The 57,671-nt window shown below is 42.4% G+C and carries 48 protein-coding genes and 1 tRNA gene (1 of these 49 only partly in view); 17 read left to right on the top strand and 32 right to left on the bottom strand.

Going from position 1 to position 57,671, the window contains the following annotated elements; translation table 11 throughout:
• Both dnaK and grpE read right to left on the bottom strand, forming a co-directional pair.
• Positions 1-720, bottom strand: the beginning of a protein-coding gene (gene dnaK, locus AC5JM2_RS29915) for a molecular chaperone DnaK (protein ID WP_495838829.1). The gene continues 1,239 nt to the left of window position 1, outside the view; only the first 720 of its 1,959 coding nucleotides appear in the window; its start codon is at positions 718-720; its stop codon lies off the left edge, out of view.
• A gap of 199 nt (positions 721-919) precedes the next feature.
• On the bottom strand, positions 920-1,669 hold the full coding sequence (gene grpE, locus AC5JM2_RS29910) for a nucleotide exchange factor GrpE (protein ID WP_495838827.1): 750 nt from the start codon (positions 1,667-1,669) through the stop codon (positions 920-922).
• A gap of 723 nt (positions 1,670-2,392) precedes the next feature.
• On the opposite strand from grpE, the gene surE reads away from it, so the two are divergent.
• The 6 genes from surE to AC5JM2_RS29880 all read left to right on the top strand — a co-directional run bounded on the left by surE (position 2,393) and on the right by AC5JM2_RS29880 (position 9,441).
• A complete protein-coding gene (gene surE / locus AC5JM2_RS29905; protein WP_495838825.1) occupies positions 2,393-3,190 on the top strand; it encodes a 5'/3'-nucleotidase SurE in 798 nt (265 codons plus the stop codon).
• Positions 3,191-3,472: 282 nt separating this feature from the next.
• Complete coding sequence (locus AC5JM2_RS29900; protein ID WP_495838824.1) at positions 3,473-4,393, top strand: MBL fold metallo-hydrolase; 921 nt, start codon at positions 3,473-3,475, stop codon at positions 4,391-4,393.
• A 204-nt stretch (positions 4,394-4,597) separates the two neighbouring features.
• On the top strand, positions 4,598-5,668 hold the full coding sequence (locus tag AC5JM2_RS29895) for a bifunctional riboflavin kinase/FAD synthetase (protein ID WP_495838822.1): 1,071 nt from the start codon (positions 4,598-4,600) through the stop codon (positions 5,666-5,668).
• Positions 5,669-6,320: 652 nt separating this feature from the next.
• On the top strand, positions 6,321-8,066 hold the full coding sequence (locus AC5JM2_RS29890) for a transposase (RefSeq protein ID WP_495838820.1): 1,746 nt from the start codon (positions 6,321-6,323) through the stop codon (positions 8,064-8,066).
• 9 nt (positions 8,067-8,075) lie between these two features.
• Positions 8,076-8,918 carry a TniB family NTP-binding protein gene (locus AC5JM2_RS29885; RefSeq protein WP_495838818.1) on the top strand — a complete coding sequence of 281 codons (843 nt, stop codon included), beginning with the start codon at positions 8,076-8,078 and terminating at the stop codon, positions 8,916-8,918.
• Between the two features lies 1 nt (position 8,919).
• Positions 8,920-9,441, top strand: a complete 522-nt coding sequence (locus tag AC5JM2_RS29880) for a TniQ family protein (protein ID WP_495838816.1) — start codon at positions 8,920-8,922, stop codon at positions 9,439-9,441.
• Between the two features lie 246 nt (positions 9,442-9,687).
• Here the strand turns inward: AC5JM2_RS29880 and AC5JM2_RS29875 are convergent, their stop codons facing one another.
• The 6 genes from AC5JM2_RS29875 to AC5JM2_RS29850 all read right to left on the bottom strand — a co-directional run bounded on the left by AC5JM2_RS29875 (position 9,688) and on the right by AC5JM2_RS29850 (position 18,047).
• Positions 9,688-11,145 (bottom strand): ATP-binding protein, encoded by a 1,458-nt coding sequence (locus tag AC5JM2_RS29875; protein WP_495838814.1) that lies wholly within the window; start codon positions 11,143-11,145, stop codon positions 9,688-9,690.
• 358 nt (positions 11,146-11,503) lie between these two features.
• Complete coding sequence (locus tag AC5JM2_RS29870; protein WP_495838813.1) at positions 11,504-14,467, bottom strand: type I restriction endonuclease subunit R; 2,964 nt, start codon at positions 14,465-14,467, stop codon at positions 11,504-11,506.
• A gap of 9 nt (positions 14,468-14,476) precedes the next feature.
• Positions 14,477-15,505 carry a restriction endonuclease subunit S gene (locus tag AC5JM2_RS29865; RefSeq protein ID WP_495838811.1) on the bottom strand — a complete coding sequence of 343 codons (1,029 nt, stop codon included), beginning with the start codon at positions 15,503-15,505 and terminating at the stop codon, positions 14,477-14,479.
• A gap of 166 nt (positions 15,506-15,671) precedes the next feature.
• The gene (locus tag AC5JM2_RS29860) at positions 15,672-17,183 is read right to left on the bottom strand and encodes a type I restriction-modification system subunit M (RefSeq protein ID WP_495838810.1); all 1,512 of its coding nucleotides are present in this window, start codon (positions 17,181-17,183) and stop codon (positions 15,672-15,674) included.
• Entirely contained in the window at positions 17,180-17,845 is a 666-nt protein-coding gene (locus AC5JM2_RS29855; RefSeq protein ID WP_495838808.1) for an N-6 DNA methylase, read from the bottom strand. Before AC5JM2_RS29855 ends, AC5JM2_RS29860 begins: the two co-directional genes overlap by 4 nt.
• A gap of 4 nt (positions 17,846-17,849) precedes the next feature.
• Positions 17,850-18,047: a hypothetical protein gene (locus tag AC5JM2_RS29850; RefSeq protein ID WP_495838806.1), complete on the bottom strand. Its 198-nt coding sequence runs from the start codon at positions 18,045-18,047 to the stop codon at positions 17,850-17,852.
• Between the two features lie 207 nt (positions 18,048-18,254).
• On the opposite strand from AC5JM2_RS29850, the gene AC5JM2_RS29845 reads away from it, so the two are divergent.
• Complete coding sequence (locus AC5JM2_RS29845; RefSeq protein ID WP_495838804.1) at positions 18,255-19,589, top strand: PQQ-dependent sugar dehydrogenase; 1,335 nt, start codon at positions 18,255-18,257, stop codon at positions 19,587-19,589.
• A 67-nt stretch (positions 19,590-19,656) separates the two neighbouring features.
• Here AC5JM2_RS29845 and AC5JM2_RS29840 read toward each other — a convergent pair whose 3' ends face one another.
• The 7 genes from AC5JM2_RS29840 to dndE all read right to left on the bottom strand — a co-directional run bounded on the left by AC5JM2_RS29840 (position 19,657) and on the right by dndE (position 25,486).
• Entirely contained in the window at positions 19,657-20,415 is a 759-nt protein-coding gene (locus AC5JM2_RS29840; protein WP_495838802.1) for a HEAT repeat domain-containing protein, read from the bottom strand.
• Positions 20,416-20,498: 83 nt separating this feature from the next.
• Positions 20,499-21,008, bottom strand: coding sequence for a GNAT family N-acetyltransferase (locus tag AC5JM2_RS29835; RefSeq protein WP_495838889.1), 510 nt, complete (start codon positions 21,006-21,008; stop codon positions 20,499-20,501).
• Positions 21,009-21,075: 67 nt separating this feature from the next.
• Entirely contained in the window at positions 21,076-21,273 is a 198-nt protein-coding gene (locus AC5JM2_RS29830; RefSeq protein WP_495838801.1) for a DUF8624 family small hydrophobic protein, read from the bottom strand.
• 351 nt (positions 21,274-21,624) lie between these two features.
• Positions 21,625-22,029 carry an ABC transporter permease gene (locus AC5JM2_RS29825; RefSeq protein ID WP_495838799.1) on the bottom strand — a complete coding sequence of 135 codons (405 nt, stop codon included), beginning with the start codon at positions 22,027-22,029 and terminating at the stop codon, positions 21,625-21,627.
• Entirely contained in the window at positions 22,014-23,306 is a 1,293-nt protein-coding gene (locus AC5JM2_RS29820) for an AmpG family muropeptide MFS transporter (protein ID WP_495838797.1), read from the bottom strand. The genes AC5JM2_RS29825 and AC5JM2_RS29820 overlap by 16 nt, the downstream gene beginning before the upstream one ends.
• A 245-nt stretch (positions 23,307-23,551) precedes the next feature.
• A complete protein-coding gene (locus AC5JM2_RS29815; RefSeq protein ID WP_495838888.1) occupies positions 23,552-25,015 on the bottom strand; it encodes a DNA phosphorothioation-associated putative methyltransferase in 1,464 nt (487 codons plus the stop codon).
• 81 nt (positions 25,016-25,096) lie between these two features.
• Complete coding sequence (gene dndE / locus AC5JM2_RS29810; protein WP_495838795.1) at positions 25,097-25,486, bottom strand: DNA sulfur modification protein DndE; 390 nt, start codon at positions 25,484-25,486, stop codon at positions 25,097-25,099.
• Positions 25,487-25,552: 66 nt separating this feature from the next.
• Here dndE and AC5JM2_RS29805 point away from each other — a divergent pair, with 66 nt between their 5' ends.
• Positions 25,553-25,972 carry a XisH family protein gene (locus tag AC5JM2_RS29805; protein ID WP_495838794.1) on the top strand — a complete coding sequence of 140 codons (420 nt, stop codon included), beginning with the start codon at positions 25,553-25,555 and terminating at the stop codon, positions 25,970-25,972.
• On the top strand, positions 25,960-26,298 hold the full coding sequence (locus tag AC5JM2_RS29800) for a XisI protein (RefSeq protein WP_495838792.1): 339 nt from the start codon (positions 25,960-25,962) through the stop codon (positions 26,296-26,298). Before AC5JM2_RS29805 ends, AC5JM2_RS29800 begins: the two co-directional genes overlap by 13 nt.
• A gap of 149 nt (positions 26,299-26,447) precedes the next feature.
• Here the strand turns inward: AC5JM2_RS29800 and dndD are convergent, their stop codons facing one another.
• The 3 genes from dndD to dndC all read right to left on the bottom strand — a co-directional run bounded on the left by dndD (position 26,448) and on the right by dndC (position 30,745).
• Positions 26,448-28,442: a DNA sulfur modification protein DndD gene (gene dndD / locus AC5JM2_RS29795; protein ID WP_495838790.1), complete on the bottom strand. Its 1,995-nt coding sequence runs from the start codon at positions 28,440-28,442 to the stop codon at positions 26,448-26,450.
• Positions 28,443-28,532: 90 nt separating this feature from the next.
• Positions 28,533-28,946: an IS200/IS605 family transposase gene (tnpA, locus tag AC5JM2_RS29790; RefSeq protein WP_495838788.1), complete on the bottom strand. Its 414-nt coding sequence runs from the start codon at positions 28,944-28,946 to the stop codon at positions 28,533-28,535.
• A 203-nt stretch (positions 28,947-29,149) separates the two neighbouring features.
• Positions 29,150-30,745 carry a DNA phosphorothioation system sulfurtransferase DndC gene (dndC, locus tag AC5JM2_RS29785; RefSeq protein ID WP_495838786.1) on the bottom strand — a complete coding sequence of 532 codons (1,596 nt, stop codon included), beginning with the start codon at positions 30,743-30,745 and terminating at the stop codon, positions 29,150-29,152.
• A 160-nt stretch (positions 30,746-30,905) separates the two neighbouring features.
• Here dndC and AC5JM2_RS29780 point away from each other — a divergent pair, with 160 nt between their 5' ends.
• Entirely contained in the window at positions 30,906-32,507 is a 1,602-nt protein-coding gene (locus tag AC5JM2_RS29780) for a DGQHR domain-containing protein (RefSeq protein ID WP_495838784.1), read from the top strand.
• A gap of 85 nt (positions 32,508-32,592) precedes the next feature.
• Here the strand turns inward: AC5JM2_RS29780 and AC5JM2_RS29775 are convergent, their stop codons facing one another.
• The 8 genes from AC5JM2_RS29775 to argF all read right to left on the bottom strand — a co-directional run bounded on the left by AC5JM2_RS29775 (position 32,593) and on the right by argF (position 41,940).
• Complete coding sequence (locus AC5JM2_RS29775; RefSeq protein ID WP_495838782.1) at positions 32,593-34,266, bottom strand: DNA sulfur modification protein DndB; 1,674 nt, start codon at positions 34,264-34,266, stop codon at positions 32,593-32,595.
• Complete coding sequence (locus AC5JM2_RS29770; RefSeq protein ID WP_495838780.1) at positions 34,266-34,820, bottom strand: GIY-YIG nuclease family protein; 555 nt, start codon at positions 34,818-34,820, stop codon at positions 34,266-34,268. Before AC5JM2_RS29770 ends, AC5JM2_RS29775 begins: the two co-directional genes overlap by 1 nt.
• A 36-nt stretch (positions 34,821-34,856) precedes the next feature.
• Positions 34,857-35,330, bottom strand: a complete 474-nt coding sequence (locus AC5JM2_RS29765; protein ID WP_495838778.1) for a DNA phosphorothioation-associated protein 4 — start codon at positions 35,328-35,330, stop codon at positions 34,857-34,859.
• Between the two features lie 642 nt (positions 35,331-35,972).
• The gene (locus AC5JM2_RS29760; protein WP_495838776.1) at positions 35,973-38,045 is read right to left on the bottom strand and encodes an AAA family ATPase; all 2,073 of its coding nucleotides are present in this window, start codon (positions 38,043-38,045) and stop codon (positions 35,973-35,975) included.
• Positions 38,042-38,215 carry a hypothetical protein gene (locus tag AC5JM2_RS29755; protein ID WP_495838774.1) on the bottom strand — a complete coding sequence of 58 codons (174 nt, stop codon included), beginning with the start codon at positions 38,213-38,215 and terminating at the stop codon, positions 38,042-38,044. The genes AC5JM2_RS29760 and AC5JM2_RS29755 overlap by 4 nt, the downstream gene beginning before the upstream one ends.
• A 327-nt stretch (positions 38,216-38,542) precedes the next feature.
• Positions 38,543-40,021: a DNA phosphorothioation system restriction enzyme gene (locus AC5JM2_RS29750; protein WP_495838772.1), complete on the bottom strand. Its 1,479-nt coding sequence runs from the start codon at positions 40,019-40,021 to the stop codon at positions 38,543-38,545.
• 226 nt (positions 40,022-40,247) lie between these two features.
• Entirely contained in the window at positions 40,248-40,853 is a 606-nt protein-coding gene (lexA, locus tag AC5JM2_RS29745; RefSeq protein WP_495838770.1) for a transcriptional repressor LexA, read from the bottom strand.
• A 160-nt stretch (positions 40,854-41,013) separates the two neighbouring features.
• Positions 41,014-41,940, bottom strand: coding sequence for an ornithine carbamoyltransferase (gene argF, locus AC5JM2_RS29740; RefSeq protein ID WP_495838769.1), 927 nt, complete (start codon positions 41,938-41,940; stop codon positions 41,014-41,016).
• Positions 41,941-42,296: 356 nt separating this feature from the next.
• On the opposite strand from argF, the gene AC5JM2_RS29735 reads away from it, so the two are divergent.
• Positions 42,297-42,368 (top strand) — tRNA-Thr (locus AC5JM2_RS29735).
• 1,066 nt (positions 42,369-43,434) lie between these two features.
• Here AC5JM2_RS29735 and cas12k read toward each other — a convergent pair.
• Positions 43,435-45,336 carry a type V CRISPR-associated protein Cas12k gene (gene cas12k, locus AC5JM2_RS29730; protein WP_495838767.1) on the bottom strand — a complete coding sequence of 634 codons (1,902 nt, stop codon included), beginning with the start codon at positions 45,334-45,336 and terminating at the stop codon, positions 43,435-43,437.
• Between the two features lie 125 nt (positions 45,337-45,461).
• A complete protein-coding gene (locus AC5JM2_RS29725) occupies positions 45,462-45,773 on the bottom strand; it encodes a hypothetical protein (protein WP_495838765.1) in 312 nt (103 codons plus the stop codon).
• 3 nt (positions 45,774-45,776) lie between these two features.
• On the opposite strand from AC5JM2_RS29725, the gene AC5JM2_RS29720 reads away from it, so the two are divergent.
• The 5 genes from AC5JM2_RS29720 to AC5JM2_RS29700 all read left to right on the top strand — a co-directional run bounded on the left by AC5JM2_RS29720 (position 45,777) and on the right by AC5JM2_RS29700 (position 49,253).
• Positions 45,777-45,902 carry a hypothetical protein gene (locus AC5JM2_RS29720; RefSeq protein ID WP_495838763.1) on the top strand — a complete coding sequence of 42 codons (126 nt, stop codon included), beginning with the start codon at positions 45,777-45,779 and terminating at the stop codon, positions 45,900-45,902.
• A gap of 128 nt (positions 45,903-46,030) precedes the next feature.
• Positions 46,031-46,285, top strand: coding sequence for a helix-turn-helix domain-containing protein (locus AC5JM2_RS29715; protein WP_210612119.1), 255 nt, complete (start codon positions 46,031-46,033; stop codon positions 46,283-46,285).
• Positions 46,286-46,396: 111 nt separating this feature from the next.
• A complete protein-coding gene (locus AC5JM2_RS29710; RefSeq protein WP_495838761.1) occupies positions 46,397-47,227 on the top strand; it encodes a class I SAM-dependent DNA methyltransferase in 831 nt (276 codons plus the stop codon).
• The gene (locus AC5JM2_RS29705) at positions 47,221-47,661 is read left to right on the top strand and encodes a DUF1003 domain-containing protein (protein ID WP_495838886.1); all 441 of its coding nucleotides are present in this window, start codon (positions 47,221-47,223) and stop codon (positions 47,659-47,661) included. The genes AC5JM2_RS29710 and AC5JM2_RS29705 overlap by 7 nt, the downstream gene beginning before the upstream one ends.
• 113 nt (positions 47,662-47,774) lie before the next feature.
• Entirely contained in the window at positions 47,775-49,253 is a 1,479-nt protein-coding gene (locus tag AC5JM2_RS29700; RefSeq protein WP_495838759.1) for an alpha-amylase, read from the top strand.
• Positions 49,254-49,325: 72 nt separating this feature from the next.
• Here AC5JM2_RS29700 and AC5JM2_RS29695 read toward each other — a convergent pair whose 3' ends face one another.
• Entirely contained in the window at positions 49,326-50,576 is a 1,251-nt protein-coding gene (locus AC5JM2_RS29695; protein ID WP_495838757.1) for an HhoA/HhoB/HtrA family serine endopeptidase, read from the bottom strand.
• A gap of 558 nt (positions 50,577-51,134) precedes the next feature.
• Here AC5JM2_RS29695 and AC5JM2_RS29690 point away from each other — a divergent pair.
• Positions 51,135-52,145, top strand: coding sequence for a zinc-dependent alcohol dehydrogenase family protein (locus AC5JM2_RS29690; protein WP_495838755.1), 1,011 nt, complete (start codon positions 51,135-51,137; stop codon positions 52,143-52,145).
• Between the two features lie 26 nt (positions 52,146-52,171).
• Here AC5JM2_RS29690 and AC5JM2_RS29685 read toward each other — a convergent pair whose 3' ends face one another.
• The 3 genes from AC5JM2_RS29685 to AC5JM2_RS29675 all read right to left on the bottom strand — a co-directional run bounded on the left by AC5JM2_RS29685 (position 52,172) and on the right by AC5JM2_RS29675 (position 57,569).
• On the bottom strand, positions 52,172-53,266 hold the full coding sequence (locus AC5JM2_RS29685; RefSeq protein ID WP_495838753.1) for a hybrid sensor histidine kinase/response regulator: 1,095 nt from the start codon (positions 53,264-53,266) through the stop codon (positions 52,172-52,174).
• A gap of 207 nt (positions 53,267-53,473) precedes the next feature.
• Positions 53,474-54,694, bottom strand: coding sequence for an EAL domain-containing response regulator (locus AC5JM2_RS29680; protein ID WP_495838751.1), 1,221 nt, complete (start codon positions 54,692-54,694; stop codon positions 53,474-53,476).
• Entirely contained in the window at positions 54,672-57,569 is a 2,898-nt protein-coding gene (locus AC5JM2_RS29675; RefSeq protein ID WP_495838750.1) for a PAS domain S-box protein, read from the bottom strand. The genes AC5JM2_RS29680 and AC5JM2_RS29675 overlap by 23 nt, the downstream gene beginning before the upstream one ends.
• Between the last annotated feature and the right edge of the window lie 102 nt (positions 57,570-57,671).

The raw sequence follows: 57,671 nt of genomic DNA, 5'->3' as shown, positions 1-57,671 counted from the left end.
TTCCTGGAAGCGTGTGATCATCCACAGAACAATACAGTTATCAAAATCATCCCCACCGAGGTGGTTGTTGCCACAAGTCGCCTTGACTTCAAAGACTCCATCCCCCAATTGTAGAATGGAAACATCGAAGGTACCGCCTCCTAAGTCAAATACTAGGATGAGCTGCTCTTGGTCTTGCTTATTCAACCCAAAGGCTAAGGCAGCAGCAGTTGGTTCATTAATAATCCGCAAAACTTCTAGTCCGGCAATTGTACCAGCGTCTTTGGTAGCTTGTCTTTGAGCATCTGTAAAATATGCTGGTACTGTGATCACTGCCTTTTGGACAGGTTCACCTAAAAAGTTTTCCGCATCCTGTTTCAGTTTTTGCAGGATCATAGCGGAGATTTCTTGTGGTGTGTAATGATGTCCGTGAAGAAGGACATCAACAGTATCGTCTCGACCTTTGACACAAGTGTAAGAAACGCGCGAGCGTTCACCTGCAGTATCGGCCCAACGACGACCGATAAATCGCTTAATACTGAGAATAGTGTTTTCCGCATTCGTGACCGCTTGACGTTTTGCCAGTTGACCGACCAAGCGTTCACCATCCTTACCGAATCCTACAATACTAGGAGTCGTTCGTTCACCCTCTGAATTCGTAATGACAATTGGTTGACCACCTTCGAGAACCGCGACACAACTGTTGGTAGTGCCTAAATCGATCCCAATAACTTTTGACATAAATATCAGTTTTTGACACCAGTATTTTGACCGGAAGTTTTGAGCAATCTTTACCCGGTGTTCGCGATACACGAACACCGGGTAAAGATTGCTAAACTTTGGGCGTGATGTTTCCGTGACTATCTGTCGGGTGTGGTGAGATTGCTCGCCCCAGTTTCCCAGGGACTTTTGATCAGTAAGGCGAGCGAATACACGTTAGCTATTGGCTAGACTCAACTGAGTTTTCCGCACTCGAAGGTGCATCTTCCTTTGGAGCAGCCACCTTCACCATTGCATGGCGCAGCACGCGATCGCCCAAGTAATATCCGCGTACTAACTCTTCTAACACTGTTCCTTCAGGATATTCATCCGTAGGTTCCCGCAATACTGCTTCGTGCAAGTTGGGATCGAATGGTTGAGTTTCTGGACGCATTGGTGAGACACCCAAGCGCTTTAAGGAATCTACTAATAACTTGTAAACACCTTGGTAACTTTTGTGAATCGTCATCTCCCCATCATTTTGGGGTTTAATTTGCGCTCTTGCTCGTTCAAAATTATCAACGATTGGTAGTAATTCAGTAATCGTGTTCCGTTTTATCTGCTGCTCCAAATCTTCTTTCTCTTTTTGATTCCGTTTGCGGTAATTCTCAAAATCAGCCACAATCCGCATATATTGAGTGCTGCGCTCTTCTAGCTGCGCTTTTAGAGACTCAATTTGTTGATGAAGTGCAGCTTCTTTGGCTGTAAAGTCAGTACTTGCGCCCTCAACTTTTGCAGCAACGCTATTGTCTTGACTCTGTGTTGCTGTATCTTCAGAGACGTTGATTTGCCTTGCCACTGGCTCAGTCTCGCTTTGGGTTACGTTGGGATTGATGTCGGCTGTAGAGTCGCTTGTCATTGCTTGCTTTTCCTCGCTTTCTTCACCTGATTGCTGGTTTGTGTTGTTTTGCTGTTTATCTTCGTCTATCATTGTGCACTCTTCCCAGATGCTCAATTGGGTAGTTATCCCCATATCTTGCAACAATTGAATTCGGCTGCAAAAACCGGTTACCTGGAATATGAACTATGAACTAGGTAACACCTTGCGGACGACTTCTTATAGGATTGTATAAACTATGAATGAAGTACGGAATATTTCATTCTTCATCCTTTAGATTTAGAGTGGCCACCGTCATCTATTTTGACAAATGCTGAGTAAGTTAGCGTATAAGCTCCTTGGACGGGTTACCCTCAAAAAGGCATCCCAGAGAAAATGGGGAGTGAGGTCAATGCCCTATGGCACTTTGTGCCATAGGGCAGAATGTAAGGGTATAAGGGGAGCCACTGCCCTAGTGGGAACGGCCACGCCTTACGGTGGTGAGTCCAGCGCTCTTGGTAGGGTCTCCCTCCGCAGTCGCCTAGGTCGGGAGAGCCGTCATTCGCGCTGTCTCACCGTGCGCGGGTTAAGCGCGTTGAGGCATGTGGCGTGAGCCAGTGCGTTGCGGTGAGACCACAGTGTGAATGACGGCTTTCCGCTCTCACGGCATCTGCTGGCTCCCTATGGCGGCGCTCCGCCAGGCCATTCGGCTATCGCAGCGTGACCGTTCGGTATGGGGCCGTCCTGCCCGCAGGGCTCAGGTCATCCCCGGAGGGCTTCCCGCTTTCAAGGGTAGGTTTTTTGGAATGTGGAAAAAGTTTTTGAAAATTCTTAATTATGAAAATACTGATTAGCAACGATGATGGTATTTCTGCTCTAGGTATTCGTACTCTAGCAAACACTTTAGCGCAAGCAGGTCATGATATCAATGTAGTTTGCCCGGATCGAGAGCGTTCCGCAACTGGGCATGGATTAACAATGCATCAACCAATTCGCGCTGAAATGGTTGAGTCGATTTTTCATCCTGCTGTCAAAGCTTGGGCTTGTGATGGCACTCCCTCAGACTGTGTTAAATTGGCGCTGTGGGCTTTGTTAGATTCTCCACCAGATTTAGTTCTATCTGGCATTAATCAGGGTGCTAATTTAGGAACCGAAATTCTCTACTCTGGTACTGTCTCTGCAGCAATGGAAGGTTTGATTGAAGGCATTTCCAGTGTGGCGCTCAGTCTTACCAGTCACACAAATAAGGACTTTCAACCAGCTGCTGACTTTGCCAAAATCTTTGTAGGACAACTGGCGCAAAACCCTCTACCAGGGTTGATGTTACTTAACATCAATATCCCCGCTGTTAAATGGGAAGAAATTGCAGGAGTTAGTGTCACGCGCCAGGGAGTGCGGCGTTACATCGATGTATTTGATAAACGATTAGATCCGCGTGGGAAAACTTACTATTGGTTGACGGGAGAAGTTGTAGAAGATGTGGAACCTCCAGTAGGTTTAAATCTTCCTGAAAATATACCTATAGATGTGCATATGATCCGTAAAAACTACATCAGTATGACTCCATTACAATACAACCTTACTTATGCAAATGGATTGAATCAATTATCTCAGTGGAATTTTAAGTTTCCGTAAAGTCTTTTCTTTATCAAGGCAAGTATATGGATAAATCCATGAGAGCAAAATATCGGTTATAAAGTCGGAGTGTCATTGAAAGTAAGTTATACGCAAACGTTTGCACTCCAAAACTGCTGCCTTGAAGTTTTTCATAAGTAAAGACAAAAGTAACCTGAAACAAGGTATGCTGTTTTACCAATAAATACCACTACTACTAAAAGTCGTGAAACAGAATAAACTTAACAAAATAAGTAACAATTTTTTGTATTGAGTGCCCGCTGGGTCCAGCAAGCAACACCCATGTCTAGGATAGAGAATCAATTTAGCGTGCATTTTTGGGGGGTTCGTGGCAGTATCCCCTGTCCGGGACCACACACCGTTCGTTATGGCGGTAATACCCCTTGTGTAGAGATGCAAGTGGGTGGCAGACGTTTAATTTTTGATGGAGGCACAGGACTGCACGTTTTAGGGCAATCTTTGTTGCCTAATATGCCGATAGAGGCACACGTTTTTTTCACCCACTCGCACTGGGATCATATGCAAGGTTTCCCTTTCTTTTCCCCAGGATTTGTCAAGGGAAATACTTTTCATATTTACGGTGCGATCGCCCCCGATGGTTCAACCATAGAACAGCGTCTTAATGATCAAATGCTGCACCCAAATTTTCCTGTTCCCTTGCAGATTATGCAGGCAAATTTAGATTTCTACGACGTTATATCCGGGCGACCGATTCACATTCATGACATTATCATAGAAACAGCTCCACTCAACCATCCGGGAGAAGCGGTCGGGTACAGAGTCAACTGGCGTGGTGGCGCTGTAGCTTATATTACTGATACGGAACATTATTCTGACAGACTAGATGAAAACGCCCTGCGCTTAGCTCGTAACGCTGACATTCTGATTTACGATTGCACCTACACTGATGAAGAGTATAATTCCCCAATTCAGCCTAAAATTGGTTGGGGACATTCTACATGGCAAGAAGCTGTGAAGATCGCCAGATCCTCTAATGTCAAAACTCTGGTCATTTTTCATCACGACCCATCCCATGACGATGAGTTTTTGGATCGTGTCGGACAAGAAGCAGCACAAAAATTTCCTAATGCTATCATGGCACGTGAAGGAATGGTAGTTCAAGTTCCCGTACCAGTCCCTTTATCAGAATCTTTTCCCATTAGGAAATTTTCGACTTACAGATTGCAGTCGGAGCAACTTTAAATTTTGGATTAGATTGGTGATAAGGAGCTTTCAGCAATCAGTCGCTAGCACACAACTCGTGCAGAACAATGAGGAGCTTTTCGCCGGAGGAGGTGTCAACGAACAGTTGCACAAGCGTCCCCACCCTACGGGAAGGCATAGGGCTTTGGTTCTAAGAACTGTATTAGCTGACAGCTTAATATAACCTCAAATCCCAAAATCGACGTGCTAAATTTGTCTCAAAATGGGTGTTCTGTGTGGGTAACTTCTTCAACCGAATTGGCTCGAACTCCAACTTTTGTTGCTCTTGGCAAGTTTGACGGCGTACACCTTGGTCATCAGAAGGTTATTCAACCGATATTGCCGCCCTTCAAGAGGGCAGAAAACGTAGGGAACTTTGCCGAAACGCTGTTTGCGTCCTCTCAAACTCCACACGTTTACTCGACGGTTGTCACCTTTAATCCTCATCCACAAGAATTTTTTACTGGGCAACCTCGTACTTGGTTAACACCACTGGATGAAAAAATTCATCAGTTACAATTGCTGGGAGTAGAACAACTCGTCCTGCTGCCTTTCGACAAAGAATTATCTACCTTATCTGCTGAACAGTTTGTAGAAAAGATTCTGGTGAAACAACTGCAAGCTGCCCAAATTAGCGTTGGGCAAGATTTTTGCTTTGGTTCCAACCGCAGTGGTACAGCGCTAGATTTGAAATTGATCGCCGCCCAGTACGGCATTCCTGTTTGTATCGTTCCTCTAGAAACCTCTGCAAGTCATGGATCTACAGACAGGGGTGGTGTCAGTGTTGCTTGGGCCGAGGAAACTCGCATTAGCACTTCACTCATCCGGCAACTTTTACTCATCGGCGATCTTCAAAGCGCAAATCAACTGTTAGGACGTGCATACACTCTTATCGGTACTGTCATTAAAGGTCAACAACTGGGCAGAACTATTGGCTTTCCCACAGCCAACCTACAATTACCGAAAGACAAGTTTTTGCCCTGCCACGGTGTCTATGCTGTTCGTGTTATCGTCTACGATGAAACATCAGACAATCCAGAGAATATTTACTTAGGTGTGATGAATATAGGTCATCGCCCAACGGTAAATGGTACGTATCAATCTGTGGAAATCCATCTGTTAGATTGGTCTGGTGATTTGTATGGCAAAAAGCTGATGGTGCAACTAGAAAGATTTTTGCGACCAGAACAAAAATTTTCTTCTCTAGAAGCCCTAAAAACACAAATTCAACAAGACTGTAATGTCGCTAGAGCTTTTTTTCGTGCAGAGTCTTAGTTTAGCTTATTGGGGGAATACTAAGAGGATGTCTGTCTCAAAAGTGTCATTTTGTCATTCTCAGTAGAGCGAAGTGAGACTAGTACTGTTTTGAGGGAAACGTCGGTGGAAGCAACTGGTGAGTCCAGTCCTGCACCGACGTTTTCCGCATCTTGGGATTTAACTTTCCCGTTGGGCGGAACGAGGAGTTCCTTTTTACCGTCAAACTTTGAGATACTGATACGTGTGTTGCATTCATACTTGTCACCTTACCCTGCCCTCACGGGCACTTTTCTCCAAGGCATGCCAAGGGGGCACTTGGTGAGATGATTTCGCCGCAACTTGGTATGAGCGTCCAAGGTGCACACTACCCGTTCATGTACATTCACAAATTAAATGTCGCTATTTCACAAATTAATGTCGTTTTTTTATTCATAAAACCCTTACCATGCAAGGGTTTTATTTTTAAGGTGATTTTGGCTACTCTTTTATAATTTAACATATTATAAGTCGTTAACACTATTTTTTCACTAATTAAACGTCGCTTATTTGGATAAGCGGAAAATACACTTAATTATTTTTCATAAATTAAATGTCGTAAAGTGAGACGTTTGATAGTACATTAGTTTTATTAAGAGCGAGAAATCCTCCACTTATTGCTGTGAGGTGAAAAATGTCTCAGGATTCACAAAATTCTCTTGTCATGGATACGGACGATGAGCATCCTCAAATCGGGTCTAAGGGTAAGTTGATAAACAGCCACAAGCTTCCATCTAACGAATTGCTCACAGACGAAGTTAATTTGCGGATGGAGGTCATTCAAAGTTTGACCGAGCCATGCGATCGCAAAACCTATGCGATTAGAAAGAAAGAAGCTGCTGAAAAGCTAGGTGTGTCAATTCGGCAGGTAGAGCGCTTACTGAAGAAATGGCGAGAAGAAAGATTGGTTGGGCTAGCGACTACGCGATCAGATAAAGGAAAGTATCGTCTTGACCAGGAATGGATTGATTTTATTATTGATACTTTTAAGCAAGGCAATGAGGGTAGCAAGCGGATGACCCGACATCAAGTGTTTCTTAGGGTCAAAGGCAGAGCCAAGCAACTTAACCTGAACAAAGGAGAATACCCCAGTCATCAGTCAATCTATCGAATTCTCGATGAATATATCGAACAGAAGCAGAGAAAGCTAAAAGCACGAAGCCCAGGTATGTTAGGGGAACGACTAACGCATATGACCCGTGATGGGCGAGAACTGGAGGTAGAGTGCAGTAATGATGTTTGGCAATGTGACCATACTCGTTTGGATGTGAGGCTTGTAGACGAGTATGGAGTTTTAGATCGTCCTTGGCTAACGATTGTTATCGATTCCTACTCCCGCTGCTTAGTGGGGTTTTATTTGGGATTTGATCATCCTAGTTCCCAAATTGATGCCTTAGCTCTACGTCATGCGATTCTTCCGAAATCTTATAGTTCTGAGTATCAATTGCGTAACGAGTGGCGAACTTACGGAAAGCCCAATTACTTCTACACAGATGGTGGAAAAGATTTTACTTCCATCCACACCACACAACAGGTTGCAGTGCAAATAGGTTTTAATTGCGCTCTCAGAAGACGACCATCAGATGGTGGAATTGTTGAACGTTTTTTTAAAACGCTTAACGAGCAAGTATTAAATCTCTTACCTGGATATACGGGTTCAAACGTTCAAAAACGACCAGAAAATGTTGATAAAGATGCTTGCCTGACTCTCAAGGATTTAGAGAAGGTTATAGTACGTTACATTGTTGGCGAATATAATCAGCATACCGATGCCAGGATGAAAGACCAATCTCGGATTGGACGATGGGAAGCGGGATTGATGGCAGACCCATATCTTTATGATGAATTGGATTTAGCGATTTGTTTAATGAAGCGAGAACGCCGCAAAGTCCAAAAGTACGGCTGTATTCAATTTGAAAACTTGACCTATCGAGCAGAGCATTTGAGAGGTCGAGACGGAGAAATTGTGGCATTTCGATACGATCCTGTCGATGTAACTACGCTTTTTGTATATAAAATTAATGCAGACGGAACAGAAGAGTTTCTTGATTATGGTCATGCTCAAGGTTTTGAAACTGAACGCCTATCTTTACGAGAACTAAAGGCTATTAATAAGCGAAAAAAAGAAGCAAGCCAAGAAATCAATAATGACTCGATTTTAGAGGCAATGCTCGACCGTCAAGCTTTTGTAGAGCAAATAGTAAAACAAAATCGCAAGCAGCGCCGAGAAGCAGCAAATGAGCAAGTTAATCCTGTAGAGTCGGTGGCTAAGAAATTTACTGTCCCTGAACCAAAAGAAATCGCGGTAGAGAGTGAACCAGAAGCAGAGCTACCAAAATACGAAGTTCGCTACATGGATGAATTCTATGAAGAAGATTAGGTATAGAACATGACAACAAATGCAATCTCGCTTGCCAAGCAATTTGGCGTTATTGAAGAACCCACACCAGAAGTACAAGCTGAAATTGAACGTTTAAGTCGTGAACCTTACTTAGAACTAGATCAAGTGAAATATTGTCACGCTTGGATGTATGAGTTAGTTATCTCTAGGATGACTGGTCTATTGGTAGGAGATTCACGTTGTGGAAAAACAGTCACTTGTAAAGCTTTTGCACATCGTTACAACAAGTCACGACAGGCGAAGGGACAGCGATTGAAGCCTGTAGTTTACATTCAAATTCCCAAAAATTGTGGTTCCAGAGATTTTTTTATTAAAATCCTCAAAGCGTTAAATAAACCCTCAAACGGAACTATTTCCGACTTACGAGAACGAACGCTAGATAGTCTCGCCATACATCAAGTTGAGATGCTGATTATTGATGAGGCTAATCACCTAAAGTTCGAGACATTCTCAGATGTACGGCATATATATGATGATGATAATTTGAGAATTTCTGTTTTGCTTGTTGGTACTACAAGTCGTCTTCTGGCAATAGTTAAACGAGATGAGCAAGTTATTAATCGCTTTCTAGAACAGTTTGAGTTAGACAGATTAGAGGATGCACAATTTAAACAAATGATTCAGATTTGGGAACGAGATGTTCTCAGATTACCGGAAGAATCGAAATTGGCAAGTGGAGATAACCTCAAGCTTTTAAAGCAAGCGACTAAGAAATTAATTGGTAGGCTTGATATGATTCTTCGCAAAGCAGCAATTCGCTCATTACTGAGGGGGCATAAAAAGGTTGATAAGGATGTATTGAAAGAAGTCATTGCAGCATCTAAATTGTGATATGGAAGAAAATGTAGATGAAAAAAGACAACTTTGGCTAACCAGAGTCGAGCCTTATGAGGGAGAAAGTATCAGCCATTTTTTAGGTAGATTTCGACGCGCAAAAGGGAATAAATTTTCTGCCCCTAGTGGATTAGGTGATGTTGCAGGACTTGGGGCAAAGTTGGCGCGTTGGGAAAAGTTTTATTTCAATCCCTTCCCGGCTCGTCAAGAATTGGAAGCGTTGGCAGCTGTAGTGGAAGTTGATGCTGATAGATTACGAGAAATGCTACCTCCACCTAGTGTAGGAATGAAGCACAGTCCCATTAGGTTATGTGGAGACTGTTATGCAGAGTCGCCTTGTCATAAAATCGAGTGGCAATTTAAAGTCACTGTAGGATGCTATCGCCACAAGTTACGCTTGCTATCAAAATGCCCTGTTTGTGGAAAGCCTTTTCCTATACCAGCTTTATGGGTGGAGGGGCATTGTCCGCGATGTTTTACACCTTTTGCCCAAATGGCGAAGTCTCAAAAGTATTATTAAAGCCTGCTTGAAGAATAGCGATCGCCGTTCCTTTAATAAAGCCGTAGTAACAAAATACGGCTTTTGGCTCTTACTAAAGCCAAGTATAAACATAACAGTCACATAAGAATCACAAGTAAGGTAGCAGCGCAAACTGCCTTCAGGCATGGTTTTCAAGTCTTTTGCATTTTGAAATCTAATGCCGATCAGCCTTCTCAGTCACATGACAGTCACATAAGAATTATACATATTTAGCGGTTAGGGGATTCACGCCCAAAATGGTACATACTTGGCGTGTTTTCTAGATGTATTGTCTGGATCGTAGGGTTTGATCAAGCCTTCATTGATTGTATCGGAAATAATACGGGAAGCCATTGAATAATTTTCGTCTTTTATGGAGAAGCGCTCTCGTAATGATGAGTTTGTCATGTGGTCATTTGAGACATGGCGTAAGCAAGCATGTTGGTAACAAGCTCGAACTCTATCTGCTTTATCCATATCAGTCAATTTTTTGTAAGCAAAAAGAGTTACTTGTGTGTGATTATTCGTCACCCTAAATTCTGGGGCTGGTAACTGAAAAAGTTCTACCGCATTGATAACTTTGTCAATACCGCTTCCCCGCTCTTCGCAAATATTTATACGACGCATGAAAGCAGCTAAGTCTTCGTTACGAGAACGAGGTGGTTCGTCAATAAACCGCATTGTATCGATAAGCGGGACTCCTGGATTGGTAATCTCAATCCTATCAGAGAAAATTTCAATTATTGGTCCAGTTCCAGTTATATTAAAATCTTGGTGAATAATTGCGTTTGCAACTAATTCTCGAATAGCAATTTCTGGGTACATTCGCTGTTCTTGACGAAAAGCTTTACCAATGCGTTCATTTTTAGGTAATTGGTCATTAATAAACTCCACTATTTCTTCATAATCAATAGCATAGCCTTTAAAGCCAGTTAGCTCTTGCTGGGTTTCAATCCGATTTTTCCCTTTGTAAATTACAACCCGGATTGCTTTACGTGACAAACGCTCAAAAACTTGCAAGTCTTTAGCGAAGAGGATAACACCTAAATTTGTTATATCAAATTTATTATCGATTCTTTTGACAATAAGCTTTTCTGAAACTAGCCGATTTATGATGCCATCTCTATTATTAGGTAAAGATTGTTTGGTTAAATCAAAATAGGCTGGATAATTTATATTTTTTATTACTTCATCTGCCGTTACATGTTCTGAAGCAATTCCTTTTTCAAATGGTTCAAGAGAAAATAAAACCCATAGTTTTCGTTCTTTTTCAAGAAAATCTCTAAGTTTTTGTTTGCAACTTCCTACACGAATATATTCAGTTCCTCTAAAACCCACAGGAACGTGAGTCGCTTTGGGTATTTCAAAAATTACTATATCTTTACCTTCATAAGGAAATTCATGTATTTTAAAATTGATTCGAGGGGATAATTGTGTTGCTAACCAATTTTCTAATTCTTGATTTCCAATTTTTTTTAATCGAGGCTTAAAAGTAGTACCGATGATTTCATGGTTATCGTTGTTTACACCCCAAACTAAATAAGCAGTATTTTTGCCGTGCAAAGTAGCTGAATTTGATAACGCTGACAAGTATTCGCCTATATCATCTGGACTACTGTTATTTACTTTGAATTCAACCCATTCTGTTTCGTGGGGTAAGGATGTTAACCCTGAAAGCAATGATTCTAAATAACCTGTGTCCATTTTGTTAATTCAAAAATTCAAAATAACTAGAAACCGTAAAAATACTTATAAATAAGAGGTGTAAAGCATGACTTTAAAGACTTCAATCTCTATAAAACTATTTATTCTGCTTTACTTAAATAGTTTTTGAAATAGTAATCAATAATTGTTAATTAGACAGATAAATATATCTTCCAAAAAGCAGCATTTTTGAAAATTTTAGAAGCTGTGGGTGTACAGATTAAACTACAAAATTAGTTATTAATTATATCGCATGACTACTGGAAAGCGATCGCACTTATTTCTCTTCCTCTACCGATTTAGTAATATCGCATGGCTACTGGAAAGCGATCGCACTTATTTCTCTTCCTCTACCGATTTAGTAATACTGTTTTATATACTCGTAAGCTTTCCCAAACAACTCCTTATCCTGATGCAGCGTATATTTCAACAGGGTTTTACGCAATGCCTGCTTGACTTCCCGTTCCCCAGCGCTAGTTTGTTGCCATCCTGGAAACCTGACCAAACGCACGATTTCATCAATATCATTGACAATCCGCTCAACCATTTTCGGGGTTTGGTCGTTGCGGACTTCCATAAACAATTCGGTCAGCGCTGCCTTACCCCTGTCTTCGTCTTCCTCAACGGGTGTGTCTTTCTCTGCTTGAACTAAATCCCTTGCCAGGTCGAGCAGTTCCTTGAGAAAGGTAACGCTGTAGATTTGCCCTTGCTCGTGCCGTTCTTTCAGGGCTTCCAAGCGCTCTGATAATGCCAGGAAGCGCTGATTACCGATATGCTTGTGAAGGCGACGGGCGATTTTAATTTCAATTTCCTTGGATTTTTTGCGCGGATCGGGGGAATTAAGGACAACTTCTAACAGTTCGGCATCCAGCACAATTTCCTCAAGGTCATCACGCACCGCTTCCACATGGACGTTTTGGTGGATCAGTTCGATGGTTTTTGCCCCTAGGGCGTGCCAAATGAGTTTGCCCATACCCGTTGTTGGTTGTACGGACACATACACTTGAGACAGCCACCTGTAATCTGCTTCGTGCTGTTGCAAGATGGGGTCGGGTGATAGTGCTTCCCACAAATCAGCAAGGTAGCTGTAATCAGCGGCAAAGGTATCGCGGACATCGTTGTTTGGCAGACAATCTTGGGCAGCGATAAGTCCTTCATATCCCGTCAAAGTGCGGTCTACTCCTGGGAAGTAGACGAGGCATTTTTGTATTGCACCAGGAAGTTGGTCTTTCAGTTTGGCAATACCCGATACTACTTGCTGGAAGCCTTGTTCATCAAATTCCAGCGCTTGTGCAACATCATCAAACACACCCAGGTAATCTACTACCAATCCGTGGGTTTTCTTATCGCCGTAGGTGCGGTTGGTGCGGCAAATCGCTTGCAGGAGGGTATGCGCTTTCAGGGGCTTATCCAAATACATCGCTTGCAGGATAGGCGCATCAAACCCGGTCAGTAGCTTGGCTGTGACTACCAATAATTTCATCGGATCGTTGGAGTCGCGGAACCTGTCTAGTAATTTTTCTTCTTGGTCACGGGTGCGATTATAGGGTTTAAAGCGTTCATCTTTGCCCGTGGCGGAAATAACAATTTCGCTGGCTTCGCTGGGCAGGTGTTTGTCCAACTCAGCTTTGTACAGCAGACAGCATTCCTGGTTATAGGTGACAACCATCCCCTTAAAGCCATTGGGGGCGACTTTTTCCTGATAGTGCTGGGCAATGTCAGCACAGATGTTAGCAATGCGGTCGGGTACTTTAACCAGCACTGCCATTCTGGAGGCTGCTTTGGCAAGGTTTTCCCTGTCTAAGTCGGACAAGCCCCCTGTTAACTCGGCATAGGCTTGGTCGATGGCATCTTTATCAATATGCAGTTCCACCAAACGCGGCTCAAAATGCAGTGGCAGTGTTGCCCCGTCGCGGATGGACTCCTCAAAGCCGTACCGACTCATGTAACCGCGTTCGTCTTCTTCTGCCCCAAAGGCGTAAAAGGTGTTGCGATCGCTGCGATTAATAGGTGTTCCGGTAAAGCCAAACAGGAAAGCATTTGGTAAAGCAGCACGCATTTTGATACCCAGATCGCCTTCCTGGGTGCGATGGGCTTCGTCTACCAGCACGATGATGTTATCCCGGTTATTAAGGACACCATCCGCTTCGCCAAACCTGAAAATTGTGGTGATGATGATTTTGCGGGTATCCTGCTTCAGCAACCGTTCCAATTCCGCACGGGTTTCTGCTTTCACTAGGTTGGGAATATCTGAGGCGTGAAACGTAGCGCTGATTTGGGTATCAAGGTCAATACGGTCTACGACAATCAACACCGTAGGATTACGCAGTTGCGATTGTAGCCTCATCTTTTGCGCGGCGAACACCATCAGCAGGGATTTTCCTGACCCTTGGAAGTGCCAGATTAACCCTTTCTTGGGTCTGCCAGCCACTACGCGGTCAACGATGCGGTTGACGGCTTCATACTGTTGATAACGACAAACGATTTTTAAACGGCGCTTTTTCTTGTCCGTAGCGAATAAGGTGAAGTGGTTCAGAATATCCAGAATCACCCAGGGGCGTAGCAGGGAGGTAATTGTGTGCTTGAGGGAGGCAAGGCTTGATGGAGGTGCGTTATCATCCAACCGCCACACGCCCCATAACTCAACGGGCATTCTGATAGAACCATAGCGCAGTTCTTTGCCTTCTGTGGCGACGCTAAACACGTTGCAGGCAAACAGTTCTGGGACGTTTTTCTCGTAATCGTCATGTACCTGCAATGCCCCATCAATCCAGCTTACCGCTTTCCGCACAGGGGTTTTGGCTTCAATCAGCACCAAAGGCAAGCCATTCACCAGCAACACTAAATCGGCACGGCGTTCAGCAGGACCAGCACGGAAGGTGTACTGGGTAGTAACTATGTATTGGTTGTTATCAAGGTTTATGGGATCGATCAGGCGTACCGTGGTGTGTTCGTGGTTTTCGCCAAACGGCATCGAGCGATCGCCACGCAACCAAGCGGTAAATTCCTCGTTTGCCTTGATAATCCCATCGCTACGTACAGACAGCACAATCGCCCGCAGGCGGTACAACACTTCTTCAGCGCGGTTGGGGTTGGCAGCGATTTCTGGGTTAAGGCGGATGAGGGCATCGCGGAGGAAAGATTCAACGAAGACATCTTGCGGCTGGCGGGGGATGTCTTGGGTGGGTAGGAAGTGCCAGCCAACACCTTTAAGTTTGTTACCATTACGGGATAAGCCAGGATCTGGGGGTGCGGTTGCTGTGATCCTCCCACAGAGGAGGTCACGTACCAAGGCTTCGACGGTGTTGGCTTCGTTGAACATTAAACTCTCCTAGTAAACAATTGAGTTTAATAAGTTTTTCTTTAGTGCTAAAGCCCTTGAAATTTGAGCTTCAAGGTTTGTTCTTGCTGATCTGATTGCTCCAACCCTGATAATGATGTTCCTTTGCTCACTCAATGAAGGCAATGGGATTAAAATATTACATAAGTTAGATGCATTGACATTTGCTTGACTGACTCCTTTTGTAGCAAAAGAAACAACCTGACGACGACCAAGTGGGCAGTTCAAGAACTCTGTAAGATATTCAGGAATAATCCTTTCTTGGTTAGCACAAATTCTTATTAGGTAAGAAGCAAAAACATGTTCGCCTTTTAACGTATACATTCCTGTTCTTCCTACAAGCTCGTAAGAGTTTGTTCTGTTAAAAAGGATGTCACCATCTTCCAGGCGATACATATCAAAAGTTGATTTATCTAAATCAACGTATCGAATATCATTCTCGATAACCTCACCTTCGGACAGATTCATCATTCGTATAATGGGATACTTTCCTTTTTCTACTGGTGCATTTGATAAACCGTATTGAGTTTTAGTGATCACCTCACCAATTGGAACAATTGGTCTATTTTTTGTTACTGAGCCGACTTGAGTGTGGTAAGAAACAGAACCTTCTTTAACACCTCGGATTTCTTCATAGGTCAAAGAATTAAAGAGGTTATCTGTTGCGACAAGAGCTTGTTGGAATTTATCAAGTACTATTTCGCTTTCAGAAAGAACCTGCGCTATCCTCCTCTGCTCCTCCAGTGACGGGAGGGAGAACTCTTCCTTTGCAAGGGTTTTCCAGTTGATGGTTGGTGACAAAGACCCTACAGAAATTGCTTTGGCACGTTCCATAAACAAGTCACTCTGCATAAAGAAAGGTAGAAAACCTGGGTCAACAACGGCTGGTTTTGCACGCAGGACTAAAGCGTGTGCCGAACAAATACCGTCAAAATCAGCAACCGCAACTTTACGCTGATAAACGCGACGGCGACCAAAAATAATATCCCCTTTGCGGAAGCACAGCTTTGTTGCTTCCACGTCAGACGGCGTACCCCATCGCCGGATTTTTAGCGAATCTGGATCAAGGTGTTCTAACCCAACGTAATACTCAACATCAGCCTCACTTGGATTGTCGATGCGTTCATTGACATTAGTTGCTATCTGGTCAAACCGCCAAACTTGCCACCCAGGCTTAAGCGATCGCTCACTCATCGCTGCTACCCTCCCTCAAAACAAGACCGTCAAGCATATCCACCACGCTGTCCATCTGTTGCCAGAAATCCCTGCCAGACTGCTCCCAATCATCCCAAACCTGGGCAAGGGTTTTGTTTTCCTGTGTTTGCTTGATGGGTGTTGCCCGCCGGACATACAACGGTATTGACAAGCTATAGTCCTGAGCAGCGACTTCTTTTAAAGTTGCAACTGTGGCAAAACCAGGTTCATCGCTATAGTGCTGGTAAGCATTGAGGATGCGTGTCTGGTGTTCCGACTTGAGGAAACTCTGTGCCTGTACGCGGGCGACTTCGTGAATGGCATCAATAAACAGCACTTTCCTTTGGTGATCGCGGGGTTTGCTGGTACGACAAATAACAATACACGCTTCCATTGGTGAGTTGTAAAACAGGTTTGCCCCCAGCCCCAGCACGCATTCTACCAAATCTGCTTCCACCAGCTTTTGCCGCATTTGGGCTTCTTCCTTGCGAAACAGCACACCATGCGGGAAAAGAATCGCACAGCGTCCGCTTTTGGGGTTGAGGCTTTTTAAAATATGCTGGAAAAAGGCATAATCAGCGCGTCCTTGAGGCGGTGTACCCAAAAAGTTACGCCCCCACTGGTCAGTTTGAAACGCTTCGCGATTCCACTGTTTGATGGAGTAGGGCGGATTTGCCAGGACTACATCAAACGTTCGTAGGCGATCGCTTTCAGTAAAAGCAGGACGTTCGAGTGTATCCCCCCGCATAACTTGGTAATCATCCACACCATGCAGCACCAAGTTCATCCGGGCAATGGAGGCGGTCATGTGGTTGCGTTCCTGCCCATACAGCTTCAGGGTACGATATTCACCCCCCTTGCGCTTAACTTCCGCCAGTGCGGAAATTAACATTCCTCCCGTACCGCAGGTGGGGTCATAAATGCTTTCGCCTGGTTCCGGTGCAAGCATCTGTACCATAAAATGTACCACAGTGCGGTTGGTGTAAAATTCTTGGGCGGTATGCCCGCTGTCATCAGCAAATTGGTTAATCAGATACTCGTAGGCATTGCCTAACTCATCTTCGGGGACGTTCGCCAGCGATAATACCACACTGGAAAAATGCTCTAGCAGGTTTTTCAGCGTGTAATCGGGTAGGCGTTCTTTATTTGTCCACGGCGCATCCCCAAAAATCCCATCTAACCGACCGGGGTTAGCGGCTTCAATTTTCCGCATGGCATCCTGCAAAGCACGCCCTACGTCCTTGGCAACAATACGAATATCCTTCCAGTGAGCGCCATCGGGGATAATAAAACGGTCATTGGCGGTTTCAATGGCATAATTTGCATCACCCGTTTCTTCTAACGCCTGCGTAAAATCCTCATCCCAAACATCGGACAGGCGCTTGTAAAACAACAGCGGAAAAACAAATTGCTTATAGTCTCCGGCATCGACAAGTCCGCGCAGGATGGTGGCTGCACCCCAAAGGTAACTTTCTAGGGCTTGTTGGGTGATATGTTTGCTCATTCCAGCCATCCCCCTTCCAACATCACCTGGCGCAACTGTTCCTCAGCGTCGCGGCATTGTGTCAGGGCATCCTTAAAGGCAGCAACTGCTTCCTCCAATGGTGGAATATCTGCCCCAATTGGCGGTAAAACATAGCGCGATATATTCAGCGTCCAGCCTTCCTTCTCAATTTCTTTGGTTGTCACCACACGCGCACGGTCTTCAACATCAATTAAATCCTGATACCATTTGAGAATATCAGCAGCGTGTTCTGGTTCCAAGAAGTTTTGGGCGCGACTTTTGCGGAACAGAGATGAAGCATCGGCAATTAAGACCTTACCCACCCGTGCTTTAGGTTTACGCCGACGCAACACCAGTATACAAGCAGCCAGCCCCGTGCCATAAAACAAGTTAGGTGCTAACCCAATCACAGCTTCTACAACATCCATTTCCAGCAGAGTACGCCGGATTTGTCCTTCCACCCCACCCCGGAACAATGCCCCTTGCGGCAACACAACACCCATCCGTCCGTGGGGTTCTGCCATTGATTGGATCATATGCTGTACCCAGGCGAAATCACCGCTTTTATCGGTTGGCAGACCAGCAAACGCCCGTCCCCACGGGTCAGTTTCCCAAATCTCTCGTCCCCATTGTTCTAAGGAAAAGGGCGGGTTGGCAATCACTACATCAAATTGCGCCAGTCCTCCGGTAGGTGGGAATGTCTCGAACTTCCTGAGTATGAAGTAAACTAATCGCTTCAATATTTTTTGTAATCGGGTCTGGTAATGGAGCCGTAAAAACTTGATTTCGAGAAGTTTTCTCCTTGAGTTTGTTCGCACCTGAACTAGAGTGTTTATTGGCTGTGTCGTCTGCGTTGTGCCTCATACCGCAACTCCTAAATTTGGATGTTACTCGATTATCTTCTGATACTGTCGGCAAATGGATATCAAGAGGCTAAAACTCTTATTATACCCTGATTACAGCAGTGTTCATTTAACTGATGAGTGGTAAAATCGCACTTTGGAATGGTGAGAGTTTTAGAACATTTGATCTAAGTTTAAGGAGCCGTGCATCATTGTTGAAATGTTTACCATGAAACCTCTGCGTTGGTTGCTGTTTTTTCTGCTACTGACTACAGCAGCAGCCTGTAACCAGACTCGTGCTTCCCAAGAAGAACCAACATCCGAATCTTCACCTTCTGCTCAACTGGCACAGAGTTCTACACAAGTGAAAAATGGTATTCGTACAGAACCATTTTCACCAGCACCTATCCGCATTAACGTTGCTGATTTACCAAAGCCCTACGCTACTGATAGCGCCTCAAAGTCACCTGAGGTCGTACCAATTCCAGAGAACCCGACTCTGCGTGTCCCTCCAGGCTTTGTGGTCAACGTTTTTGCTGATGGTTTGGATGCTCCCCGGTGGTTAGCTTTAACTCCCAACGGTGATGTTTTGGTGACTGAAACTAAGCAAAATCGTATTCGTTTACTGCGTGATACCAACGCTGATGGCGTGGCTGATGTCAAACAAACTTTTGCCACTCAAGCCAACGGACTAAATAGACCCTTTGGTATGGCTTTTGCTGGTAATTCCTTCTTTTTGGGCAATACTGATGCAGTGTTGCGGTTTCCCTACGCTAAAAATCAGCAGCAAATCACTGGTTCTGGCACAAAAATCGCCAGCCTACCGGCTAGCGGCTACAATAACCACTGGACACGTAACATTGTTGTCTCACCCAATGGTAACAAGCTATATGTTTCGGTTGGTTCTGGAACTAATGTAGACGAAGAACCTTTGCCACGGGCTTCAGTGCAGGTGATGAATTTAGATGGTTCCCAGCAGCAGACTTTTGCCTCTGGCTTACGTAATCCTGTTGGTTTAGATTTTAACCCTGTGACTAAGGAACTTTACGCGACTATTAATGAGCGTGATGGTATTGGCGATGAGTTGGTACCAGATTACTTCACACGCATTCAGCAGGGAGAATTCTATGGTTGGCCCTATGCGTACTTAACAGCTAAAAATCTCGATCCACGTCAGAAGACGGGTGATGCTAGCAAACGACCAGATTTAGTCGGTCGCACTCGTACTCCAGATGTGCTATTTCAAGCGCACTCAGCTGCATTGGGGTTGCAGTTTTATGACGGTCAGACATTCCCGGAAAAATATCGTAATGGTGCTTTTGTTGCCTTTCGTGGTTCTTGGAATCGCGATCGCGGCACTGGATATAAAATTGCTTTTGTCCCATTTGACACCAATGGACGACCGCAAGGTTACTATGAAGACTTTCTGACTGGATTTCTCCTAAACCCTACTGTACCAACCACTTGGGGACGTCCTGTGGGTTTACTCGTTTTACCGGATGGTAGTCTTTTAGTCACGGAAGAAGCAAATAACCGTATTTATCGGATTCAGTATAAAGGTTAGTCATTTGGTCATCAGTCAAAAAATCGTCTTGTACTTATGACTAATGACTAATGACTAATAACTAAAATCAAAACCACCCTTCCTGTTCCAAAGTCTCTATCAACTGAAGTCCACGGGGATCACCAACTCCCAAAAGGGAGGCTTTAGCGTCTTCGCGCACTCCCAAGTCTTGGTCTTCAGCAAAGGCTTGAATCAATGCATCAATGGCAGTAGCATAAACGACGTTAGAAGGCAGTTCGCGGCAAAGTTGTCCAATTGTCCAAGCGCAATTGCTGCGTACTGGTGCTACAGGATCTTGTACCAAAGCTGAAATCAAGGGGGGCATTGCTTTCACAACAGCCTCATATCCCACATCTGCCATTTGTGCCAAAGCGGTAGCCGCCCACAGGCGTACTGCGGAAATATCGGTTCTTAAAGCGTCTACCAGAGGTGCTAGGCTGCGGCGATCGCGACAGTTCCCCAATGCCCAAACAACTCCTTTACGCACGTAGCCATTCCAATCTCGGTTTAACTGGGCAATCAGCGGTTCCACAGCATCTAAACTGGGGTTACGTCCGATACCATAGGCTGCACTGACGCGCACCAAAGGACAGGTATCACTTAATAAGTTAATCAGATGGGGAATAGCCCTAGGATCTTCTATGTCGGAAAAAGCACGTGCAGCCAGCATCCTTTGCTGCGGCAGAGGATGTTCTAATAATGCTAGCATCTCCTCTGGATTGGGCATTGGCGTCTCTGTTTCAGCAGTGACGGGTTCCATGTGATCCAGAGGGCTTTCTAGTTCTGCTTCGACATCTAGTAGGCTAAGGTCGTCTTCGTCATACATATTTAGACACAATGCGAGAGAATTTCTCTAAATTTCCACTGCGGTTTTGCTATACCAGTATTAGAAGTTACAATCTGTTTCTTTCAGGCATATTTGTCAGGATGAAGAGATTTTACCATCCACAGTGATTGGCTTTGATATCCTAGCTGATTGTAAAGATTCAATGCGGCTGTGTTGGTTTGAAACACTTGCAATCCGATTTGGTGATCGCCTCTTGCTTTTGCCCAATTTTCTACATATTGCATCAAAGCTGTGCCGATACCTTGTCGTCGGTGTTCTGGCACAACGTACAGTAAAAAGATATGAGCATGGCGATCGCCCTGGACTTGATCTATGGCATTTCCTACCCATAAACCAGCGATAGGGGATGAGGAAGGGAGAGAGGGAGGGAGTGAGGGAGAGACTCCTAATTTGGAATTTGGAATTTGGAATTTGGAATTGCTTTCTCCCCCGGCTTCTCCTGTTTCCTCTTGTTCTACTTCTACAAAATCAACCCACCAAAGGGGAGTTTCTCTGGAGAAGTATTGCTCGACTGTTCGCGCCAGATGGGAGAAATCTTGCTGTGGAAAGGCTTCTTGGTAAGTCCGCTGCATGAATTTTACCAGCAGCGCCCTGTCCAAGGTAGAACCACGGCGAATTCTGTAACCTGGTAACAGTTCCTCAGACACTTAAAGAAGGAGACAAGGTAGACAACGTAGATAAGGGGGAATTTACTCCTTCTACTTTGCCAGTCTCTTCAACAGGTGCGGGTGCAGCCATATCAGAGGGTAAAAAGATGCGGGAGCTGACTGCGACAAGAGCAATAATGAAAATTAACACTACGAAAAACGGCGCGATGTACTGACGAAATATAGCCATAGTTTCATTTTGCAACGAACTGTTGATATTTGTGAGCCTTTAACTAGCGCGCTTACACGCTTGCAACGAATGAAAGAAACACCACCTCCCTTGTTAAAACAGTTATCAGTTATCAGTTACCAGTTATCAGTATGAAGAAGAATTCAGCAATTGGTGCAATTCTTGATTCAGAAGGAAGAAATAAAGAATTGCGACTTCTGACTCCTGACTCCTGAACGGCAGTTGACGCCAGGTGCTACCCTACGGGAAGCCGCCTCCGGCGTCTACAAGTCGGGAAACTCTAGCCGAGCACTGCCTCCTCCTGACTCCTTCCCTGTTCACTGTTCACTGTTTACTGTTCACTGTTCATTGTTAGGGGTTAGCGCTTTCAAAATCAGCAATTGCTTTTTCCCAATACCAATTTTCTGGCATACCAGGAAAGTCTTGCTTGGCACGATTTACCAGCTGTTCGGCAGCAGTCGCATTACCAGCTAAAGAAATGAGTCTATTTTTGAGATTTGCATCAGGTTCAAGCTGTTCTCTTCGGGAGGGTCGCGTTCTTGCTGCTGGGGAACTCTGCGCCTGTTGTCTTCTAAACTCCCAAAATAAAACGTAATAAAGTGTACCAAAAATTATAATAAGACTGAAAGTCCCTAAAAGAGTTACTAAGTTAGGCGTCAAGTATCCCAGAACTAACTGGGAAAGAACGTAGCCAAGTAAGACGCCAGTAATTAAAAGAATAGCCGTTGCGATAATAATGATTACTTTTTGCCCCATAAATCCTCTTCATCATCGTTGAGTCCGGGTCGCTTAATTGCCACTGGCTTTTGGTTCCAAGGGGCAAACAATGGTAATAGTAATAGTCCTGGTACAGCCACGGCAATGCTAATTAAGAAAAACATCTGCCAACCCGTAATTTCCGCTATTGCGCCAGCTGGAGCAGCTATAATATCACGACTGACAGCCATCAAACTAGATAGTAAAGCATATTGAGTCGCGCTAAACCGCTGGTTGCACAAACTCATCAAAAAACCAATAAAGGCAGCTGTTCCTAAACCACCACAGAAGTTTTCTACATTGATGGCGATGACCATGAACTGGTAGTTTTGACCGAGTGTAGCTAGGAAAAAATATACTATATTACTTAATGCTTGTAAAATCCCAAATACCCAAAGCGACCGATTTATACCAATTCTGCTGAGAATCGAACCACCTGCTAGAGCACCAACAATAGTAGCAATTGAACCCATCCCGATCTGAATAGCACCAATATCAGTTTTGGTGAAGCCAGTTTTGAGTAAAAATGGCGTGGACATATTGCTCAAGAAAGCATCGCCCAGTTTATAAAGTACAATGAACGCCAAACTCAACAGGGCTTGGTATGTACCCAGGCGCTGAAAAAATTCTCTAAATGGAAGTAAAATCGCTTGTGCTAAAGACTCTGGAGGACTCACTTTCTTTGGTTCTGGCGCGAGGATTGTACCAAAAATGCCAATCACCATGAAAAGCGCCATGAACAAGTAAACCGATTTCCAAGGCAAATGGTCAGCAAGTATTAATGCCAACGCACCTGCTACTATAATGGCAAGTCGATAGCCTGAGACGAAAAGACCAGCACCCGCACCTACTTCTAGTGGTTCTAAAACGTCAGTACGGTAAGCATCAGCAGCAATGTCTTGCGTGGCGCTCAAAAAAACGATCGCCACTGCGTTGATCGCCAACAGTTGTAGTGCTGTGCCGGGTTGTTGCGAAGCCATAAGGGCGATCGCAACAATTAAAGCAATCTGCGTTGCAATTAACCAGCCCCGCCGCCGTCCCAATATTGGGAGTTTATATCTATCGAGGAGTGGTGACCAAAGAAATTTCAAGGAATAAGGCAAACTGACGAGACTAAACCAGCCAATTGTCCCCAAGTTTACATTTTCTCCGGTCATCCAAGCTTTCAAAGTGTTACCAGTTAACAAAAAGGGTAAACCTGATGAAAATCCTATTAACACCAACGCTGCCATCTTCCGGCTTTTAAAAACTTGTAGTAATGATGAAATTGTTTGCACTGTTTTATTTATTTCTCCTAAAGTGGAAGAATTTTTAGATATAGCAGGGAACGCTTAACGCTTAACGCTTAACAGGCTTGAAACTCTCTCAGTGTCTGAGTTTTCTGTTCAGTTTGTGTCCTAAAACACCTGGCGACAGCTATATCTTGTCATACTGACGGCTTAATATCAGGCAAAGATGTCTATATATAACGCAAAGTTCCACTATCTTAAGCAGTTTGCATTTTCTCTTTTTTGACTGTTTCTTAACTTTCGTTAAGGAAATGAATTTGATGACTTATGATTTCTACACCGCGTTCTGCAAGACATTTTGCCCAACCTTCACGAGTACCAATCTCGCTTTTATGCTTGAGTAGTCCTAATTCTTGTTCTTGTTGGGTAAGTTGAGCAAATTCTTGGTAATATGAATAGTTAGAGGTCACAAATGTTTCTTTACGGTGAAGGATTGGCGGATTTTTCCTTTGCTCGTAGTCTCGGTGAGTGATGCGCAAAGTTTTTAAATCAATCGTGATACTCGCCTTTAATGCTGGGTGGGCATCAGTATCAAATTCCGGGTAAAACAGGTAGGATATTCGCGGTTCATCTGTACAAAACTTTATCAGTGTTGCGTCATCGACACGTCCAACAGTACGACTCGCGCAGCCTTCGTAAACTCGCAGCAAGGGATCGAGTTCACCAAGGGCAGAAACATGAACGTAAAGGGCGTTACGAGTGTGTTTGCCAATTTTACTTTTTTCGCAAGCAGTTTGCACGACTCCGGTTTTCCCCAAACTGAAAAGCTTAGCATCAGCAACTTCGCAAGCTTCTTCATAATTGCCAAAAAATGCTTTGATGTCATGGCGCATTTCTGGTGAGAGTTTATGCCAAGAGGGACGTTTCTCGAAGTGGGTCAGAGCAAGATAAACTTGAATATCAAGAGAACGACCGTAGGCGATCGCATCCCATTCTGCCTCATCAGTCGCTTGTAAAACCACAGCAAAAGCACGGCGAAAGTTCTTAAATTCACTCAATAATTCCTGTTCGTTATCCAATTCCCCTTTTACCGGGAGTCTGCCACGTTGAGTAAAAAAAGCCATCAGTGGTTCCAGCTTCTCTTGGTAATCCTCAAACCGTTTCGTAGGAATGCGTATTTTCGGAGTTGAGGTTCTAGAGAAAAAGCGTATCGCCTTGAATCCTTCTTTTTGCGCTTCATCTCGAAAAACAAAATACACACCCAGCGCCACTGGTACCGCATCTACATTCAGGGCTTCATCAATGTATCTTTTGAGTTCTTCTTGTTCGTAATATTTCTGAAACGTGTTGCGACTCGTGACGATACCATCGCTGTAAGCAACTTGAGCCTTGCTGGGAGCATTTATCAAAACTTGAGCCGCAACAATTAAGACTTCGTGGGCAAGTTCCCAGGCATGACAAAGAGCTTGGCGGCGTTCCTCTGGGTTTTCAATTACGTTCAGGACGTAGCCCAAGTTCACCACATTAGCGCAAATGCGCGGGGTATCGGGGTAATAGTATGGGTCCCAGCCTGAGCTGGTGTAGCCTAGGTTGGCTACTCGGTCCACATCGCCACCGTGTCCGCAACCGTAGTCAAAAAACGTGGTATCGTTATTTATAATTGCCCATTCTATTGCCAATCGCACAGGTCTCGATAAGTCAGTGCGAAAAATTGCGGCTTTATGGCGTTCTATTTCTACGTAACTCTCTGGCGACATAAGGATATTGAGAGAACCACAAATAATCACAGATGCATACAGATAAATAAGCATCTGTGTTTATCTGTGATTTATTAATCCTTATATCTTTTTCGTCGCTAATTCAACTAAATCTTCAATCTTCTTGATATTTGGATCGCCTGCGAGGTAACCGATACCGCGATGTAGGTGGAGGCGAAATTGTGTCGCCAGGGTTTCTTTGTCTGTTGGGAAGCCGTCGTTGTAGCAGCGTTGCTTGAGGGCGAGTAACAATATATCGGAGGTTTCGCCGCCAAAGACGCGCCATGTCATCTCGACGTTGCTATCTTGAGGAATTGGGACGGGTGAGGGTGGAGTTGGTTCGGCGAGAGAACGACAAAACGCCCAACGACACAGGATGTTCCATTGATCGATTTTGGTGTTGCGTCTGAGTTTGAGGAGTTGGTCTTTGGCTGTTTGGGAGAGTTTGATACGATCTATTGGGGATTCCATAACAAGTGTAGAGTAACGCATTCTACAAATACTGTTGAATAGAAGGCGCGATACAATCAAGATACTATGCCTGCTAGAGATATCTATCACAACACGGTTAAAAATGCTCTCATTAAAGACGGCTGGACAATCACCCATGATCCATTGCGCATTCGTCTAGCGCGTGGCAGAAATCTGTTTGTCGATTTGGGTGCAGAACGTTTACTTGCAGCTGAACGAGGAACGCAAAAGATAGCCGTTGAGGTCAAAAGTTTTACCCGTCCCTCTGATATGAAGGATCTGGAGGAAGCTGTTGGTCAGTTTGTTTTATACGCCCAATTGTTGAAGCGTTACTATCCTGAATATGTACTTTATCTTGCTGTAAGTGAAGATATTGGTAAGAGTGTCTTTGAAGAAGAAGCTGGTCAAACCTTGATTGACGATGGCATCATTCGTTTAATGACCTTCGATCCCAGCCAGGAGGTAGTGATCCGATGGATTTATTGAACACTCAATATGGTGAGATCATTGAAAAAGTTTTGCAAACTTATACTGACTTTCTTGGTAGTGATGACCAGGTGCAAGTTGAATTAGTATTCGACCGAGAGCGTGCTCGCTACCTTCTAGTAGAAACTGGCTGGCAAAACGGTTATCGTATCTATGGCACATTATTACATATTGATGTTATCGACAATAAACTCTGGATTCAACATGATGGTACAGAAGAAGGTATCGCGTTGGAGCTAGTAGCTGCTGGAATTCCTAAGGAGTGTATTGTCCTAGGCTTTAGAACGCCTGAACAGCGAAAACACACAGAATTTGCTATTTCCTAGAAGTGCGATGCATCCTTTCTAGTTTTGTCAGTCCACTTTAATGGACTTCGGCTATTAGCCTGGGACTTACAGTCCTAGGCGGACGAAAACGGAGTCAAATAATATGTAATTCCTTTGACATTTGTTTGAGCAAGTGCAAAATGTATAACTTACCAAAAATATCCTGGTTCAACAGTTGTTTGACGGGTGGATGAGTCGTATTTGAGGAGGTATTCGCGGGCGATCGCCTCGTTTTCTCGCAATATTTTGACTTGTTTTTCTCCTATCTCTGTATCGGTGGAAAGCAGAATGACTTGATGGCTGGCTGATGGAAAGTAACGTTCAACTAGGTTACTGCGGTGGGAGGAGTCTAAGCGTCCTAAGGGTGTGTCAATTGCAACTGGTAAGCGACGTCCGGAAACGCGGGCTAATCCCCAGAGGAAGGCGATCGCTAAGAGTTGTTTTTCACCTGCAGAAAGACGATGTTTTGGAACGGGTTTACCTTGTACATCGTATAGCGACAGGCTGAAGGTGTGAGTGTCAATCGCGATCCGATGCACTAAGTCTGATTTGTGGAGGAGGTAGCGGAAGCATTCGGTGACTTCGACTTCTAGTTTATTGAGTTTTCTGAGGGTTAATTTTTCGCGGAAAAGCTTGAGTGTTTGTTGGACTTTTGCTGCAGAGGTAATAATATGTTCGTAGTTTTTGCGGTCAATATTTTGCTTACTATATTCTTGTAAGTCCTTTTTGATTTTTTTTATTTCAGCCTCTAATTCATCACAGCTGCGTTTTGTGACTTCGCTTGCTGCTTTGATTTGGGAAACTTGATTTTGTGCTGCTTCGAGTGCATCAACTAACTGTTTATAAGCTTCTGGTTCGGCTGCAGTCTGTATTTGTCTTTCCAGAGTGATAATGTCTTCTTCCTTATTTTTGAGAATACCGATTTGCTGCTTGGCTATCTTTTTGTCATTTTGCAGGTAGTAGAAAACATTACCCAATTGACTCAAAGTTTCAGCGTCAGCTAATAACCAGGATTCTTCTGGTTGTATCAAGCTTGATCGCAATGTCTCTTCATCTTGTTCTAAAAATGCTTTTATTTGTTCAACTTGTTCTTCAGAAATTCCTGCTTGAGTCATCCAATTGAGTAAACGTTTATCTCGTTCAAATAATATATCTCTTGCTATTTGCGCTTGTTGAATACGAAATTCTTTTTCTCCTTGGCGTTGCGCTTGAGTCAGTAAAGGTTCAATCAACGCCAGTGGTAGAATACTATCCGCTAATTGACACATTCCCTGACGTGCTTGTTCTACTTCAGCAGTTTTTTGCTTCTTTTGTAATTCTAACTGATTTCGTTCGGCTGCGATTTTACCGCCTTCGGAAACAAATTTATCAAACGCTTCTTGCTTTTCTTTTTCTGATGCTTGTAATTCCGTTTTTAATTTTTCTAGCTTATTTTTGTTTTCTTCGTATTCTGCTTGTTGCTGTTTTAGTCTTTTTTCAATTTCTCCTATATTTACCAAATCTTTAGTATCGGCTATTTCCTTACGTTTGCGATTGACGACAATTTCTAAATCAACTCCCAAACGTTCTGCCAACTCTAGCCCCAAAAGTCCGCGAATTGCATCAACCACAATCGGTGGCGGTACTTCCTGTTCTGCAAGTTCTTTCACCTGTTCTCCATCAAAGAGAAAGAGGTTGGAAATTCCTAACGGAAGTAGATTTTCAATGTAATCGTCCCAAGTATTAACTAATTCTTCTCTGGGCCAATCCTCAAGTCTTGCGTCTAATTCATAAATTCCTAAATTGTCTTTACCATCTTTCGGATTTTTTTCCCAAGTTCGCACTATTCGGTATTTGACTGGCTGATCATTTTCAATATGTTCAAAAAGTAATTCAATCTGTGTTTTTTCAATTACCGGAGTTTGACTGTTAACGCATTGGCTAAGAAAATCACTATAGCTTAAATTACCACGGTTAGAACATTGAGCACGAGATCCATAAAGCGCAAGGCGAATCGCATCCATCAAAGTTGTTTTGCCGCCACCGTTCATTCCACCTAATAAGAGGATGGGGCGAGAATTATCATTTTCTTGTGGATTAAGGTTGATAACTTGGCGTCCATTGTAGGGACCAAAGTTTTGTAGGACAAGTTCAAGGAATATCATGTGATAATACTAATATACTAGGCGAATGGAATTCGCGTCTACACAGGCAAAGTCCGCCTGCGCGGACTAATTAAGTACAAGATTTTTAGGTTATCCAGGAGTAAATTCCCAGATAGGAATGATTGATTTTTGAAGATGGTGAGTAGCTTGGTTTTTGATGTAATTGGCTACGCTATCTATGGCATCATGACTAACTGTAAAAGCGCCATAGCTACCTTGCCATTTGAAAAACTCACCTGGTTTGACTTCATGAGTCATAAAATGGGAAGAACTTCCCTTTATTTGTTTTATCAGAGCAGATAAGCCTAGAGTTGGCGGAAAGCCTGTTAACAGATGAACATGATCCTCAACACCACCTACCGCAATCACTGTGCATTTCAACTGTTCACACTCCTTAATAATTGCTGCATAAACTAGCTTCTGAATATCAGGTGTAATCAGGGGCAATCTATCCCAGGTCGCCCAAACATAATGTATATATAATTGTGTGTAATTTGACCTCATTTTTATTTAACCCGCGTAGGCGGGTTTCGTTTGTGTAGCTATCCCAGGTTGCCCAAACATAATGTATATATAGTTGTGTGTAATTTGACCTCATTTTTATTTAACCCGCGTAGGCGGGTTTCGTCTGTGTAGCCGCGAATTCTATTCGCCTGGTTTCTGGTTTCTTGCAATTTTATTCACCGAAATTCCCATCAACAGAATCCCTATTTTTTAAATTTGATGTTTGCCCAACTTTGCGGTTTGTCTGTTTCATCATTTTCAGAAACAGCAACATCACCTAAAGTCAACTGCTTTACCTTTGTAACGTCACCTTGAGTAACTGCTTCTTTCAAATCACGTGTTAAACGGGCATTATCAATCGCTTCTTTTTGCGAACGCGAACTTGTCTTAAAACATTTTTCTAGTGCATCGTAAATTCCCACACGACGCGACATTTTGCGATACTGGCGTTCTGTGTCGAGAAGCTTCGCCATGAGTTCTAAGTGCATGACATCTTCTTGACAGATTTCTTCCAGCACCGCCCATTCATCGCTACCAAGAAGACTGTTACCAGCACCAGGACGCGGATCTATAAAAGGTTCATCTGTCACTTCTTTATAAATACGGGGTAAACTATCATCAAATTCGTGTTTGTCTTCTAGCCAAATCCGGCGAATTTCACTCAATTCTTCTGTGGTAATGAGAGTGATATCACGCATATTTTCTGGTGCTGTGCGACGGATTTGTGTTTGCGCTTCTAGAACTTTTCTTAGCCAATGTTCCCGCCAGTATTTAGTATAAGGACCAGGAATTGGTTCTACGGAGATTTCTCCGTTGAGATTGCGTTCAAATAGTTGAACCTCACCCCAAATTCTTCTAAAGTCTCTTTTATCCCGATCATCTTCAGCATCTAATTCATTTCGGATATCTAGTAGAGGTTGCATCCATTCTTTTTCTTCCTCATTTTGAATCATCGCCTCCATCGATTTATCCTTACTAACCATTGTGCAGACCCAGCATCCAAAACGAGAACTGCCACAACTAGGAGTAGAAGTATCAACAACTAGCGGACATTCATTATCTGCTGTTGCGCCTCGATACATAGCGAATAAATCTTTATTGCTGTATCCCCAAGGGTTTTGCCATTGCATCAGATAAAGCCAAACTTCGTCAGTTCGCCAATCTTCTATAGGTGTGTAAAGGAGAGAGTTCACCAGGTCGGGATGAGGACTGAGGCGGTCACGCACCCTACCTACTTCGCGCTTCTTCATAATAAGAGCGCGATTGGTGCTTTCCGTTTTGCGAGTTCCCAAGATAACAATTGTTTCGCCACTGGCTCGCACAACATCACGAATGAAACGGCTAGATGGCTCAATCTTCAAGCGTCCAGTACACCAGCGAAATTTATGGCGGGGTGCTGGGTAGCCTTTGCCAATTAAGCCCACCCAGTAAGTCTGTTTAATTTCTGGTTGCAGTAAATGAGGTTCAATTGCCATTCGTTGCTCTTGAGCAGCTACTTTCATCTGCTCTAAGGAGTTGCGTACCCAAGCGGAAACATAGGGATTCTCCACACCTGTATCTGTTGTGATAACATGGATTGTTCTAGTCCGTTTTTCAGGTGGAAGTTGTGCGATCGCATTCCAAATCAACTGCAAAGTAGCTGTTGAATCTTTACCACCGGAGTATCCAACTACCCAAGGAATGGCATCCAGACAGTATAATTCTTGTATTTCAGTGGTGAGTTCTTGGATATAATCAACTAACTCTGCCACAGTACGGGCTTGCTGACTTTGATTCTCTGACTGTTGTGCTGTAGCCATTTCTCCTTCCCTGTCTGAACACGGACGTTACTCACCCGAATTATATGTAGTCTTATCAAACCTTAGTATTGTAAACGTAAAGTTTTTAAAAACTTGGTCTTTTAACCGAATTTTATACAGAATTAATTTGTACCAAACCTTGCAGTTTTCAAAAACCATTATGAAGGACAGCGCATCTGACCAAACCACTGACATCGCTAGCGAGTACTTGCAACGGGAAATCAAAGATCAACAGCTACTCGCTTTAGTTCTGGAAAAGTTCCTTGGGAAGAAGGATCGCATTCTCGTTCAGAAAACCGAGATGGGTGGTACTGAGGCTTATGTTGGTTCTGTCACCCTAGAATGGTTTGCAGGACGGGTTCACTTCGCGTCTGGCTTACCACTGCTGCAAAAAAAGTACAATCCAGAGACTGATAACATTGAAATTGACGCGGATAGCATTGATGAAATTCAACAGCGTCCCCTTGATTGGTCACGTCAAGCACCCCTAGTGCAGTATTTGGCAGCGCGAAAAAATCACAAGTTTCCGCCAGTTCTGGTGGTGATTAACCAACCGTGGGTGGATAATCCCAAAGCTGCTGAGTGGGATAGTCAGGGACGCGCCACAAAATCTACCACCGAATTCACTGCATTGGATAAAGATGATAAAGTCGGTCTGCTGAACCTTTGTGAAGAAAATGTAACCATTTATGCCTTGGATGGTCAACACCGATTGATGGGTGTGCAGGGTTTGATGGAGTTACTCAAAACTGGCAAACTCCAGCGATACAAGAAGGATAAAACTGCTTACGAAACTTTCATTACGTTGGCTGACTTGGTAGAACAATATCGTGTGGAACCAGCTTACCTGCAAAGCTTGCCCAAGGAAAAAATTGGTATTGAGTTCATTTGTGCAGTTGCGGCTGGTGAAACCCGCGAACAAGCAAGGCGACGGGTGAGATCCATCTTTGTTCATGTTAACCTGATGGCTGCACCCTTGAGTAAAGGTCAGTTAGCACAGCTGAATGAGGATGATGGTTTTTCGATTGTTGCCAGAAAAATCGCTGTCAACCATCCGCTTTTGGAACAACAGGAAACGCGAAAGCCTCGTGTCAATTGGAATAGTGCGACAGTTGCAGCGAACTCAACAGTTTTGACAACGCTGCAAGCTTTAAAAGAAATGTCTGAACGATACTTGGGGCAAAAATACTCTCACTGGAAACCCTTGGATAAAGGTTTAATTCCCATGCGTCCAGAGGATGAGGAACTTTATGAGGGCATACAGGAGTTTCACAAATTCTTCGATTCTTTGGCAACGCTTCCAAGTTATAAGCTTCTTGAAGATGAGGGTACGCCTGCATTGCGACGGTTCAGCTTTGAGAAAGATGGCGGCGAAGGAAATATGCTTTTCCGTCCTGTTGGTCAAGTGGCTTTAGCGCAAGCTTTGGGTATTTTGGTTTTTAAGAAAGGGCGATGGCTAACAGACATTTTTAAGAAGTTGCAAAAGTTCGACCGTTCCGGTGGCTTTAGCGGTATGGAGTACCCGCAATCTCTCTGGTACGGTATTTTGTACGACCCAAACAAAAAGCGAGTGCAAGTTGCTGGGCGGGATTTGGCGGCGAAGTTACTGATATATATTCTGGGTGGAATTCAGGATCAGATGGAACGCGCGGAGCTTCGCAAGGATTTGGCTAAAGCAAGAACTGTTGAAAATAAAACAATGGGTTTTGACGGGAATTTTGTTGAACCGAAAGCGGTAGGGCTTCCGCCTATTTTGAACTAGCAAAACCATACTTATGATTACTACAATTAGGAAATGACTGAATGGCACTAGTCTCAAATTAACTTCTAAGTTCACAAATCAATCTTTACTCATCAATTTCACTTTCATCTTCCATTTCATCTTCTATCTCATCAAATATTTCTTCATCATCTTCATCATCTCCACCTCGAAAGTTGGTAGTATCTACACTGGAAATATTTTCGTCATTAACCTCTGTTGCTTTTGCAAAATGGTCTTCCTCATATCTAGTGTCATCTTCTATAGATTTAACTTCAGGTAGCTCGACAAAAAATTCTTTTCTCCAGGTAGCTATTGTATCTATAGTCCAATTAGCTTCACTATCTACATCTTCACGAGTACTCTTTATCAGTTCACGTACTCCATCAGAGGTATTAAGAAATATCATTCTAAGAAGCTCTATACATTTATCGCTACCAGAACCAGTTGTAATCATAGTCAGTTTTTCATTAGGCTGTACAATAACGTTTTTCCAATGAGGTGCATTTCTATTGAAAAAGCCTTTTTCATGCATCTTCGCTATACTTTTTGCAATCGCATCCAAAATCTCTGGAATACGATATTCAACCTTGATTCTCAACAGAAATCGTGAAATAGCAAAAAAAACAACACGCTGCCCTAGGACAGTATACAGAATATTTGATTCTCTTAATTTCTTCAGTTGTTCTTTTTGACTACGTTCTTTTTGACTACCTTGTAGTTTAATTTCTTCTGGTTGAGCAGGAACGCTTATACCCAAATGTTCAAGTTGATTTAGCCAGTCCTGAAATGGTTGGAGTTCATAAAAAAACCATTTAAAAATAGATCGAGTTCCTATATGAGGAATTTTAGGATGAGATTCGTAATAAATCTTCATCGCATTTTCTCTCTCAAGTGGAGAGTTTAAAATTTTTTTCAGGGCTGTTTTTTTATAATCTATTACAATTTCTACAGCACATTTACTAATTAAATCTATAGTTGTCAAATAAGGATCAAGCTGTGTCAGATTTGTAGATTTGGAAGACCATTTTACAATTTTGTCTTCTAATACATCTTCTTCTAATAGTTTCCTGGGAATTAGCGCAGAGAGTTTTGTGTCATCCAGTAGAAGTTGAGTTTGACGATCAATACGTTTGGCAGTGTTATTTATTACTGTAAATATATTACGAGTAGCTTTAATCGCTTCATCACGTATAGAGACAGTCTCTTCAGAGTATCCAACTCGACCTAAATTTCCAAAAACTAAATAGACAACTGGGATATCAAAAGGTTCATTACAAGCACAATTTTCTGCTTCTTCTTGGGGAGATAGATGCTGTTTACCTATATGTATATTCCAGTACTTTTTGAGGGATAACAAACGATGTTGACCATCTATAACAATGCGAGAAACACCCTTGTATAATTTTAAGTTAACCCATTTTTCAAGAGGTTTTCCTTTACTCATAACTTGAGAAAAATCCCAAAACTCTGTTTGCTCATCTGAGTTAGGGAGAAGAACAATAACCAAAGAGTTAAAAAACCTAATACCATTTTTTGCTAAATATGCGAATAGTTCTGTTTCCGCTCTTTTCTCATCTAATTTTCGTTGCACTCTCTCAGAAAAGCCCCATTTCCCCTGAAGCTCACCAGCAAATCTAATATTCTCTGCTGCATCACTATGATCAAGGGTAGTGAGAAAGTAACGTACTTCACCAAAAGTACCTGTAATGGCTTTATATTCAATAGTTTCTGGTGATTGGTCATCTAGTTCTTCCATCATCAACTCCTTTGTGTATTGAATCTAGGCTGACAAAGTTGGATTAACAAGCTTTCAAGTTCTCTGGCAATATCCCCAGCGCAAGGAAAACATATAAATAGAAATTCATCTTGAGGTCTTGAATTTCCGTATCTTCCGAAAAAACCATTGTCGTTCTCTAAGTGTTGTCTAAATCTTTTTTGTAAACTAGAAGCATAGCCAATATAATCTGGAGATTGTAAAATACTACAAGTTAGAAGGAGTTTCTTGAGATTACGCCTATCCTTCGGCATAGATACACTTTCAATAAAATGATGCATATTATCCGATAATGTAACTGGCTTTCCACATAAATCTATAATGAATTTCTTTCGTGAATCTTCTTCTACGAATTTTGTTGTAAATACATTTTTACTAATCCTCTCATTTATATCACCAAGTAAATTATCTTCTGCAAAATCAAACGCGTGGTAAAAAGCGTATATTCCAGGTTTATCTGGAATATCGTAAAATGCTGAAATCGTAGCTGTGGCTACTATAAACTTGCTAAAAAAGTCATCATGTATTGTTTCTTCCATTGCTGTATGGACTTTATGATCTCTAAATTTACTTGTCTAATATGATAAAAATCTACTTAAATCAAACTCGCCTTCTCCAGAAGTTTCCTGCAATTTATCATGACTTAAAATTAATAGTAGCCTTTCTGAATAGTCTACTGCCCCTCGCAATTCATCTCGTAATATTTCAAGTCCACCATTGGCATATTCCTCAAAAATACAAGTACGTTGAGCGTCATAGTACTCGTCATTAGAAGAAAGAATATTGATATCTTTATTTTCAGTCATTGCCAGTAATTTGATTAGCATATTATATCCCCTTGTAACAAAATGCTCCTGTGGTATTGGCTCTGGATCTCTTTTAGAGATCTCTCCTAGAACAACTCGCTTTTTGCGCTTTGCTCCCAATGCAGCAGTAAATACAAGTACATCAGCATAAGTCTGAAAAGGTCCAGTTGTTTCTTTTGATGAGACTAAGGCTTTTACTAAATCGGCCTTATCTTTAGCAATTTTGATTCTGTTTACAGCCATAATCAGGATATCTATTTTGTTGCAATTTTAACAGAAAGCACTCCTAACTGCATAATTTTATACCAATTAGGCAGCGATCGCCCTCTCTGCGTCCTCTGCGCCTTTGCGGTTTATTTCTCCTACTTTAGAAACTAGACATCTTCGTAAACTAGAGATATGGGAAAGTGAAAATCAACTTATCTCTCCAAAAGCAGTCTCAGCGCACTTCACAAAACTTTATGAAAACTGTCCACCATCTACATCACAAACTCTCCACGTCTGATAGTACAATAAAAGTAGAAACTTCCACATAGTAGTTCTCCAGGCATTAGGGTGATATCTGGTTAAGACAATCTACAGCTCAAAGATTGTCAAAGTTAGAAAAAGTAAAGGCGCTCTGAGTTGATAGAGTCACAACAGAGGCGAGGAGAACAGTGAGAGAAAAGTTTTTAAAAACTATTACCCAACATTCATGTAGTTCTTGAACTACCAAGAAGTGAATTTGTTGTATTTCTTGCATCGAAAGCAACAACACTCTCTTTTCTTCTCTTTTGCATTCTCTACGCTTCTGGGGTTTATAACTTCTAACAACTCACGCAAAAACAATGTAGAGACGCGAGGTTTCGTGTCTCTATTTTGTGTCTGTGTGTGAAATTTCAAAAACTACCCTTCCCGCATCACCTCAATAATCTCTGTATACTCAAACTCATTTGGACTTTGTCTCACCAAAGGATACCGTTCCCCAGCCAACTCAATATAATCTTGTTCACACTCAGGCTTAGAGGAATAATATGTCAGCACATATTCCCTACCAATTTTATCTGCCATTTCTTCTTCTACTTCACCTCGCCATTGTGTCTTAGTTACCAACACAATCAACTGGTTTGCTAATTTAGGAATTGTCTTTGCAATTTGTCGCCGAGAAATTTCATCCAAACTCCCAAAGGGTGAATCCATGACAATTGGGAAAGTGCTACTATCAGGAACCAGCAATATTTTTTTCTTTTCACTCCATTCCCGTACTCTATCGATAATGCTGGCAATAAAAGATAAACTGAGAATTTGATTCTCTCCTGTGGAAGCTGCAACTGGCATTTCGATACCTGCTGTATTCTCTACCAGCGTTAGTTCATATTTATCGCTAATTTTAGGAATATAAGGTGTAAACGAAATTTCGCTGAAGATTTCTTGTACGCGCTTTTCTAATTGCCAACGAAACTGCTTTTCTTGACGATTTCTAACTTCTGTTAACCGTTCAATAGCATCTTGAGTCGCGCTGATGCGTCGCTGCGCCAGTGCTTGTCTGTCTTCATTTAGTTTCTGCTTGGCGATTTGTTTTCTCAAACCTTCCAAGTCAGTTTTCAAGTTAGCAATTTGTTGCTGATTTGCACCTTGCTCTAATATGAACTCTCTAATTTTATCTTCAATTTCATCCAAACGCTTTTGTAAACTGCTGATTTCTTCATTTGCATCTTTTCGCAATCGTTCTTGAATATTATCTAACTCACCTTCCGTTTGTGATATACTTTGTCTTAACTGATTAATCCGTGCTTGCTCTCTATCAACTTCTGACCAAAAACTAACTGCTTGCTTATCAATTTCATCAACTTGAGCACTCATGCGGATGGCTGTTTCTTCCACAATTGAAGAACCCGCTTTATCTAATAATTTGATCACATTTTCGTGTGAGTGAGTTCCTTGGCGTAAGTCTGCACCACAAATACAGCGTTGAGAGTCGAGTAATTCATTTACAAATTCCCGTGAAATGCCAGAGGTTAACTCGCCTCGCTGCTTCAAATCATCTATAATTTCTCGAAATTGTGCTGTGTTTTGTGAAAGTAATATGGTATAACCGCGTCCAGAAATTGCTTTTTTAATAGCGTCCCTACTTTCTTTAAGATTTTCCTGATTAGATGCTTTTTGTTTTTCTAATTCTCTTCGTCTTTCTTCTAATTCCTTGGCAGTACTGAGTTCTCTTAAGCGGTTGCTTGTCTCTTTTTTAAAAGTTTCTTGATATTCTAACTCTTGTTTAATTTCTGTTTGTCGCTTTGTGATGCGTTCAATTTCTAGTTCGAGAGTGTTTTGCTGTTTCAAAAGCTGTTTAATTTCTGAATCACCAATTATCCTTAACTCATTTTCCAGAGTTTTTTTGGCTTCCTTTAAGTGATTGATGGAACGGTTAATGACTTCTACGCCTAAAAAAATCTTTGTGGCTTCCGCAATTTCAGCTTTCTTGTCCGAACGAACAATCTCTTCAATCCGTTCACCATCAAAGAAGAAATATTGATGTAAACTAATGGGTAAGATTTGCCCAATCACGTCTTCTGGTTGCTGAGGTGGAAAATACCAGCGTCCATCATCCCCAGCTACCTGCATACGCAATTCTGTTTTGGTAACGTTGAAGTCGCTTTCATTTTTATAAACTCGGCATATGCGTTTTACATTGTAGCGTTTGCCGTCATGTTCCCACTCTACCTCTACCCAACATTCTACAGTTTGTCCAGGTTTCGCTTCGGCGATCGCACGTTTATTAACTAATTGTTCAGTCGATGCGAAAGCTGCACTAAATTTCTCATACAATACCCAAGTAAACGCATTCAACAGACTCGTTTTTCCTGAACCATTATTACCGTGAATGATTGTTGTGTTGCGAGTCTCTCCTCCTGCAAGAATCATTTCTGGTGTTTTACCATAAAAAGAGCGAAAATTACAAAGCTTAATAGAAGTCAGCTTCATCGCACTGCTTCCTTCACAATCGCCAGAATATCATCATTAATATGGCTATTAATTTTCTTATCTAGTCTACTTTTCTCCAACTGCCACACACGATCAATTATTTGCCGTACTTCTAATGGTGCACTAAGAATTGGTTCTTGAACATAATCAATATGAGTTTCTTTTGTCATCTGGCTTTAATTGGAGTTTTTATATCTTCTCATACTATATGGTTTCACAATTAGCAGTCAAGACACTATAAGAGTTATCGATTAGCAACAAGACGCCAAAAACGCCAAGAGAAGAGAGAAGAGGAAATTTCACTAAACAAGCTTTCCTAAGTAGGATGTTCACACCCTCCTTTTCTTCTCTTTCTTTTCTTTGCGCCCTATGCGCCAAGGGCGCACGCTACGCTAAAGCGTTCTTCGCGGTACCCTGCGGGAAGCCGCTGCGCGTCTACGTTTTTTTGTTCACGACTTATCTAGGATTGCTATGTATCTTTGCGGGAGATTGAAAAATTAAATATCCAACAAACCGTATCGCTTTTGTAAGTTGAGTAACTTTATCCTCGCTTCACCTGCGTTATCAGCTAAATCAGCAAACTCAACCAATCTCAGTAATTCTTTTCTCAATAAATTGCGTTCGACTTCTAGAGTTTTCCTATCTAAATCAGGCGGTAAAACAATCATGTCAAAAATTGTGGCACGTTCCTTTCCAGGATGAGGACGCAAAACTCTTCCGCGCCGTTGAATGAATTGGCGGGGGTTAGCTGAACTTGCCAAAATCACCGCTGTTTGAATTGCTGGAATATCTACCCCTTCATCTAAACAGCGAATCGCTACTAAACCTTGCAATTCACCACTTTCAAATTGACGACGTAAAACTTCTCTTTCTTCTATAGATGTTTGGGATGTGTAGGTACTGACTTTATAACCCAGTTCTATCCCTAAAGTTTTGACGACAGCTTTGAGTTGGCGTAAGCTAGAACGTTCTCCAACTTCTTGTGAACCATCACTACAATAGAAAAGTGTATGAGTTGTTTCAGCGCGAGTTGACATTAACTCGCGCAAGGCGTTTAACTTATTTTCTGCTGCACCAATTAACCTTGCTCGCTGCATCAATAATGGCTTCAAATCTTCGTTATCTTCCAAATCTGCTAATTCAACGTTTTCCCGTTCTCGATATAGTAGTGCCTGTCCAATCTTTCGCGTTAATTTAGCATAAGCACGGCTTTCGATGTCTGTTAATTCTACTAATATAGGATAATAAAGATAATGGACTAAAGCACCTTGAGTAATAGCATCTCTTAAGGTAAACTCTGGTTTGAGAACAGAACCAAAATATTCAAATAAAGATTGGGTTCCACTTTCGTCAAAATATCTTTCGGGTGTAGCAGATAAAGCGAGTCGTAACCCAACACGACGAGGTAAACTTTCTTCCAATTTGGGTGCGCCTAAGTTATGTGCTTCGTCTCCAATAATGAGAGTTTTTTCTGGAAAATACTTGAGTTGAGATTGAAAGCCATCCCCCATTAAAGTAGAGTTGCTGGTAATAACTGTAAGAAACGGTTGGGAACCAGAACGCACATTATAAAGTTGTGTGGAAAGTTGACTCTGCCAATTGTGTAAACTCTCAAAAGCTAAAATAGGTTGCAAATTAAATTTTGCACATTCTCGCGCCCATTGCGTGACAAGATGTCGATAGGGACAAACGACGAGCAAGACTTGCAAGTTAATTTGCTTGTATAATTCAGTGGCGATCGCCAGCGCTGTAATTGTCTTCCCACTACCAGTCGCCATTTTCAGCGTACCTCTACCGTTGTTGGCAAACCAGTTATTAACGGCTTGTCGCTGATACCCTCGCAGTTGCAGAGATGGTGGCATTTTAGGGCATCCTGGTAATGGTTGTGTATGATAACCACCTCTACTTTCGCCTACAAACGGTAATTTTAATTTGAACGTAGGTGTTTGCTTAACTTGATTTTTTATTAAATACATAAATTAAATAATAGTAAGAGAAGTGGTGAGTGGGGAGAATGAGGAAGTGAGGGAGTGTGGGAGGGAGTGTGGGAAAATAGGCGTTGCTGAGTGAAAATATGAATGAGCCTCACGCATAGACGCAAAGGCGCAAAGAATCAAAGTTTAAGATGTAGCATTTTTGAAATTCATATTCAAATTCAGCAACGCCGGAAAATATCCCTCCTTCCCTCCTCATCCCTATCTATCAGTTGTAATTGCGCCAAATAGCTACAAGCGAACCTTGCACCTGCACCTGAGTCGCGTTTACCTCGATTGGATTGTATTTAGAGTTTGCAGGTTTGAGGGTAATGCGATCGCCGCTTCGGTAAAACCGCTTCAAAGTCGTACCAATACTATCTACTCTGGCGGCGACGATAGTCCCATTTTTCAGCAGATCTGGTTCTAGTACTGGACGCAAAAATACCAAATCTCCCTCCACAATCGAATCTTCAATCATGCTGTCGCCAGTTACCCGCAAAGCATATGCTTGGGGAGGTAATGACAAATGAGCTATATCTATATTTTCGACTGTTTCAGTGAAGGGTTCTATTAATCCACCAGCGGCGATCGTTCCCAAAATTGGTACACCTTGTTTTAACGCTTGTAGAACTCTAATTGTCCGTGCTTTACCTTCACTCCATTCAATGTACCCCTTATTGCGTAAATGTTCCAAGCGACTTTGAATTGGTGCAGGCGATTTTAAATTCATCGCCTGCATCATTTGTCGAATCGAAGGTGAATGCTGGTATTGTCGTATATATTCCGCCAGCCATTCGTAAAGTTCTTTTTGAGCTTCTGTCAGACGTTCCATAAATTTGTAGGGAGGTAAATACAAATGCTTCTAGAACATTAGTACTACAAAAAACCTCCCTACGCACTATTTATTTTAGATATTTTGATGAATTCAAGTTATGACAGAGAATAAATGAGTCAACGATGCAGTAAAAATCTAACTATTTCTGACTCACAACTTAAAATTCTTCTGCCCCTAAGATGCTTGCAAGTAAAGCTTTTTGAGCATGCATCCTATTTTCAGCTTGATCCCAAATACGTGACTGAGGACCTTCCATAACCTCATCAGTAATTTCTTCACCACGATGGGCTGGTAAACAGTGTAAAACAATTGCCGAGCTTTGAGCAAGACTCATCAGTTGTTCATTCACTTGATAAGGTTGAAAAATAGGCATTCTGTTGTCTGCTTCTTGTTCTTGCCCCATACTTGCCCAAACATCAGTGTAAATGACATGAGAACCTTTTGTTGCAATTTCTGGATCATTAGTTAACAGGACTTCAGTTTTATTGGCTGCAATGGAACGTGCTGTTTCTATAATTGCTGCATTTGGTTCAAATCCATTGGGAGTGGCAATTCTCACATTCATTCCCACCAAAGCGCAACCCAATAACAGGGAATTTGCAACATTATTCCCATCCCCTACATAAGTCAAAGTCAATCCAGAAAAAGTGCCAAAGCATTCTTGCACTGTCATCAAATCAGCCAGAACTTGACAGGGATGTTCTAAATCAGTCAGAGCATTAATGACAGGAATTTTGGCATAGTTAGCAAAAATTTGCAATTCCTGCTGTGCAAAGGTACGAATCGCCAAAATATCGAGATATCTATCCAGAACTCGTGCTGTATCCTGCAGTGGTTCTCCGCGACTAACCTGAGTCACATTAGGATTGAGATCAATCACCTGTCCACCCAGTTGGTACATTGCGACAGTAAAACTGACTCGTGTTCGAGTTGAAGCCTTGGAGAACAACAGCCCTAACACTTTATGACACCGCAATCTCAGCTTTTGTGATTTTAGTTGTGATGCCATTTGCAGAAGTTCTAGAACTTCTGTTGGACTAAAGTCTGCCAGACTTAATAAATCCCGTTTGATCAACGCTGCCATGCTTGTTGCTCTGCAAAGAACCTTCTGTCTTTCTGTTCCTATACCCAGCCGTGTCAAAAAATCTTGCCTGAAAACTGCACCAGATATTTTATATCTAGCCCATAATTTCAAGGTAGCTTTGGTATATCACTAGTTTATCAATATCGTCAGTGAAAAGAATCACAAATTTGTTTGATTTTCATTACACCCACAGCGCCTGAAAGTATGTTTATAGGTTGCTAAATCGGCAGTATGATCAAAATGAGATATTGAGAGCGCGATTTGGACAAATATAACTCTTCACACTAGTATATTGTCAAATCAGCTTGCTTATGGTACAATGACAAATTAGTGTGATGTTCAAAAAAGCCGAATATGCCAGCATAGCACAGTGGTAGTGCATCCGACTTGTAATCGGAAGGTCGTCGGTTCAAATCCGACTGCTGGCTTTTTACTTCCCATATAGCGCTGTGTTGTACAGGTGTACATTCACAAATTAAATGTCGCTGTTCACAAATTAACGTCGCATTTCACAAATTGATGTCGTATTTCACAAATTAACGTCGCATATGCATTCTCTGTAGCCGTTAACAAATTAAATGTCGCTTACTTTGATTTTGATTTAGCTGTACAAGGATTGCTATAGCAAAGTTGCTACAAGCAAAGTTAGTACGTAGCCTAATATTTTAACTTTACATAAGCTCTTCCAAACAAAGCAGACGGATTTGAACCCTTTCAACCCATCCAATTTGAAATATAAGTAAATCCCTGTTCGTATATTTCTACTTGGCTAAAATATTTTGACAGCAATTCCTTTCAACCCGCCCTACACGGGGAGGGTTATTGTTACTTTGACTGTAGAAGCATTTAGGATAAAATCCAAGCTTTCAACCCGCCCTACACGGGGAGGGTTATTGTTACGCAAGCTCTCTTTTTTGAGGGCGAACCGTGCGAAACCTTTCAACCCGCCCTACACGGGGAGGGTTATTGTTACGCTGGGGCATTCATCTTTTAAGTACAAACATGATCTTTCAACCCGCCCTACACGGGGAGGGTTATTGTTACTCCTCCCCCTTAAAACCCTTGTTATACAAATGATTCAAGGTGTGTAGCGCGGATATATTTTTATCCTTCCCAAATTACCGTTAAAAAAAGCAATTTTTGGTACTACAAAACGCTGGAACCTTTGTGGCGCAAGAAAGCGCGGATGAATTGAGAAAATTTTCTCTTTTGAAATCGCTGAAAACAAGGATTGGGATGGGTTCCCCCTTGGTCGAGGGTGATTTGGTAGCCACTACAGCAGTATATCCGCGCCCTTTTTGCTGGGAGCGCACCTAATTCCTGTCCGCAGACAGCAGCATCGGGGTGAGCAGCTACTAGGGTCAGAAAGCAAGACTATCTTCCAATAGTCAAACTAACCCAGATTTTTCACAGTTCAGCGGTTCCTAAGAACATGAACTGCGGCGCTATTATTTATTCTATTTTCAAGGTTCGGTATTTTACTCAATCGGGAGATTAAGATTTATTTTGACGAGAATGGTAAGCTGCGATCGCTATAGAACGTGCTTTTTCTTGGGGACTACCTCGAATTGGTTGCGGTGCTTGTTCTACAGGAATTTTTGCCTTAGCTGCTTGACTGTGAATGCAGTCAATTAATCTGTTGTAACTCCAACGGTGAATAGTTTGCCGATATTGCTTGGCATATTTTTGTTGACCCTCCTTGAAGTTAGGACATTTGTTCTCGGCTTTGGCTTCAATTTCGCTGTGAATACCCTCGCGCACATTTTTGATATTGGGTACAATAATGCTGCCTGCCTGGTAAGTTTGAGCCAGAGTAATAATTGCCTTAGCAAGCAAATTATCTAGATGTTTTCCTAATTCAGATTCCGATAGTTGATTTGGTGTGCTGCGTTTTTGGGCTTTGTGGCGTTCATGAGCATTTCGTTGTTGCTGTTGTCGTTGACGGTTAAGTAATTTATAGTTCTCGTCAAGTAACTGTTTAAGACTACGGTATGCAAGCACTGTGTTGGTAGAAGCATCAACAACTGCTGCGGTTGCAGGTTTTTCTAAGCCAAGACTGACACCGACGAGGATTGATGTTTGACCTTGATACAAAGGCTTGCTCGGACGTGGGTAAGGATTGTTGATTTTGGTTAGCGTTGAGCTTAGGCGTTTAATGTAATTTTGCTGATTTGGGTTGAGGTCGCCTTTGTCTTGCATCTTGGTTAATTCTTTGGCTACCTCAGCAGCTTTGTCTTGGCTTACCGTTTCTGTTCCCTCAATTGTCCATAAACGAGTATCTAGGGAACAGTACAGAGTCAAGCAATGAACATTCCAGGGTTCGCCTCTGCCTTCGTTTTCTTGCCAAGCCAAGCGACCCGAACATAGAGTGAATAAGCCACTGGAATACTGGTCTTTGCCGCTACGCTTGATTTGCTGGTCTTCTAAGAAGCGTTGAAACCAATGAAGTTGTCTGCGATCGCAATACACTTCAAATATATGCTCGCCCAAACCGCTGAACTTAATGCAGATACGACCGTTTTGGTTTTTTGACCAAATCAAGTCTTCCTTGGATGTAAATTGGACTGGAAATGGAATAGAGCTTGGTTTTTTGAGAAGACTACTTTGCCAAGAACGGGCTTCTTCTTCGCTTTGAGGGACAGTTGTTTTAGCAATAAGCAACGTTTGCAACCATTGTTCTCCGGTTAAGTCCCTACCATGAGGCATTCGACTGGCTAGTTGCTCTTTAAGGCGTTCAATTTCTTTTTCTTTTTTGCGACGACGCAGAGCAAATTTTTTTGCATCTTCCTCTTCTTCTGTTACCTGGCAGTTATTTTTCAGCAGGTACGTGATAGCGCAGCGCTCTGGCTCATCTTCTGTTTGGTCGTAAGCCTGAAATAAGGTAGTTGATAGCTTGGAAGATACTTTGGAATTACTACCTTTTTTACTCTTTTTCTTCTGCTGCGGCTGATTACTGGGATGAGTAGTTATTCTCACCAGAATTTCAAGGGCTTTAGCTCGAATATTTTCCAAACTACAACCGCTGATTTCGACCAGTTCAGCATCAGTTTTAAGCATGGACAACCAGTGGGTTTTTCCATCTAGTTGCTTTTGTCGTCTCTGTTGCAAAGCTAACCAGGATTTGTAGATATATTCCGTTAATTCGATAGCTGATTTATAAAACCTTTTGGGTTGCTCTGCAAAACACTCTTGGCTTGCAAGCAAGTTACACACAGATCTTACTACTCCGGGTGGAAGTTTTCCTGCTTGTAACCATTTCTCAAAATCAGAGTGTTTCCCTACTTGCTTCAAAAGCTCGTTAACCAAGGGTGTATTTTTCTCTGACATAATCTGCCAAAGATAGCGACGGGCGGATTCGCTTGCAACCAGGCGACATTGAATTGTGATAATGCTCATGTCGTTTTACGCAGGATTGTCATTGAAGGAATGATTAATAAAGTTTTCACAAACAGCAATGTGTCCAAAAGTTCTAAGCAAGAAAGAGACGTGAATTTAACCACGCCTCTAGCTGAGGGAAAAACTTATGCAACTTGCTGGGCTACCTCTGCTACTAGCAACCCACTAACAGCAATGATTAATAGTTGCGCTGCATCAGGAGTTTCACAACAAAGTTGTTTATCTCGATGACACGGTTGCGCTATCCATTTACCCTCAAGATTCTGATAAAAAGTGCCAAGAAGCCGGGAACCATACCAAACTCGATAAAGTTCTCCAAAATCGTCTGGTATCGAGTCGATTTCAAATTCTGGTGCTACTGCATCAGCAGACTCATCGATATGTTCCTCGAACTCTGCTTGAGCCGAGGCTTGGTTATCAAACTCTCGTTGTGTCATTATGTGAGTGACCTCATAATCGGGGTTTTACAAAAGGCGATGGCGCAAAGCGCCCGCCTAAAAGGCGATCGCGTGGTTTGGCGACTGGGCGATCGCCTTTATTTTTGTCTCATTTTTAATCTATGTTAAATGTAGAATTTTATCAAGTGTAGATTTATAAAACTTCAACGTTGTTATATCTACACTTGATGTAGAATAATGGCAAGTAGATAAATCTACGTCTAGCAGCTACTAAACTGGTGATGTAGTGTAAGTTTATGAATCAAGTGATTCGTTGGAAATTAAATGAAGTGATGGCGCGAAAGCGAGTCAGAAATAAGGACTTGGCGGAAGCGTTAGGGATAACAGAAAATTCAGTGTACAGGCTTCGCAAAGTTGACGAGATGCCACGATTAATCCCAGAAAGATTGAATGGCATTTGTAAGGCGTTAAATTGTCAGCCTGGGGAACTGTTGGAATATGAGCCGGATGATGGTGATGGCAAGGTTGTTTCTATTGTTGATGTGGCGTAAGTATAAATATAACAAGATAAATTGAGAATTCTGTCCTATAATTGTCGTCGCTATATTTGGTCTTTGTAACATTAAAACAAAGGCTGCTCGTTTATTTTGGTACGAGAACCCATGATCCAGGGAACACTGTTTGATGCCCCCATTACCCTACAAGAGCTGGAGTCCCACCTATGGGAAGCGGCAAACATTTTGCGTGGCAGTCCCGTGGATCGTACTGACTGGAAAAGCTACATCCTGCCGTTGCTGTTCTTCAAGCGCATCTGTGATGTCTGGGATGAAGAATACCGAGCAATGATGGAGGAATACGGAGACGATTTTCCTGATGAACACCGCTTCCAAATCCCAGAAGGCAATCACTGGAAAGACGTGCGTGAGGCAGCTAGCAATGTGGGGACGGTGCTGCAAAACGCTATGCGTAGTATTGAAGCCGCCAACCAGAAGCACCTGTACGGAGTGTTTGGTGATGCCCAGTGGACAAATAAAGAGCGGCTACCCGATGAACTGCTGAAAGACCTGATTGAGCATTTCTCGGCACTAAACCTCAGCAACAAGCGCGTTACCAGCGATGTCATAGGGGATGCTTACGAGTACCTGATTAAAAAGTTTGCCGATACCACTAAAAACAAGGCTGGTGAATTTTATACTCCGCGTAGTGTGGTACGGTTAATGGTGGATATACTTGACCCGCAGGAAGGCGAAAGCGTTTATGACCCTGCGTGCGGCACAGGAGGGATGTTGCTGGCGGCTGTTGCTCATGTGCGGGACAAAGGTGGCGATCCAAGAACCTTTTTTGGTAAGCTGTACGGACAAGAGAAGAATTTAACTACAGCGTCCACAGCCCGCATGAACCTGGTGCTGCACGGAGTTGAGGATTTTGTAATTGAACGCGGGGATACTCTGCGTAACCCTGTTTTTACCAATCCCGATACCAGCGGATATTAGAAGCGATCGCTACATTCTTTGGGCGGTCAACATTCATGTATATTTTACTACTCATATTGACTTTGTGGATTTTTGGTAGTTTTTTTGATCGCTTTTTACCATTCAACCTGCCCTCATTTAGCTGGTCAAATCACGGCTTAGACGCAGCCGCATTAGTGATTTCAACTGGAGTGCTGGTGCGACAAACTCGCCAAGAAAACTTTGCCGAACAGCGGGCGCAACTGATGCTACAGCTTAACTTGCTCTCCGAGCAAAAAATTGCCAAGATTATTTCTCTATTAGAAGAACTCCGTGCTGATTTGCCTGATGTGATAAATCGGCATGATTCCGAAGCCCAATTGATGCAAGAACCTGCTGACCCGATCGCGGTATTGGAAGCACTCCAGAAAAACTTGGCTCAAGAACTGTCATCCGTAGAAGAAAACAATAGTTAATTGCAGTTTTTCAGTAGATTTTTATTTCTATTTAGAGATATCAAACAAAATTTCAAGTATAGTCTTTGTGTCGAAAATAAAAAATTATCGTAGATCTTACTACAGGGACACATATGGCTCAACTCAATGGTGTAATGATGCAGTACTTCCATTGGTATATCCCTCCAGATGGTAATCTTTGGAATGAGTTAAAGGATAGAGTCAAAGAGTTAGCTGATGTAGGTGTTACATCTGTTTGGTTACCCCCAGCTTACAAAGGAACAGGGGGCGGCTACGATGTCGGCTATGGCGTCTACGATATGTACGATCTAGGTGAGTTTGACCAGAAAGGCTCGGTTCGGACAAAGTACGGCACAAAAGAGGAGTATATCGCTGCTGTCAAAGCAGCAAGAGATGCTGGTATTCGAGTATATGCTGATGTTGTCCTCAACCATAAGTTAGGTGCAGACGAAGCCGAAGAGGTGGAAGCAACTCCCTACAATCCAGACAATCGCCACGAGCCAATCGGTGAGATGCAAACAATAAAAGTGTGGACTCACTTCACCTTCCCAGGTCGCAAAGGCAAATACTCCGAAATGGAATGGCACTGGTGGCACTTCGACGCAGTTGATTATAACGTTTACAACGAAGGTGAGAATGCAGTTTACCTGTTTAAAGATAAACAATTTGACGAACAGGTTGATCTAGAAAAAGGCGCTTTTGACTATTTGATGGGATGCGATCTGGATATGGAGAATCAAGAAGTTCGCGACGAACTCAAGCGCTGGGGGGAATGGTTCATAGACACCACTGTGGTAGATGGATTTCGCTTTGATGCAGTTAAACACGTTAGGGCTGGCTTTTTCCCAGAATGGTTACAGCACTGTCGTCAACATGCGAAGCGCGATCTCTTTGCTGTGGGTGAGTATTGGTCTTATGAAATTGAAGCGCTGCACCATTTCATTAGCGTTACGGGTGGCGATGTGTTGTTGTTTGATGCGCCATTGCACTATAACTTTAGCGCAGCCAGCAAACAAGGCAATGAGTACGACATGCGGCAGATCTTTGATAACACCTTGGTGCAAGAGCAACCTGCTTTAGCCGTCACCTTGGTAGAGAATCACGATTCTCAACCCTTGCAGTCGTTGGAGTCTGTAGTGGAAAGCTGGTTTAAACCGTTGGCTTATGCGTTGATCCTACTGCGAAGTGATGGTTATCCCTGTATCTTCTATGCGGATTACTATGGTGCTAATTACAAGGATACGGGCACAGATGGCAATGAGCATGAGATTTGGCTCGATAGTCATCAATGGCTAATTGATAAGTTTTTACATGCTCGTCAAACCTATGCCTATGGCGATCAATACGATTATTTCGATCACCCTAATACAATGGGCTGGACACGCTTAGGAGATGAAGAACATCCTGGCGGAATGGCAGTTGTTTTGAGTAATGGGGAAGAGGGGACTAAGTGGATGGAAGTTGGGCAACCCAACAGCACTTACATTGACATCACCGAACATATCAGCGAACCCATCACAACAAATGATGACGGCTGGGCTGATTTTCGATGTACTGCTGGTTCCGTTTCTGTGTGGGTTCCACAGTCCTAGTCGGAGTTACCAGTTATCAGTTATCAGTTATCAGATCAAGAAAGCTGATTATGCTGATAACTGTTCACTGATTTAAGACTCAGAAGCTTCCCCCAGTTCACCCGGTCGCACGCTCAACTGTTGAGTTTGTTCACCCCGTTGTACCTTCATTTGCAAGGGCTGGTTGATTCGACTGAGTTCTACCAAGTCTTGCAACTGTTCGGCAGTCGTTATCGCTTGTTCACCAACTTGGGTAATGACATCTCCTCGACGCACACCAGCAGTAGCTGCAGGACTATTAGGTATCACTTGTATCACCAATACACCATTGATTTGTGGTAAAGTTATCGCTGTATTGGGGTCACTGTTTGATTGTTTTGCCAATTCTGGTGTAAGAGTCATCATCCGAACGCCAATGTAAGGATGCGGGATTTTCTCACCACGAACCAAAGCATTTTTAATCACCTTGGCTTTGTCAATCGGAATCGCAAACCCGATTCCCTGAGCATCAGCACGAATTGCTGTATTAATGCCAATAACTTCACCTTGTTCATTCAGCAAAGGACCACCAGAATTACCAGGATTGATAGCAGCATCAGTTTGGATGAAGTCCAAGCGTTTATCTGGGATGCCAACTTGAGCGCTGGAGCGATTCAACGTGCTGATAATACCCAAAGTGACCGTGTTATCTAATCCTAACGGGTTGCCGACTGCGATCGCCCAATCACCCACTTTCAAGTCTTGCGAACTTCCAAGGGCAGCTACTGGCAAATCTTTCCCATCAATTTTGACAACTGCCAAATCAGAAGGCTCATCAACTCCTTTCACCTCTCCTTTTAACTTGCGTCCATCCTTGAGAGTGACAGTCACAGAATCAGCACCACTGACAACATGAGCATTAGTGAGAATCATGCCATTGGGGTCAATAATAAAACCAGAACCTTCTCCGCGTTGGTGATACTCTTGAGGCATCGCAGAGAAATCATTACCAAAAAAATCGCGGAAAAAGGGGTCACTCAAATATGGAGCAGGTGCACGCATTGTGATTTTGCGGTCTGTATCAATTTGCACAACTGCGGTTCCGACTCGATTGACAGCAGCACTCACGAAACTCCGGATAGGAACTTCTTGGGAGTCTGCTGTTGAGGGAGTCGTTGTTTCTACTGTGGAAGTTATGGGTGCAACAGCACTCTGTAGAGATGATCGCTTAAGAATTGGTAAGTTGGGAAAAGCCCATAATATCGTCAAAGTTAATGCCACACTCAAGACAGCGATTAAAGCATGGCTAATCACTTGACGTAAAACGGGCAAGAAACGTTGTTCTTCAGAAGATGACAAAGACATAGTAAGTAGGTCGGTACAAATAAAGTTAACTAGTTTTGGCAGTCATTAGGAGGCAGCGCCTTGCTGCGCCAGTGCTGATAGCATTTGCGCAGCGTCCCTCTTAGGGACTAGCGTGTCCGCAGGACATAGACGGGTTTCCCGTCGCAGGATAAGAGCGTTGGGGTTTCCCCCGTTGTGGCGACTGCCGTTCATTAGTCATTAGGAGGCAGTGCGGTCTTGGGGGTTTCCCCCATGAGCACCTGCCGTTCATTAGTAAAGGTTTGAGGGGTTTTTACATTTTTTAACATAGTTCTGTTTATTTCCACCTATCTACTTAATTTCTGCTATTACAAAGAGCTAATGGGTTGCATAAACCCAAAAAATCAAGTTTTTCTGACAACCCATCAAAGCTGTGCGCTTTCATTTCAAAAACAAATCAGTGTCAACAATATCGGCACCTTTACGACCATTATGACTGTAGGCTGTGCTGTTCGACTTGCAGCCCGCTACTAGAAAAACCTTGCTTGATTGATGAATTTGTGATAAGCAAGCAGTAGAAAAAAGCAATGGGAAACTGTGATGAAAGTCTGGGAAGTTCACTCCAAAGAAGGTTTAGATGCATTAACACTGGTTGAAAAACCAGAACCACAACCAAAAGCAGGACAGATTCTCTTAAAGATGCATGCTGCTTCGCTGAATTATCGGGATTTGTTAACAGTCAAAGGCGCATACGGTTCTAAGCAAAAGCTACCTTTTGTTCCATTGTCTGATGGTGTGGGGGAAGTGGTTGCTGTTGGGGAGGGAGTGAGTAGAGTTAGGGTGGGCGATCGCGTCGCTGGCATCTTCATGCAAACCTGGTTAGAAGGGGAATTTTCAGCAGATAAATCAAAATCAGCATTGGGTGGAGCGATTGATGGTATCTTGGCTGAGTACGCGACGCTTCATGAAGACGGCGTTGTTCATGTCCCAGAACATCTTTCTGACGAGGAAGCAGCATCGTTACCTTGTGCTGCGGTAACGGCTTGGAACGCCCTAACAACAGATGGCAAGCTGAAAGCTGGCGACACTATTCTCATACAAGGTACGGGAGGAGTATCTTTATTTGCGTTGCAGTTTGGCAAGATAATGGGAGTGCAAGTCATTGCCACTTCTAGCAGCGACCTGAAGTTAGATAAGTTGAAGCAACTTGGGGTATCTGAACTCATTAATTACAAAACTACACCAAACTGGGATGAAAAAGTTTGGCAACTGACAAATCAGGTGGGAATTGATCGCATTATTGAGGTTGGCGGTGCTGCTACCTTCAATAAATCCCTACGTGCAGCACGCTACGGCGGACATATCAGTTTGATTGGAGTACTTTCTGGACTCAGTGCAGATGTCAGTACAGCATCGATTCTACACAAAGGGATAACTGTACAAGGCATCTACGTAGGTAGTCGCGCTATGTTTGAGGCAATGAACAAGGCAATTGCTTTACATAGTATCAAACCCATTGTTGACCGAGTGTTCCCCTTTGAGGAAGCGCGACAGGCGTTAGAGTACATGGAGAGTGGCGCGCATTTCGGTAAGATTGCGCTGCGCTTTTAGGAGCAAGGGTAGAACTTTGAGTCAGCTTAAATACACGGAAGCATGACTTGCATAACTGTTTTTTCTCCTAGCTTACTGTGAATACAAAGTTCCCCTCCATATAACTCAACTATACGTTTAGCAATGATTAAACCCAAACCCGAGCCTTGTTGTTCATAGAGTTGGCGCTCAAATTGTCGGTATGCTCCCAATTCAGCAATTTGAGCGGCTGTCATGCCTCGTCCGTAGTTGGTCAGTGAGATCATCAGTTGATTACTAACTGAAGTACTTGTTAGATAAACTTGTGTTCCTGATATTGAAAACTTAAAGGCATTATCAATTAATTCTTCAATAATTTTATAAAGTCTTGTTTCACAAATTTGTACACAACAAGGGCTTTGTAAATTGACTTGAAAATCTGTATAACGTCCCACTTGTTGAGCTTTTTCAGTAATTAATTTTTGCAACGCCATTGAAGGAAAAACAGTTTTATGGCTTTGCAAGTTTTTCATTCGTTTTGGATCTGTTGCTATCATTTCGAGCTCTGTGTACAATAAAAAATTTTGAACTAACCTGTGTAAGCGTTTTCCCGACTTATGAAGACCTTCTGCCATCTCAAAAATTTCATGCCGAGAAAGGTTATCGGCTTCTTTCATTAAAAGTTCTGAAAAACCTAAAATACCATTTAGTGGTGTTCTCATTTCGTGAGGAAGAGACATGGTAATACTACTACGCAAATCATCCAGCCTTCTTTGTGACTGCTGACGAATGGCAAGTTGTTTTTTTAATCGGGAGGAAATCGCAGCAATTAGTTCTGCGCGGGTAAAAGGCTTTGTTAAATAGTCATCAGCTCCCAATTCCATCCCTTGGCGTAAGTAAGTTTTCTCTGTTTTAGCTGTTAAAAAAATCAACGGAATCGTTGCTGTTGTAGATTGTTGACGTAATGTTTTTAAAACGCCATAACCATCTAGTTCTGGCATCATCACGTCACAAATAATCAAGTCGGGAATTTCCTTTTGAGCTACCTTCACACCAACCTGACCATTTTCTGCAGCAATAACATCAAAATCCTCATAAGTTAGTAATTCCAAAAGATTTTGTCTGACACTTGTCTCATCTTCTATGACCAAAATTTTATACATATTCAAAAAAGCTTAATTCTTGAAAAAATTTAGATTTTGATTTGATTGGTTATCGATGACAGTTACGTTTTTTCTAGTAGTTCCTTGACATTGATCATGAAAATATCAATTGTCAATTATCAATTGTGATTTTTTGAGAAACAATCATTTCTAGCGACAATTGATAATTGATAATTGATAATCAGTCATTTACATTGACTAAAAAATTTAAACGATTGACATATTCAACCGTTTTTTAGCAACTAATATTTTTTCAAACTCTGTTGCTGGTAATGGATGGCTAAATAAAAATCCTTGTATTGCATCACATTTATGTTGACGTAAAAAAGCAAGTTCTTGTTCCGTTTCTACACCTTCAGCAACTATATGAAGGTTAAGATTATGTGCCATTTGAATCAATGCCGTTGTAATGATTGCTTTCTGTAAATCATTGGCAATACATTGAATAAAGTATCGATCAATTTTTAAAGTGTGAATGGGTAATTGCTTCAAATAAATTAAAGAAGTATATCCGGCTCCAAAATCATCTATTGCAATTTTTACTCCATAAGAATGTATTTCATTCATAGTAGAAATAGCCTGATTCATATCTGGCATAATTATATTTTCAGTTAATTCTAAAACTAAACAATCTGGCACTAAGTTATTAGCCAATAAAAGATGAATTATTTTTTCAGTAAAGTTAGGTTGCTTTAATTGATTCGCCGATATGTTAACAGCTATGCGCAAGTCTGTGAATCCTTGATTATGCCAGAGTTTCATTTGTTGACAAACATTTTTTAATACCCAATCACTAATAGGGAGAATTAAACCAGTCGATTCTGCTAAAGGAATCAATTCTGTGGGAGTAACCATTCCTAATTCTGGATGCTGCCAACGTAATAAACTTTCAGCACCGATAATTCGACCAGAATGAATATCGACTATAGGTTGGTAGTAAATTAGAAATTGCTCAAACTCCTCCCGTTCTATAGCACGACGCAAAAACATTTCTATCATCTGTTGTTTGGGAGAGAAAGTCTGCGCGTCAAATTTGGTAGAGACTTGCTTTGCCAAAGTTGCTTGCTTCGCTAAGCGGCTGGTGATCGCATTTAATAGTTCAGTCCGAGTAAATGGTTTTGTCAGATAGTCATCAGCACCTAAATCCATTCCTTGACGAAAGTCAGTCCTAGCAGATTTTGCTGTCAGAAAAATAAATGGAATAGTTGCTGTGATTGGTTTTTCACGTAATCTTGTCAAGACACCATAACCATCCACTTCTGGCATCATTAAGTCGCATAAAATCAAATCGGGAATTTGAGAAACTGCTAAATCTAATCCAACGCGACCATTGGCAGCAGCAATAGTATCAAAGTCTTCTGCGGCTAATAAATCTATAATGTTTTCTCGTACTAGTTTTTCGTCTTCAATGACTAAAATTTTGGTCATGGCTTGCCTCTAATGGAATGTAATAGTTTAACGGCAGAGTTACAGTAAATAGAGTTCCCAGCCCAATTTCACTTTTTACCGTAATTTCACCATGATGGGTTTCCACGCAGTTTTTTACAATTGCTAGTCCTAACCCCGTACCTTGGATGTTACCTACGTTTGTCGCTCTGTGAAAAGACTCAAACAGGTGAGGTAAGTCTGCTGGTGGAATACCTATTCCTTGGTCTTGAATTCTAAAGACTGCTAGAGTATCATCAAACGTTAGAGTAAATCTGACAGTAGTACCAGTTGGAGAATACTTAATTGCATTTGAGAGTAAATTACCAAGAATATGCCCTAGCAATTTTTCATCCATACAGCATGGCATGGAGTCAGATTGACTACTAAAGTTGATTGCATGTTGATTATTAACATTCAGTTGTAATTCTTCCACTAGATAATGGCAGTATTCAACTAAATCAAAGGGCACGGGTTTAAAATCTAATTTTCCTGCCTCCACTTTTCCAATCACTAAGACATTGTTTAACATCTCAGTCATACGCTTGACAGAAGTTTGAATGCGATGCAGGTGAGACAGTTGTTTTTCCTCAGTCCATTTATGACGGTAGTGTTCTAACAACTCTGATGAGGAAAGAATAGTGCTTAGCGGCGTACGAAATTCATGGGAAGTCATTGAGACAAAGCGAGATTTCAGTTCATTCAGTTCTTTTTCTTTATACAACGAAGCTTTTAATTCCTCTTCTAGTTGCTTACGTTCTGTGATGTCCAGCCAGTAACCAACAATTTCCAATGGTTCACCAGCCTCATCCCGCACCAGCTTTGCTTGGTCGTACATCCAGCGATATGTGCCATTTTTGTGCAAAAAGCGATACTCGTGACTATTGTGCCCTTGCTCAAGAAGTTTTGACATCGCTACAAACACCTGCTGTAAGTCTTCTGGGTGAATATAACTAGCCCAAAAGCTGGAATCAGCAGTAAATTTATGTGCTTCATACCCTAGTGTGGCGATAACGTTTGCGCTCATAAACGTAATGCTATAGTCACTCTCGATTTTGCTGCTATAAATCACACCAGGACTAGAAGAAAGTAAATATTGCAACCGCTCTTGTGAAACTAAGAGCGCCACCTCTGCCTGCTTACGTTCTGTGATATCACTTTGAATACTAATGTAATGAGTGAACTGACCATGATTGTCATAAACCGGAGAAATACTGACTTGATTCCAGAATAGTGTACCATCTTTGCGGTAGTTACGTAAAACTACGGTGCAACTTTTTCCTTGCGCAATGGCATCGTGTAACTCGCTCATACCCGGTTGATAGATATCATAGCCGTGGAGAAAACTGTAATTTTTCCCAATCACCTCCTCTACTGAATAACCAGTGATTTGCTCCAATGCTGAGTTAGCATATATGATTGGCGAGTCTGGCATTGTAACATCAGCAATGATGATGCCATTACTGCTAGCTGCGATCGCGCGATCGCGCAGTTGTAAACTTTCTTCTGCTTGTTTGCGCTCAGTAATGTCTTCAAAAGTGCCAAGAACCCCCATGACATTGCCTTGATGATCGTGAAGTGGGATTTTACTTGCCTCCAGCCAAACTTGTTTACCATCCTTTTGGATGCGGGAAAAGATAATGTGATATTTGGGCGTATCAGTCTGCATCACTTTGAGGTCAGATTCACAGTAGAAATCTGCCTCCTCTTCGTTAACAACGAAATCATAGTCAGTCTTGCCCACAACATTTTCTGCTCTCTCAAGACCAAACATTTTGGCAAAGATGCGATTACAACCTAAGTACACAGAAGCTGTATTTTTCCAGAAAATACCTTGGGGGATGTTGTCCATGATCAGCTGCAACATTTGCTGCGATTGGCGCAGTTGCTCTTCTGCATACACACGATCAGTCATTTCAAAAATCAGCTGCCGATTCATTTGTTTGACAGCCCTTGTTCGCTCCTCAACTCGGGTTTCTAGCTCTGCTTGTACCTGTTGTAATGCGAATTCTGCCTCTACACGTTCAGTAATATCTATACAGCAGCCAATGTAACCAACAAAGCTGCCATCAGATTCAAACCTTGGAACGCCTATGTTGCTCAGCGAACGGTACTCTCCATCAGCACGCAAAAAACGATAGACATAGTGGAAACGTTGATAATTTTTGAATGCTGGTAGATATGTATCAATACAGTGCTGTTTATCTTCAGGATGAATTCCTTCTAGCCAACCTTCACCTAGTAACTTTTCTAAAGGGCGTCCTGTAAATTCTACGGTGGATTGGTTGACAAATGTATTCAAACCATTAGCATCACTCATCCACATGAGTATTGGTAACTCGTTTGCCAGTTTGTAGAATTGCTCCTCACTCTCACGCAAGGTCTCAGTAATTCTTTTTTGCTCGGTAATATCTTCGCTGCTGGCAAGCATGCAGCCATAAGAGGGACTCGATATAATGTCCCCTGCTTGTTGTAAGGCTTGACAAATACTTTCATAGGTGCATAAGCCAACGAGTTGACCTTGCTCATCAATGAGTGGTACACAAAACAAATTATGTTGGCGTAAAAATGACAGTATAAATACTACACAAGGAATCTCAGAATATTTTAGGGTAGGTACTGAAGTCCTCATGACTTCAGACACTTTGGCAGTCTGTAGGTTGACGTCTGAAAATAGAAGGTGTAGCGCATCATGCTCTGTAAACCACCCTACTATCTGCAAATTCTCAACTATCAACACACACCTTGTTTGTGGTTCATGCTTCTTCATCAGAGCTATGACATCTGATAAAAGTGTTTCAGGTGCAACAGTTAGGGGGAAAAAGTCAATTGCAGAATCTAAAGATGGCAGTGAAATAAATTGAGCAAGGGTCTGCATAAATGTTTGCAAGAATCTAGTAGCACAAAATTGTTTTGTATCTATTAAGTTATGTATTGAACAGAAAAGAACTCACCAAAAAGGTAGTGCACCCAAGGAGGA

The organism is Brasilonema angustatum, assembly GCF_059505445.1.
Note: the sequence above shows the minus strand (reverse complement) of the source record. Positions and strands in the feature narration are given on the sequence as shown.

Coding starts and splice junctions, on each gene's coding strand:
- grpE (WP_495838827.1), bottom strand. CDS start 1,669: ATGATAGACGAAGATAAACAGCAAAACAACACAAACCAGCAATCAGGT.
- surE (WP_495838825.1), top strand. CDS start 2,393: ATGAAAATACTGATTAGCAACGATGATGGTATTTCTGCTCTAGGTATT.
- AC5JM2_RS29900 (WP_495838824.1), top strand. CDS start 3,473: ATGTCTAGGATAGAGAATCAATTTAGCGTGCATTTTTGGGGGGTTCGT.
- AC5JM2_RS29890 (WP_495838820.1), top strand. CDS start 6,321: ATGTCTCAGGATTCACAAAATTCTCTTGTCATGGATACGGACGATGAG.
- AC5JM2_RS29885 (WP_495838818.1), top strand. CDS start 8,076: ATGACAACAAATGCAATCTCGCTTGCCAAGCAATTTGGCGTTATTGAA.
- AC5JM2_RS29880 (WP_495838816.1), top strand. CDS start 8,920: ATGGAAGAAAATGTAGATGAAAAAAGACAACTTTGGCTAACCAGAGTC.
- AC5JM2_RS29875 (WP_495838814.1), bottom strand. CDS start 11,145: ATGGACACAGGTTATTTAGAATCATTGCTTTCAGGGTTAACATCCTTA.
- AC5JM2_RS29870 (WP_495838813.1), bottom strand. CDS start 14,467: ATGTTCAACGAAGCCAACACCGTCGAAGCCTTGGTACGTGACCTCCTC.
- AC5JM2_RS29860 (WP_495838810.1), bottom strand. CDS start 17,183: ATGAGCAAACATATCACCCAACAAGCCCTAGAAAGTTACCTTTGGGGT.
- AC5JM2_RS29850 (WP_495838806.1), bottom strand. CDS start 18,047: ATGAGGCACAACGCAGACGACACAGCCAATAAACACTCTAGTTCAGGT.
- AC5JM2_RS29845 (WP_495838804.1), top strand. CDS start 18,255: ATGAAACCTCTGCGTTGGTTGCTGTTTTTTCTGCTACTGACTACAGCA.
- AC5JM2_RS29840 (WP_495838802.1), bottom strand. CDS start 20,415: ATGTATGACGAAGACGACCTTAGCCTACTAGATGTCGAAGCAGAACTA.
- AC5JM2_RS29835 (WP_495838889.1), bottom strand. CDS start 21,008: ATGCAGCGGACTTACCAAGAAGCCTTTCCACAGCAAGATTTCTCCCAT.
- AC5JM2_RS29830 (WP_495838801.1), bottom strand. CDS start 21,273: ATGGCTATATTTCGTCAGTACATCGCGCCGTTTTTCGTAGTGTTAATT.
- AC5JM2_RS29825 (WP_495838799.1), bottom strand. CDS start 22,029: ATGGGGCAAAAAGTAATCATTATTATCGCAACGGCTATTCTTTTAATT.
- AC5JM2_RS29815 (WP_495838888.1), bottom strand. CDS start 25,015: ATGTCGCCAGAGAGTTACGTAGAAATAGAACGCCATAAAGCCGCAATT.
- dndE (WP_495838795.1), bottom strand. CDS start 25,486: ATGGAATCCCCAATAGATCGTATCAAACTCTCCCAAACAGCCAAAGAC.
- AC5JM2_RS29805 (WP_495838794.1), top strand. CDS start 25,553: ATGCCTGCTAGAGATATCTATCACAACACGGTTAAAAATGCTCTCATT.
- AC5JM2_RS29800 (WP_495838792.1), top strand. CDS start 25,960: ATGGATTTATTGAACACTCAATATGGTGAGATCATTGAAAAAGTTTTG.
- dndD (WP_495838790.1), bottom strand. CDS start 28,442: ATGATATTCCTTGAACTTGTCCTACAAAACTTTGGTCCCTACAATGGA.
- tnpA (WP_495838788.1), bottom strand. CDS start 28,946: ATGAGGTCAAATTACACACAATTATATATACATTATGTTTGGGCGACC.
- dndC (WP_495838786.1), bottom strand. CDS start 30,745: ATGGCTACAGCACAACAGTCAGAGAATCAAAGTCAGCAAGCCCGTACT.
- AC5JM2_RS29780 (WP_495838784.1), top strand. CDS start 30,906: ATGAAGGACAGCGCATCTGACCAAACCACTGACATCGCTAGCGAGTAC.
- AC5JM2_RS29775 (WP_495838782.1), bottom strand. CDS start 34,266: ATGATGGAAGAACTAGATGACCAATCACCAGAAACTATTGAATATAAA.
- AC5JM2_RS29770 (WP_495838780.1), bottom strand. CDS start 34,820: ATGGAAGAAACAATACATGATGACTTTTTTAGCAAGTTTATAGTAGCC.
- AC5JM2_RS29765 (WP_495838778.1), bottom strand. CDS start 35,330: ATGGCTGTAAACAGAATCAAAATTGCTAAAGATAAGGCCGATTTAGTA.
- AC5JM2_RS29760 (WP_495838776.1), bottom strand. CDS start 38,045: ATGAAGCTGACTTCTATTAAGCTTTGTAATTTTCGCTCTTTTTATGGT.
- AC5JM2_RS29755 (WP_495838774.1), bottom strand. CDS start 38,215: ATGACAAAAGAAACTCATATTGATTATGTTCAAGAACCAATTCTTAGT.
- AC5JM2_RS29750 (WP_495838772.1), bottom strand. CDS start 40,021: ATGTATTTAATAAAAAATCAAGTTAAGCAAACACCTACGTTCAAATTA.
- lexA (WP_495838770.1), bottom strand. CDS start 40,853: ATGGAACGTCTGACAGAAGCTCAAAAAGAACTTTACGAATGGCTGGCG.
- argF (WP_495838769.1), bottom strand. CDS start 41,940: ATGGCAGCGTTGATCAAACGGGATTTATTAAGTCTGGCAGACTTTAGT.
- cas12k (WP_495838767.1), bottom strand. CDS start 45,336: ATGAGCATTATCACAATTCAATGTCGCCTGGTTGCAAGCGAATCCGCC.
- AC5JM2_RS29725 (WP_495838765.1), bottom strand. CDS start 45,773: ATGACACAACGAGAGTTTGATAACCAAGCCTCGGCTCAAGCAGAGTTC.
- AC5JM2_RS29715 (WP_210612119.1), top strand. CDS start 46,031: ATGAATCAAGTGATTCGTTGGAAATTAAATGAAGTGATGGCGCGAAAG.
- AC5JM2_RS29710 (WP_495838761.1), top strand. CDS start 46,397: ATGATCCAGGGAACACTGTTTGATGCCCCCATTACCCTACAAGAGCTG.
- AC5JM2_RS29700 (WP_495838759.1), top strand. CDS start 47,775: ATGGCTCAACTCAATGGTGTAATGATGCAGTACTTCCATTGGTATATC.
- AC5JM2_RS29695 (WP_495838757.1), bottom strand. CDS start 50,576: ATGTCTTTGTCATCTTCTGAAGAACAACGTTTCTTGCCCGTTTTACGT.
- AC5JM2_RS29690 (WP_495838755.1), top strand. CDS start 51,135: ATGAAAGTCTGGGAAGTTCACTCCAAAGAAGGTTTAGATGCATTAACA.
- AC5JM2_RS29685 (WP_495838753.1), bottom strand. CDS start 53,266: ATGTATAAAATTTTGGTCATAGAAGATGAGACAAGTGTCAGACAAAAT.
- AC5JM2_RS29680 (WP_495838751.1), bottom strand. CDS start 54,694: ATGACCAAAATTTTAGTCATTGAAGACGAAAAACTAGTACGAGAAAAC.
- AC5JM2_RS29675 (WP_495838750.1), bottom strand. CDS start 57,569: ATGCAGACCCTTGCTCAATTTATTTCACTGCCATCTTTAGATTCTGCA.